The organism is Cobetia sp. Ld8 (assembly GCF_045066615.1).
Lineage (GTDB): Bacteria > Pseudomonadota > Gammaproteobacteria > Pseudomonadales > Halomonadaceae > Cobetia > Cobetia amphilecti.
Genome location: NZ_JBISHF010000009.1, coordinates 168,718 through 226,026, shown reverse-complemented (window position 1 = coordinate 226,026; position 57,309 = coordinate 168,718). Strand labels below are relative to the sequence as shown.

Here is a 57,309-nt window from a genome sequence, read left to right as displayed (position 1 = left end):
TGAAGAATGATTACCGTGATGTCGCCGAGGTCGTGGTCGAGACCCTGCGCAAGTCACGTCATGGCACCATCATGATCTGGTATCCGCTGCTGCCGGCGGGTCGTCAGCATGATCTGCTCGAGCGTCTCAAGAAGCATTCGCCGGCACCGATGTGGCGCAGTGAGCTGACGATCGATTCGCCGGAAGGCGAGCACGGCATGTACGGCTCCGGCATGCTGGTGATCAATCCGCCGTGGCAGTTCGATCGTCAGTTCTCCACCGCCATGCAGGAAGTGGTCGAGGTGCTCAAGGGCGCGTTGCCGGCTCCGCAGTCGGTTGCCGTCGAGCACAAGGGCCTGTGGTGGCTGTCGGAGGAGGTCGCACGCGAACGCAACGAGCCCAAGCCGATGCCGCGTGAGCGCCTGCTGTCACTGCGCAAGCTCAACCAGAAGGTCAAGCGCGACAGCGATGTCGAGGTGACCCAGGCCAAGCCCAAGCGCGAGAAGCTCAAGCGCGGTGAAGGCTGGGCCAAGCCTCGCGTGCGCAATGACAGTGCGACGCCCAAGGCCAAGGGCAAGCGCCATTCCGCGACTGCCAAGCCCAAGACCAGCATCAAGGCGCAGGTCAAGGACGAGGTGCATGGGCATTCCGCGCCGAGCCAGAAGCGCGTCAGCGAGAAGCCTGCCGAGCGCAAGTCGACGGCCGCTGTCGAGCCGACTCGTCCGCGTGGCAAGGGTGAGACGGCTGGCAAGGGGGCAGGCAAGGACTCTGCCAGCTGGAGCGACTGGTCCTCCAGTGTGCCAGGCAAGGGCCGCCGCGAAGGTTCCACGCGGGTCAGCATGCGCAGCACGCCGGCGATCGGTCGTGATGGTCAGGTCAACCCGAACAGCACGACCAAACTGCCCAGAAAGTACGCGGCCAAGCAGCGTCCTGAAGACAACAAGGATGTCGGCAAGCCGCTGGATGCGCGTGAAGCGCGTGCCCTGCGTGAGAAGCAGGAAAGCAATGCCATGAGAGGCAAGGCTGCCAAGGGAAGTTCCAGCAAGGACAGTTCTGGCAAATCAGCCCCAGGCAAGGACAGCTCTGGCAAGTCAACGCCTGGCAAGACCACTTCTGGCAAGACACAGAGCAACAAGCCACGCGGCCCGCGCAAGCCGTGATGGCTGAGGTGAACGCAGAACGCTGAGCGCCATATCATGAGCTCGGATTGCAAACGCCCCCACCGGCCTAGCCTGTGGGGGCGTTTGCATTGTGGGGCGTCTAGATCGCGGGGGCGTTTGTATTTTGGTGACCAGTGGCCTGATCAGTGCGCGATGTCTTCCCGCCATAGCCGCCGATAGAGGCCGGGTTCTGCCATCAGGGCATCGTGGGTCCCCAGCTGGGTGATGCAGCCCTGTTCCAGCACCAGCAGGCGGTCCGCATCACGCACCGTGGCAAGCCGGTGTGCCACCACGATCAAGGTCACTTCGCCACGCAGCTCATGCAGTGCCTGCTGCAACAGGGCTTCGGTATGGCTATCGATGCTGGCGGTGGCCTCATCCAGCAACAGCACGCGTGGTGTCGTGACCAGTGCGCGTCCGAGCGCCAGCAATTGACGCTCGCCCGTGGAGAGACTGAGGCCGCGCTCGCCCAGCATGGTGTCGAGCCCCAGCGGCAGACTATCGACCAGCGGCGTCAGATGCGCTTTGTGCAGAACCCGTGACAGGTGCTGCTGGCTGATTTCACGCCCCAGCAGCAGGTTGTCGCGCAGTGTCGTGGCGCGGATGAAGGGCTCCTGCGGGACGACGGCTATCGCGGTAGCGCGTTGTTGAGCCGACCACTCCATCAGCGGACGACCATCCAGCAGCAGCTGAGGCGCCGGGGCAGGGCGCTGCCCGCTGAGCAGGTCGAGCAGGGTGGACTTGCCGCTGCCCGTCGGGCCGACCACGCCGAGAAACTCACCGCTCTCGATGGCAAGCGTCAGTCCATTGAGGGCCGGACCCTCCGCACCCTGATGGCGGAACGTCAGCTGCTCGAGCTGATAGTGACCACTCGCTATCACGGCGTTGTCCGTGTGCCCACGCGTGGCTTTCCTCGCGGCGCGCGTGTCTGGCTCAGGCGTCTCGCGTGGCCGGTCCAGCACCTCTTCCAGCCGGCCTGTCGCCACCAGCGCCGACTGGAAGACCTGCAGTCGCTGCGTGATCTGGATCAGGGGCTCGCTGATGCGTCCCAACCAGGCGATGAATGCGTAGAGCACCCCCAGTTCCGCACCGCCCCCCAGTTCGCGCAGCCCGAACACGGCGACCAGCGAGAGCGTGATCAGCATCGCCATCAGGTCGATGGCCGAACGCAACAGCAGCCCCGACACACGCACCGTGCGCATGCGCGCCTGATACTGGGAGACGTTGAGGTGGTGATAGCGCTGACTGAAGCGTTCGGTCTGGTCGCTTGCCTGCAGCACACTCATGCCGCCGATCGCCTCGGCGATTCTGGCATTCTGCAAGGCACGCAGGCGGCGCACCTCGCGTGCAGCGCGCCCGGAGAAGCGCTGATACAGCCAGATCATGCCGATGGAGAGCGGGACCAGCGCCGTCGCGATCATCGCCAGGGTGCCATCCATCAGGGCCATCGCCGACAGGATGCCGATCAACAGCACCACATTGCCGATCAGTGTCGCCAGCACCCCGATATACAGCTCCTTGAGCGACTCGGTGTCGTTGGTCACGCGGGCCACCAATTCACCGGCAGCGATATTGTCGAGGGTCGATAGTGGTTGATGCAACAGGTGTGTGAAGACTCGCTCACGGATATCGCGCACGCTGGCGAGGGCCAGGCGGGCAAAGCGCAGCTGCTGGAAATAGCGTCCGGCGGCGGCGCCCAGCTGGGTGATCACATAGATGGCCACCAAGCCTGCCTGGGCCTCGGGGGCGAGGTTGCCGGGAATCAGGTAGTCATCCAGATAGCGCTGGGTCAGCCACGGGCCAAGCACATCCAGTACGGTCGCCGCGATCAGGATCAACAGCGCGCGCAGGACCTCTGCGCGGCGCCTGCCCAGCGGTTGCCAGAGCAATGCCAGCCGCCGTCGGCTGAGCAGGCGAGTGCCGCTGAGGGTGTCGGGTCGTGTCGCGGCATCGTGGCTCATGAGCGCTCCGCCTTGGCATCGTCTTCGCGGTTGACCTGCTGGGCCTGCCATAGGCGCCAGTAGGCGCCGCGGGCGGCCAGCAGACTGGCGTGATCGCCCTGTTCCAGGATGCGCCCATCCTCGAGCACCAGGATCTGCTGGCAGGCCTGCACGGCAGACAGGCGATGGGAATTGATGATCAGCGTGCGCTTGAGGCCGTGGTGATCGGGTTGCTGCAGGCGCGCGAGAGTCTTCAGCAGGGTGCGTTCGGTGACCTGGTCGACCGCCGACAGGGTGTCGTCCAGCAGCAGGATCGGCGCCTCGCTGAGCAGGCTGCGTGCCAGTGCCAGCCGCTGACGCTGGCCGCCAGAGAGCGTGATGCCTCGCTCACCCACCAGCGTTTCCAACCCCTGGGGGAGGCGGCGCAGATCTTCCTCGAAGGCTGCCGCGCGCAGCGCCTCTCGAATTCGCTCGTCGGAGGCCTCGGGGCAGGCGAGGGCGACATTGTCGGCTACCGAGAGCGCAAACAGGAACGGGTCCTGGGGGACCAGTGAGAACTGCTGGCGCCAGGCAGATAGTGTGTACTCACTCGCTTCTCTGCCGCCGAGCGTCAAGACCCCTTGCTCAGGCGTCAGAGGCCAGCTGCGCGACAGCAGACGCAGCAAGGTGGACTTGCCACTGCCGGTCGCGCCGACGATCCCCAGACTCCCCCCTGCCGCCACCTGCAGGGAGAGGGGCCCTAGAGCACGTTGCTGGCTGCCCGGGTAGTGGAATTCATTGATTTCAAGGCGTAGTGAGTGGTCACTGACCTCGTCCAGAGTGCCGCTGTCCTCAAGGGCTTGTGGCGCGGCGTGGAAGGTGGCCAGCCGCCGTGCGGCTGCCGCGCCGCGCTGCAGGATATTCAGGCACCAGCCAAGCGCGAACATCGGCCAGATCAGCTGCGCCAGATAGAGCGTGAAGCTGGTCAGTTGGCCCAGGGTGATGGCGTCATCCAGATAGCGCCAGCTCCCCACACCCAGCGTCAGCAGCGTCGCTGCCGAGAGCGCAATGAACACCACCGGATCAAAGGCCGCCTCCAGCTTCTGGACGCGATAATCGACGGCTTCGGCGGCGGCGGCACGCTGCGAGAATCTTGCGCCTTCATCCTCCAGCAAGGCATGGCTTCTGAGCATGCGAATGCCGGCGAAGGCTTCCTGGGTCTGGTCATTCAGGTCCGAGAAGCGCTCCAGCGATTCGCGAAAACGCTCTCCGATCCGTCGCGAGATACGTGCGAAGGCCCAGGCCATGAAGGGGAAGGGCAACAGGGCGAGCAGCGTCAGTGGCACATCGATGGCGATCAGCATGATGCCGAGCACCAGCACGAAGGTCATGGCGCCATCGACGCTGGACAGCACGCCTTCCGCGGCGGCCATCTCCACGGCATCGATGTCCTGACTGGCGTGCGCCATCAGGTCTCCGGTGCGATGGCGCTGATAGAAGCCGGGGTCCAGGCGCGTCAGCTTGGCATGGAAGGCATCACGCTGCTCCGTCCCCAGCTGATAGGCAGTGCCGAACAGCGTCACGCGCCAGGCATAGCGCAGCGCATAGAGCGCGAGCCCCGCGCCTACCAGCCACAACAGGCGGCTCAGCAAGGCCTCGTGGTCGAGGCTGCCATCACGCAACGCATCGATGGTGGCGCCGATCGCCCACGGCAACAGCAGATTCAGCCCCGCGACCCCGATCAGGAACGCGATGGCCAGCAGATAGCGGGGCCAATGGCGGGTGAAGAAGTCGAGCAGCAGGTGGCGCAACGGGGCCTCGGGGAGAGGCCCGGTAGTCAGCTCGGCGGCGGGGGCCGGCGGGAGAGAGGCACTGGAGTCACGGGACTCGCGATGGGCATCCTGCGGTCTGTTCGATGTCGCGCGTCCCGCCATGTCGGCTCCCGGTCTGCCCCTGCCCGCCTCCGCCACTCGGAGGGGTCGAGAGGCAGTATAACGAGAGGGAGACAGCCAGACGCAAGCACTGTCGGCAAGAGAGCCCGCCTGTGGGCGGGAGTCAGTTCGGCGCGATCACTTGCCGATGCAGAAGCTGCCGAAGATTTCCCCGAGCAGATCATCGGCGGAGAATTCGCCGGTGATCTCGGACAGCGCCATCTGGGCGGCGCGCAGGTCTTCGGCCAGCAGCTCGCCGGCGCCGGCGCCATGCAGCTGGGCGTCGCCGTTGTCGAGAGATTCGCCCGCGCGCTCCAGCGCATCCAGGTGGCGGCGGCGGGCGCTGAAGCGACCCTCTGCCGTGCCGGTGAAGCCCATGATGTCCTTGAGGTGATCACGCAGCGCATCGAGGCCCTGATTGTCGCGCGCCGAGATGCGCACCACGCTGGCCTGGTGGCGTGCCAGCTCGGCATCGCCATCCTGCGTTGCGGTGATGGCGGTCAGCCCCGGCGTCTCGCCGCTGGTGTCGATCTTGTTGCGGACCAGCGTCAGGCGGGACGGGTCCGGCAGGCGCGCGACGAATTCCGGCCAGATCTCCATCGGGTCCGTCGCCGAAGTGGTCGCGGCATCGACCAGCAGCAGGACGCGGTCCGCCTTCTCGATCTCGTCCCAGGCGCGCTGCACGCCGATGCGCTCGACGGCGTCCGGCGTGTCGCGCAGCCCGGCGGTATCGATGATATGCAGCGGCATGCCGTCGAGATGGATGTGCTCACGCAGCACGTCGCGGGTGGTGCCTTCGATATCGGTGACGATGGCGGTGTCCTGCTCGGTCAGCGCATTGAGCAGGCTCGACTTGCCGGCGTTCGGGCGGCCGGCGATCACCACCGTCATGCCCTCGCGCATCAGAGCGCCCTGGTTGGCAGCGGCTCGCACGCCCACCAGCTCGGCCTTGACCTCATCGAGGCGCGCCGCGACATGGCCGTCGGCCAGGAAGTCGATTTCCTCTTCGGGGAAGTCGATGGCGGCCTCGACGTAGATGCGCAGCTCGATCAGGCGCTGCACCAGCGCGCTGACGCGCGTCGAGAACTCGCCCTTGAGCGAGCGCAGCGCATTCTCGGCCGCCGCGCGTGAGCTGGCGTCGATCAGGTCGGCGATGGCCTCGGCCTGGGCGAGGTCCAGCTTGTCGTTGAGGAAGGCGCGCTCGCTGAATTCACCGGGGCGCGCCAGGCGCGCGCCCAGCTGCACGCAGCGCTCCAGCAGCAGGTCCATGATCACCGGGCCGCCGTGCCCTTGCAGCTCCAGCACGTCCTCGCCGGTGAAGGAATTCGGGCCCTGGAAGTAGAGCGCGATGCCTTCGTCGAGGGCGATGGGGTTGCCTTGGGTATCCAGTCCCATGAAGGGACCATAGTGGGCACGGCGGGCCGGCGGGCATTGGCCCAGCATGGCCTGAGCGATGGCCTGACAGGCCGGACCGGAGACACGGATGATGCCGACGCCACCACGGCCGGGCGGAGTGGCCAGGGCCGCGATGGAGTCAGGCTGGTAGGCGGTAGACATGCACAAACCTCGGGCGCGAAGCCGGAATGAAGATGTAAGGAGATGGCCGCTATTGTCGCGGCTGGAGGCCCGTGACAGCAAGCGGGGTGACGGGAAAGGCGCCTTGCGGCGGGCGTGTCGGCGCAGCCCCGGAATCAGGGCCCTGAAACGCCACGACCCCCGCCGAGGCGAGGGTCGTGGGTGAGTCATGTCAGGCGAACCTGAAAGGCATCATGCGCCTTTCTTGGTTGGCTCGGCATTCTCGATCTGACGGGTGATGACGTACTGCTGAGCGATCGACAGCGTGTTGTTGACGATCCAGTACAGCACCAGACCTGCCGGGAACCACAGGAAGAAGAAGGTGAAGACGATCGGCAGCATCTTCATGATCTTCGCCTGGGTGGGGTCCGGAGGCGTCGGGTTCAGCTGCTGCTGGATGAACATCGTCAGGCCCATGACGATCGGCAGGATGAACAGCGGGTCCTTCACTGACAGATCCTGGATCCACAGCATGAACGGCGCGTGGCGCAGTTCAACGGATTCCATCAGCATCCAGTACAGGGCGATGAAGACCGGCATCTGGATCACGATCGGCAGACAGCCCCCCAGCGGATTGATCTTCTCCGTCTGGTAGAACTTCATCATCTCCTGGGAGACCTTCTGGCGGTCGCTGCCGTACTTCTCCTTGATGCGCTGCATCTCGGGGCCCATCTTGCGCATCTTGGCCATCGAGCGGTACGCGGTCGCGGACAGCGGGAACAGCACGACCTTGACCAGAACGGTCAGCAGGATGATGGAGGCACCCCAGTTGCCGACCAGCGCGTGGATGTGCTCTAGCAGCCAGAACAGCGGGTTGGCCAGGAACCACAGCCAGCCGAAGTCGACGACCAGTTCCAGGTAGGGAGCGGTCGCTTCCAGCTGGTCCTGATCCTTCGGGCCGACGAACAGGGTCGCGCCGAGCTCAGCCTGCTGACCCGCGGCGATCTGGGTCGTCGGGCTCGCGAAGGCGGCGACATTGCGGTTCTGCTTGTCGACGTTGGCGTAGTAGAGGTTCTTCTGGTTGTCAGCCGGCACCCAGGCAGACACGAAGTAGTGCTGGATCATGGACACCCAGCCACCCTGGACGTCGACATTCTTGAAGCTGCCGTCCTGGATGTCTTCGAAATCGACCTTCTGGTAGTGGTTCTCTTCAGAAGAGAACGCCGCACCCAGATAGGACTTCATGCCCATGCCGCCACCGGAGGTCGGGTCCGCGCTGTTGTCGCGGGCCAGCTGACCGATGAAGCGAGCATTGACCGGCTGCTGGGACTGGTTGTCCAGCAGGTAGTCGACCTTGATCTGGTAGCTGTCCTGGCTGACGGTGAAGCGCTTGATGACCGCAACACCATTGATGTCGGCCTTCAGGTCCACTTGCAGGCTGTTGTCACCCTCGGCAAGGCTGTAGCTGTTGCTGTCGGCAGAGAAGGCGATACGGCCCTTGTGGCCATCCAGCTGCAGGCCGGACTTGGCCACGTAGCTGCGTGACTGATTGTCGGACAGCAGCACGAAGGGCGACTCGGAAGCGTTGTTCTGCTTGTGCTCGAGCAGCGCTGCATAGACCACGTCACCGCCCTGCGGATCGATACGCAGGTCCAGCACGTCAGTCTTGACTTCAATCAGGTTGTTGCTCGGGGTGCTTGCTGCGCTATCCGGCGTGGAGAGGCCGGTATCGCCATTGGCAGTCGTGCTGCTGCTTGGGGCTTCAAGGCCTTGCGCAGTGGCATTGGCGGCCTGAGAGGCAACCTGGGGAGCCTGTGTTTCCGCAGCCGGCTGGTCGTAGTCCTTGTTCCACTGGACCACCATCAGATAGGCGACAACCGCAAGCGGAATCACGAGGAGTAATCGTTTGACGTCCATGGTGTATACCCGTTGGAGGGTGAATCAATCTGGCGGGGAGTCAGATGAGTCCGGTCACGAACGGTAGGGCGTATAACGAAAAAAACGCCACATGCCGGACGCACCGGGCAGGTGTCGCGTCAGGCAGGTGGCGTTGACTTGGCCGCTTTCTGGCGTCTGGCGTCCTTCTCCAGACGAGCCCACATGCCGTCCAGCTGGCGATGCAGAGTCTCGTTGTCCAGCTCGGTCACGCCTCGCTTGGCCAGTACGACGATGTCGACGGCCGGAAGGCGCTGCTGGCGGAGGCGAATGGATTCGCGCGTCAGACGTTTGAGGCGGTTGCGATCTACGGCACGGCGCACGTTCTTCTTGCTGAACACCAACCCCAGGCGGGCATGTCCCAGGTCATTCGGACACGCCAGGGCCAGAAGCCCCTTGCCGTGTACCTTGAGGGTGGTGTGATCGAAGACGTGCCGGTAATCCCCGGCAGTCAGCAAGCGAAGCTGCCGGGGAAATCCCTGACGGGACATCCGGGCCTCGATCAGGCGCTCAGACGCTTACGGCCTTTCGCACGACGACGCTGGATGACCTCACGGCCACCTTTGGTCGCCATACGAGCACGGAAACCGTGTGTGCGCTTGCGCTTCAGGACGCTCGGCTGAAATGTGCGTTTCATAGCTGCTTCTTCCCACGTGGTTGTTTGGAAAAGGTCAACGAATGTTGCCCTGTATCCACATGAGGACAGGGCAGATTGGTCAGGGGCAGGGATTCTAGTGAATCTGCAAGTGGCTTGCAATGTCGCGTTGGAAGTTGTCCACAGCCCGTTCGCGGCATTTGACGACAGATATCGTCTACGCCGCCCGCCATATGGCGCTTCGTGTCTCACGCGGATCACGCGCAAGACAGGCCTTCGGGCACAAAAAAAGTCGATTTGGCGTCCTTGAGCCAACAGGCACCGCTCACCAGGCAAGCGATCAGCGCTTTTTCAGCGCTCAGTGGGGCTGAGTGATTGGCATCGCCCGCCATGGCGATGCGCGGGAAGGGTGCAAGTCCTGTGTTCGGTCGTGAGCCTCAAGGACTCGCGTTTCTGACGAGCGGTTGTGCACTTCCGTCCCTGACGTGTCAGGCGCGCCGAAAAGTCGCAGTGGATAACCCGGGATTCTGTCGGCGCGATCGCAGCCCCTCGCACCTCGCGTGATTCGAAGATCGCGGGTCTGCTGTCATTACTACAAGGAAGTAGTTCTGAATAACCAATAACTATTAAGGAAGGCAGTTGCTGTGGATAACCTGTTTTTTCCTATCTTGCTCAATTGCATGTCGATAGGACAGCTCTGGCGATAAGTGGTGGGCAACCTGCGTTCAGCCTGTGTATGGCCATGTGCATAACTGTCGTCTTGTCCACAGTCGAAATCTTGTGCGCGGATGCTCCCCAGCCTGTCCCGATGCGGATACTTGAAGAATACCGATGTTGTCCACAGTGCTTTTTGCGGCAGATGTCGTGTGGATAACTCGTGGCTTGGCCTATACAATGGCCGCCCCTTCGACAACTGGATGTGAGGTCGCGTGTCGCTCGCACTTTGGCAACAATGTCTTGACGCCCTGCAAGACGAGCTGAATTCACAGCAGTTCAATACCTGGGTTCGTCCCCTGCAGGCTGAGGAAGGCGACAGCGGAGAGCTGTGCCTGCTCGCCCCCAACCGCTTCGTGCGTGATTGGGTCAATGACAAGTACCTCAAACGAATTCACGAGCTGCTGCGTGAGCTGGCACCGGGCAAGCCGCCCAAGGTCGAGCTGAGCGTCGGTAGCCGCCGGACCGTCTCGAACCCGCGTCCGGAAGGCGCGGCTGCGTCGCCGGTATCTGCTCAGGCGCAAGCGCCGGGCCAGATGCCGAGCCCGCGTGCCCCTTCCGTGCATACGCCACCGCGGGGCAATTTCGCGGAAGAGCGTGAGATTGCCGGCGATGGCGCCCGGGAACAGGCACCGCGTCGCAACACGCGCCAGGTGCAGGTAGAAGGTAGCCTCAAGCATTCCAGTGGCCTGAATCCGAACTTCACCTTCGAAACCTTTGTCGAAGGCAAGTCCAACCAGCTGGCCCGCGCGGCCTCGCGTCAGGTCTCGGAGAATCCCGGCGGCGCCTACAACCCGCTGTTCCTGTATGGCGGCGTGGGTCTGGGCAAGACCCACCTGATGCACGCGGTGGGCAATCATCTGGCCAAGCAGGGCGGCGAGAATGCCAAGGTGGTCTACCTGCATTCCGAGCGCTTCGTGGCGGACATGGTCAAGGCACTGCAGCTCAATGCCATCAATGACTTCAAGCGTTTCTACCGTTCGGTGGATGCGCTGCTGATCGATGACATCCAGTTCTTCGCTGGCAAGGAGCGCTCCCAGGAGGAGTTCTTCCACACCTTCAATGCGTTGCTCGAGGGCGGTCAGCAGATGATCCTGACCTCGGACCGCTATCCGAAGGAGATCAATGGGGTCGAGGAGCGTCTCAAGTCACGCTTCGGCTGGGGGCTGACCGTCGCCATCGAGCCGCCGGAGCTCGAGACGCGCGTCGCGATCCTGATGAAGAAGGCCGATCAGGCCAAGGTCGATCTGCCTCACGATGCCGCCTTCTTCATCGCGCAGAAGATCCGCTCCAACGTGCGCGAGCTGGAAGGTGCCTTGAAGAAGGTCATCGCCGACTCCCACTTCATGGGCCGCGCGATCAATCAGGACTTCATCCGTGAATCCCTGAAGGACCTGCTGGCACTGCAGGACAAGCAGGTGGGTGTGGACAATATCCAGCGCACCGTGGCCGAGTACTACAAGATCAAGATTTCCGATCTTCACTCCAAGCGCCGCTCGCGCTCCGTCGCCCGTCCGCGTCAGGTCGCGATGGCGCTCGCCAAGGAGCTGACCAACCACAGCCTGCCGGAAATCGGCGATGCCTTCGGCGGGCGAGACCACACCACGGTGCTGCATGCCTGTCGCAAGGTGGCCTCGCTGCGTGAAGAGAACGCCGATATCCGCGAGGACTACAAGAATCTGCTGCGTCTGTTGACCAGCTGATCGAATTGCAGCGGCAGGTCGGGTTGGCGACAATCACGCTATCGGCCTGCTGTGCTCCGGGCTTGCCTGTCGCGGCCCCGAATTTCTTTTGCGTGCGCGCTGCCTGTCAGCGAGCATTGCCCCGTTTCCAGAGAGTGGAGTCTCCATGAAATTTGCCATTTCGCGTGAAGCCCTGCTGCGCCCGCTGTCCCTGGTGGCGGGTGTCGTCGAGCGTCGCCAGACACTGCCGGTGCTGTCCAATGTGCTGCTTGAAGTGTCCGATCAGCAGCTGTCGCTGACCGGGACTGACCTTGAGGTCGAGCTGATCGGGCGTGTCGAGCCCAGCCGTGTCGATGAGCCGGGTTCCGCGACGGTGCCGGCGCGCAAGCTGATGGATATCTGCAAGTCACTGCCCGAAGGCAGCGAGATCATTCTCGCGCTGGAAGAAGGGCGTGCCATTCTGCGCAGCGGCCGTTCACGCTTCACCCTGTCGACCTTGCCGGTGGCCGAGTTCCCGAACATCGATGATGGTCAGGGCGATATCACCGTCAGCCTGCCGCGCGGCACCCTCAAGCATCTGATCGACGCGACCTCCTTCGCGATGGCGCAACAGGATGTCCGGTATTACCTCAACGGCATGCTGCTGGAACTGACCAGCAACCTGGTGCGTACCGTGGCGACCGATGGTCACCGCCTGGCCGTCTGCGAGCAGGCCGCTGACATCAGCGTGCCGGAAGCGCAGAAGCTGATCATCCCGCGCAAGGGTATCCTTGAGCTGACGCGCCTGCTCGACGGCAGCAATGAGCTGATGACGTTGACGGTCAGCGGGACGCACGTGCGTGCCCAGACCGGCGACTTCACCTTCACCTCCAAGCTGGTGGACGGCAAGTTCCCGGATTACGAGCGCGTTGTCCCGCGTGGCGGTGATAAGGTCATCGTGGCCGAGCGTGCCGAGCTGCGTCAGGTACTGTCGCGCACCGCGATCCTCTCCAACGAGAAGTACCGTGGCGTGCGCCTCTATCTGGAGGCCGGCAACCTGCGTGTGCTGGCCAACAACCCCGAGCAGGAAGAGGCCGAAGAGAATATTGCCCTTGATTATCAAGGGGCTGGCCTCGAGATCGGCTTCAACGTCGGTTACCTGATCGATGTGCTGGGAGTGCTGGATGCCGATCGCGTACAGCTGACGCTGTCCGATGCCAACAGCTCAGCGCTGCTGGAAGAGCCGGGTGGTGGCGATGCGCGTTACGTAGTGATGCCGATGCGTCTGTAATATCGTAATTGCTATTTAAATCAGTACCTTGAATCGTAATTGTGGCGCGATTGACGCGCGCAATCGCAGAATGAGCCTCGACAACACCCGCCATTTTCACTCCTGAATGGCGGGTGTTGTCGTATTTGAGCCCCGAAGGCGGGCCAGGGCTCTTTCTCTCTATCGAATGAGGCCGTCATGGCGCTTGAACGACTCCAATTCCAGAATCTGCGCAACCTGGCGACAGTCGATATGGCGCCGGGAAAAGGGGTGAATCTGGTCAGTGGTGCCAATGGCAGTGGCAAGTCGAGTCTGCTGGAAGGTATCCATGTGCTGGGGCTGGCGCGCTCTTTTCGCACGCACAAGCTCAAGCATGCCATTGCGCATGACACGGTGGGAATGACGCTGTTTGGCCGCCTGGCAGGCGATCCACCGCGCCCCCTGGGGGTAAGGCGTGATCAGGCCGCAGATGGGCTGGAGATGCGGCTGGATGGCGAGAAGGTCGAGCGAGTCGCCCAGCTGGCTCAGGCCTTGCCATTGCAGCTGATCAATCCGGATGCCTTCCGGTTGCTGGAGGGGTCGCCCTCTGCCCGACGTGAGTTCCTTGATTGGGGTGTGTTTCACGTGAAACACGACTTCTTTGACGTCTGGCGCCGCGTGCGTCGGGCGCTCAAACATCGGAACGCACTGCTCAGGCATGGTAAGATGGACGTTCAGGCACTTAACGTCTGGGATCGAGAGTTTGCTCACTGGAGCGAGCGTCTTGATGCCCTGCGCATGGAATATATGCAGGCGCTGGCGCCTCTGTTTCAAGCCACGCTTGCCGAGCTGATTGATTTACCCGAGCTGACTCTGCGCTATCAGCGCGGTTGGGATGCCAAGCGCCCTCTGGGCGACGTGCTGGCAGCAGGGCGCGACAGTGATAGCCATATGGGCTTTACCCAGACTGGCCCACAACGCGCCGACTTGCGTATTCGCCTGGGACGACGCCCTGCAGTCGAGGTGTTGTCTCGCGGTCAGCAGAAGCTGGTGGTCAGCGCTCTCAAGCTGGCTCAGGGTCGCTTGCTCGAAGAAATGAACGGACGTACCTGTGTCTACCTGATCGACGATCTGCCGGCGGAACTGGATGGCGAGCATCGCCGTCTGTTCTGCCAGCTGTTGGCAGGCCTCGAGTGCCAGGTCTTCGTGACCTGCGTCGAACCCGAAACATTGGATCGGGTATGGTTGCCGAACACTGATGTCAGGATGTTTCACGTGGAACACGGGCGACTGCACACGGAATGATTTCACGACGGAGAAGCCAATGAGCGAACAGGCTTACGACTCATCAAGCATCAAGGTCCTCAAGGGCCTGGATGCCGTACGCAAGCGCCCCGGCATGTATATCGGTGATACCGATGACGGCACGGGGCTGCATCATATGGTGTTCGAGCTGGTGGATAACTCCATCGACGAGGCGCTGGCCGGTCACTGTAGCGAAGTCCGGGTCGTTATTCATGCCGACGAGTCAGTTTCCGTCAGCGACAACGGTCGTGGTGTGCCGACCGAGATCCATGAAGAGGAAGGCGTCAGCGCAGCGGAAGTCATCATGACCGTGCTGCACGCAGGCGGTAAGTTCGATGACAACTCCTACAAGGTCTCCGGCGGTCTGCACGGTGTTGGGGTCTCGGTCGTCAACGCGCTATCCGAAGAGCTCAAGCTGACCATCTGGCGTCAGGGCAATGTCCACGAGCAGATCTATCGCCATGGCGAGCCGCAGTCGCCGCTGGGCATCGTGGGCCAGACCGAGAAGACCGGTACCCTGGTACGCTTCAAGCCTTCCCCGCTGACCTTTGCCAATATCGAATTCCACTACGAGATTCTGGCCAAGCGTCTGCGCGAGCTGTCCTTCCTGAACTCCGGTGTCGCCATCCGTCTGATTGACGAGCGCAGCGGCAAGGAAGAGCTGTTCCACTACGAAGGTGGCCTCAAGGCGTTTGTTGACCATATCAACACCAACAAGGCGCCCTTGAATCCGGTGTTCCATTTCGAGATGGAGCGCGAGGATGGCATTGCCGTCGAAGTGGCGATGCAGTGGAATGAAGGCTTCGCCGAGAATATCTTCTGCTACACCAACAATATTCCTCAGCGCGATGGCGGGACTCACCTGGCCGGTTTCCGTGCGGCACTGACGCGTACGCTCAATAGCTATATTGAGGCGGAAGGTCTGCTCAAGAAATCCAAGGTCGGTACGACCGGGGATGATGCCCGTGAAGGTCTGACCGCGATCATCTCGGTCAAGGTGCCGGACCCGAAGTTCTCCTCGCAGACCAAGGACAAGCTGGTCTCTTCCGAGGTCAAGACAGCCGTCGAGCAGGAAATGGGCCGTCTGTTCTCCGAGTATCTGATCGAGAAGCCCAACGAAGCCAAGGGCATCGTCAACAAGATGCTGGATGCGGCGCGGGCGCGTGAAGCCGCACGCAAGGCGCGTGATATGACGCGTCGCAAGGGCGCCCTGGATATCGCAGGTCTGCCGGGCAAGCTGGCTGACTGTCAGGAGAAGGACCCGAGTCTCTCCGAACTGTACCTGGTCGAGGGTGATTCCGCTGGTGGTTCCGCCAAGCAGGGGCGTGATCGTCGTACCCAGGCGATCCTGCCGCTGAAGGGCAAGATCCTCAACGTCGAGAAGGCGCGCTTCGACAAGATGCTGTCGTCTGCCGAGGTTGGCACGCTGATCACCGCGCTGGGTTGCGGTATCGGTCGTGAAGAGTTCAATCCCGACAAGCTGCGCTATCACTCCGTCATCATCATGACGGATGCCGACGTCGATGGTTCGCACATCCGTACGTTGCTGCTGACCTTCTTCTTCCGTCAGATGCCGGAGCTGATCGAGCGCGGTCATATCTTCATTGCCCAGCCGCCGCTCTACAAGATCAAGCGTGGCAAGCATGAGCAGTATCTGAAGGACGAGCAGGCGCTGCAGGACTATCTGACCGCTACGGCGCTGGACGGCGGCAAGCTGCATGTCAACGCTGATGCCCCGGGTATCGCCGGCGCTCAGCTGGAAGCACTGGTCAACCAGTATCGTGGCGTGATGAAGCGCATCGATCGTCTGGCGCGTGTCTATCCGTCTGCCGTGCTGCGCAAGATCGTGCACGCTCCGCATCTGGATGAGGCAGCACTCGCGGACCAGTCTCAGGTGCAAGGCTGGATCGATGGTCTCCAGAAGGAAATGGATGACCTGATTGCCTATGAGGGTGGCCCGCACTACAGCTTCACTCTCAGCCACGACGGCGAGCGCAATCTCTATCTGCCGGCGGTGACGCTGACGGCACATGGTGTCAGCAGCGATTACTTGTGGGATGTCGACTTCTTCAAGTCCGCCGACTACCGCGAGATGAGTGAGCTGGGCAACATGCTGGAAGGCCTGCTGGAAGTTGGCAGCTACGTCTCGCGCGGTGAGCGCAAGAAGGAAGTTGTCACCTTCTACGAAGCCCTCGACTGGCTGATGAAGGAAGCGGCACGTGGCTTCAGCATCCAGCGCTACAAGGGGCTGGGTGAGATGAACCCGGATCAGCTGTGGGAAACCACCATGGATCCGGAGTCCCGTCGCATGCTGCGTGTGACCGTCGAGGATGCGATCGGTGCCGATCAGATGTTCAACACCCTGATGGGTGATGAAGTCGAACCGCGCCGTGACTTCATCGAGCGCTTCGCGCTGGTGGCCAACCTCGACGTCTGATGGCGTTGAGCTAGCGCTTGGCGGATGTCTTGCCAAGCCGGGCTAGAAAAACGGCCCCTGATCTTCGATCAGGGGCCGTTTTTGCATGTGCGTGTTGCCGCAATCAGGGGCAAGGATAACAGCGAGGAGTAGGGCTCGGTCACGGCCGAGGGTGTCGTCTCAGCCGGTGCGTTGCTCGGCCAGCCAGGCGGTGATTCGCTCTGCCGTGATGGAGGACGTCGCAAGCCCCAGGTGATCAATTGTCTCGAGGACTTCCACCTGCGCCGCGGGGTGGTGGGGTTGCAGACATTGAGCAAGGTGCTCGGCATGAAACGCCTCGTCATGCTCGCCGATCAGCGCCAGCACTGGCAGCTGATGATGGGCGAGCGCCTTGAGGTCACTTTGATAGTCGCGAGGATTGAGGCCCGTCATCAAGCGCCACGAGTAGGCGTCGGTGGTATGTGCATCGCGGTACTCTGGCGGGATATTGAAGCCAAGGACCTCAATATGATCCAGGCGATGGATGCCGAGCCGGTTCAGGAGTGCGCAGGCCAGCATCCGCGCGATGCGTGGCTGTGCCCAGCGGGAATCACGGCGCATGTTGGGCGCGAGATGATGCAGGTACGGTGCCAGCAATATCACGCCGTGCAGCGGAATGTTGGCACGCTGGCGCTGACAGACAGCGGCCGAGAAGCGCAGTGCCAGGCCGCCTCCGGCAGAGTGGCCAGCGACAATGACTCTGGCATCGGCTGGTAGCTCGAGCGACAGGATCAGGTCCTCGAGATCTTCCTCGAGCTGAAGCAGGTGGTCGATGTCGCCACGTCGCTGCGGAGCTGGGCCGTGGCCGCGCAAGTCCGGCGTATGCACATGATGACCAGCCTCAGCCAGGCGCGTTGCCAGCGATGCGAGATAACGGCTGTCAGCACTGGAGCCATGCAGCAGGATGAGGTGTGAGCGGCACTCTGACATGCCTGCTGCGGGATAATGGCGACAGCCCAGGCTGCTGTCATCGCGGCAGCGGTAGGGGGCGAGTTCATTCGGCGCTGACCACGCTTCCTTGTCTGCCAGGAAGGTCGTGAAATCAAAGGCATGGCTGCTGGAATCTGGCATTGACTACACTCGCTCGGATGTCACGTCATGAAAAAAGCCCGCTATCTGAACCGGTCAGATAGCGGGCTTTTTCGTTCAAGTGCTCGGCGCACTCGACAGGCTGATCAAGCCCCGTGCCTCAAGGCTCGATGTCTCAAGGCTTGCTGCCTCAAGACTCAGTGCGCCTGATTGAGGAAGCCTTCATCCAGCTTCAGCTCGTCATTGCGGTTGACGCCGATATCGCGGGACAGGATGTTGCTGGCGATCTGCTTGGCTTCTTCCAGAGAGTGCATCTGTGCGGTGCCGCACTGATAGACGTTGAGCTCCGGGATCTCTTCCTGACGCGCCACGTTGAGCACGTCCTGCATGGCTGCAGACCAGGCAGCGGCAACGCGAGCTTCTTCCGGTTCACCGATCAGGCTCATGTAGAAACCGGTACGGCAACCCATCGGTGAGATGTCGATGATCTCGACGTCATCACCGTTGAGGTGCTCGCGCATGAAGCCGGCGAACAGGTGCTCGAGGGTGTGAATGCCCTTCTCGGAGAGAATCTCTTCATTCGGCACGCAGAAGCGCAGGTCGAAGACGGTGATGTTGTCGCCTTTCGGGGTGCCCATCTTCTTGGCCACGCGCACGGCAGGCGCCTTCATGATGGTGTGATCGACAGTGAAACTATCCAGCAGTGGCATGTGAAGCCTCCAGCATGAGGAAGTGAGACAGGCAGGCAGTTGCCCGCCCGGATTCATGTCTGAAGGGTAGCATATCGCCGCTACTGATTAGAGAGGCAAGCGCGCCGTGCGCAGGGTTCTCGCAGGGCAGGCGCGCCTCACAGATAGCTTTCGGCAGCGGCTTCACAGCTCACGCAGCGGCGCTGGGACTTTCCCGGCTCACCATCCGACATGGGGTGATTGAGCTCACCATCGAGCAGGCGGTTGGTGAAGTCGGCCAGGTTGGCCACTACCAGCACGTCCTTGAGTCCCTCGCCATCTGCCAGCGTCTTCTGGCCCTTGCCGGTCATCACCAGCGCGGCGCGACAGCCGGCCTTCTGGCCCGCGATGAGGTCACGCAGGCTGTCACCCAGCATCCAGGCACCTTCGAAGTCGGGAATCTGCAGGGCATCCTGGATCTGATGGAGCAGACCGGGTTCCGGCTTGCGGCAATCGCAGCCGTCGTCCGGGCCATGCGGGCAGTAGGCAATGTGAGCGATATCGCCACCGGCTTCCTTCACCAGTTGCATCATCTTGGTGTGCATCTGGTCGAGTTCGCGGTGGCCGAAATGGCCACGGGCGATGCCGGACTGATTGGTCGCCACGGCCACGGTATAGCCAGCGCGGGTCAGGCGGGCGATGGCCTGGATGGAAGTGGGGTATTCGATCCACTCCTCGGCGTTCTTGACGAAGGCATCGGAGTCTTCATTGATGACACCATCACGGTCGAGCACGATCAGTTTTTGCATGGTCAACTCTTCACTTCAGGGCAGTCAGGGGCGTCAGCCGGGCTGCTTGTCAGGGGTCGCCGCTTTGCCTGGAAAATTGTGAGCCGAGTCACAAGATGACGCTCGCACGTGGGGATGGGCAAATGGCGCCGAGTGGTCGAAGTGCGTGGTGCGACAGGCTGCCGCGCTTTTCGAACACTGTTTCTATACTGGAATACTAGTGCGACCTAGGTAGGGGATCAAGGCAGAATTTGTGACATCGCTGCCGTGTTGCGTGAAATCCTGTCACGCAACACGGCATTTCGGGACCGCGGATGCAAAAGAACCCCGCCGTGGCGGGGTTCTTTTGCAGAGACTGCGAGTTACCGATGTCAGAGACACCGTGGATCGGCAGTTCTTATTGGGTCAGCAGACTGATGTCGGCCACACCCATGAACAGGCCTTGCAGGCTGGCCAGCATCGCCAGACGATTGGCGCGCACGGCGGCATCGTCGGCGTTGACCATCACCTGATCGAAGAAGGCATCGACCGGTTCGCGCAGGCTGGCCAGTGCATCGAGGGCCTCCTGGTAGCGCGCCGCGGCGAACAGCGGTGCCACTTCCGCGCCACGTGCCGTCAGGGCGTCTGCCAGTGCCTGCTCGGCCGGCTCGCTCAACAGGCTCGCATCCACCTCGGTGCGACCATCGTGCTCGGCCTTGGCGAGAATGTTGGAGACACGCTTGTTGGCTGCAGCCAGGGCAGCGGCTTCCGGACGTTCGCCGAAGGCGTGCACGGCACGCAGACGACGTGCGAAGTCCAGCGGATTGCTGATCTTCAGGGTACGCACGGCCAGGTACAGCTCGGCACCCATGCCTTCATCGCTGGCCCAGGCGCGGAAGCGATCGAGCATGTACTCGAGCACGTCCTCGACCAGTCCTTCGGCCTTGGGCAGATCACGATGCTGCTCGGCGCTGACGGTCAGCAGCTCGCGCAGGTCGAGGTCCAGCTCACCCTTGATCAGGATGTTGAGCACCCCGATGGTGGCGCGACGCAGTGCGAACGGGTCCTTGGCGCCGGTCGGACGCTGACCGATGCCGAAGATGCCGGTCAGGGTGTCGAGACGGTCGGCCAGGGCAATCGCCATGCCGGCCTTGGTCGTGGGGATCGCATCGCCGGCGAAGCGCGGCAGATACTGTTCTTCCAGCGCGAGAGCGACGGTGGCATCTTCGCCATCGTGACGGGCGTAGTAGTGGCCCATGATGCCCTGCAGTTCCGGGAACTCCAGCACCATCTCGGTGACCAGGTCGGTCTTGGCCAGCTGTGCGGCACGTGCGGCGTGGTCGACATCGGCACCGATGCGTTCCGCGATGTGGCGTGCCACGGCTTCGCTGCGACGGGCTTTCTCGGCCATGCTGCCCAGCTTCTGCTGGAAGACGACGCTCTCGAGCTTCTCGCGACGCGATTCCAGCGTGCTGCGCAGGTCGGTCTCGTAGAAGAAGGCGGCATCGCCCAGACGCGGACGAATCACCTTCTCGTTACCGGAGATGACCTGTTGCGGGTCCTTGCTCTCGATATTGGAGACGGTGATGAAGGCCGGCTTGAGCTTGCCGTCGTTGTCCAGCAGGTGGAAGTACTTCTGGTTGGCCTTCATGGAGGAGATCAGGCACTCCGCCGGCACTTCCAGGAAGCGTTCGTCGAAGGTGCCCGTCAGCGCCACCGGCCATTCCACGAGGCCGTTGACCTCGTTGAGCAGGGCTTCCTCGATGACGGCGTTGGCACCATAGACTTCTGCCTCGGCCTGGACCTGTTCGCGGATACGCTCACGGCGCACCTCACGGTTGGCCAGCACACGGGCATCTTCCAGCGCGTCGAGGTAGTCCTCGGCGTGCGCCAGCGTGATGGCCTGCGGTGCATGGAAGCGGTGGCCGAAGGTGGTGCGACTGGAGTCGAGGCCGAGCACGCTGGCCTCGATCACTTCGCTGCCGTAGAGCGCGACCAGCCAATGCACCGGACGCGAGAACTCGATGCGTGAGGCACCCCAGCGCATGTTCTTCGGCACCGGCAGGCGAGCCACGACCTGCTCCAGCATGGCCGGCAGCAGTGCGGAGAGATGCTCGCCCGGCTGGGTGTGACGATAGCCGAGCCAGGTGCCCTTGTCGGTTTCCAGCTCGATCAGATCACTGACTTCGACACCGCAGGAGCGGGCGAAGCCCTGCACCGCACGGGTCGGTTCGCCATCCTTGAAGGCGGCGGCCTTGGCCGGTCCGCGCTTCTCGATCTCGCGGTCCGGCTGGCGCTCGGCCAGGGATTCGATCATCACCGCCAGACGACGCGGTGTGGCGTAGGCACGTACCTGACCGAAGGCGACTTCGGCGTCGCGCAGGCCATCGGCGAGGCCGTTGGCGAGGCTGTCAGCGAGTGCGTCGATGGCGCCCGGCGGCAGTTCTTCGCAGCCCAGTTCGATCAGCAGGGTATTCACGGAGGCCATGCTTACGCGTCTCCCTCGGTAGTGGTGTCATCGGCGGCGAGCAGCTCATCACGCAGCGCCTGCGGGGCCAGCGGGAAGCCGGCGGCCTTGCGCGAATCGTAATAGGCGTGGGCCACATCACGGGCGAGAGTGCGCACGCGCAGGATGTAGCGCTGACGCTCGGTGACGGAGATGGCGTGACGCGCATCCAGCAGGTTGAAGGTATGTGATGCCTTCAGTACCTGCTCATAGGCCGGCAGCGGCAGGTTGGCGGTCAGCAGCTTCTGGCACTCGCTCTCGCAGTGATCGAAGGCCGCGAACAGCTCCGGCACGGCAGCGTGCTCGAAGTTGTAGGCCGACTGCTCCTTCTCGTTCTGCAGGAAGACGTCGCCATAGGTCACGACGGAGCCGTCCGGGGCGGTGGTCCAGATCAGGTCGTAGACGCTGTCCACGTCCTGCAGGTACATCGCGATGCGCTCGAGGCCGTAGGTCAGCTCGCCGGTGACCGGGAAGCATTCGATGCCACCTGCCTGCTGGAAGTAGGTGAACTGGGTCACTTCCATGCCGTTGAGCCACATTTCCCAGCCGAGGCCCCAGGCACCCAGCGTCGGAGATTCCCAGTTATCCTCGACGAAACGGATGTCGTGGACCAGCGGGTCGATGCCCAGACGCTCCAGCGAGCCCAGATAGAGCTCCTGCAGGTTGGCTGGTGACGGCTTCATCACCACCTGGAACTGATAATAGTGCTGCAGGCGATTGGGATTTTCGCCGTAGCGGCCGTCGGTGGGACGGCGGGAAGGCTGCACGTAGGCAGCGTTCCAGGTTTCAGGACCGATGGAGCGCAGGAAGGTCGCCGGGTGGAAAGTCCCCGCGCCAACCTCCATATCCAATGGTTGCAGGATGATGCAACCCTGTTCGGCCCAGTATTGCTGCAGGGCCAGAATCAGGCCCTGGAAGGTTTTCACGTCTGGCTGTGTCATTGGTGAAGCCCGTTGGCCCATGAATTCGAGAACTGCCGAGTATACAATCCCCGCTTATCGGGTTATAGGCCGCAGACGAAACCGAGTGCGTGCCATTTCCAAATTCTGATGTGTCGCGTTACTGAACGCGCGCGTTGCCTACAAGCCTCTAGAGGCTCAGGGAGCTCAAATGATCGTCGTTACCGGAGGCGCCGGCTTCATCGGTGCCAATATCGTCAAGGCACTCAATGACCGCGGCCGCACCGATATCCTGGTGGTGGATGACCTGAGTGACGGCACCAAGTTCGTCAATCTGGCGGACCTGACCATCGCCGATTACCTCGACAAGGACGACTTCCTGATTCGTGTCCAGTCGAGCCTGATGGGCGAGTATGCCGAGTTGCCGAAGATCGAGGCGATCTTCCACGAAGGCGCCTGCTCGGACACCACCGAGTGGGACGGCCAGTTCATGCTCGAGAACAACTTCGAGTACTCCAAGGTGCTGCTCAACTTCTGCGAAGCGAACCGGATTCCCTTCCTCTACGCGAGCTCCGCGGCGACCTACGGCGACAGCCAGGTCTTCAAGGAAACGCCGGAGTTCGAAGGTCCGCTCAACGTCTACGGCTACTCCAAGCTGCTGTTCGATCAGCACGTGCGCCAGCGCTGGGACAGCCTGACCACCCAGGTCGTCGGCTTCCGCTATTTCAATGTCTACGGCCCGCGTGAGCAGCACAAGGGCAAGATGGCCAGCGTTGCCTATCACCATCACACCCAGGTGAAGGCGGGCGAGAACCCCAAGCTGTTCGGCGCCTACGATGGCTACGATGCCGGCATGCAGAGCCGTGACTTCGTCTATGTCGGTGATGTGGTCGACGTGAACCTGTGGTTCCTCGATCACCCGGAAGCCTCCGGCATCTTCAATCTGGGCACCGGTCGCGCCGAGCCGTTCAAGGCGATCGCCGAGACCGTCATCGAGTACTACGAGAAGGGCGAGATCGAGTACATCGACTTCCCGGAAAACCTCAAGGGCCGCTACCAGAGCTTCACGCGTGCCGATATCGGCAAGCTGCGCAAGGCCGGCTGCAACGTCGAATTCAAGACCGTTGCCCAGGGCACGCGCGCCTATCTCGAATGGCTGAATCGCTGAGTCCGAGCACGTGTGGACCGAGCGCGTGGGGACTGAGGGTGAGCGCCTGCCTCGCAAGGGCGATGGGGCAGGGCAAGCGCACTCGCAAGGAGGATTGGCCGTGAAGAGGAGCAAGGCATGAGTGAGCGCATTCTGGTGGTCGGGCCCAGCTGGGTCGGCGACATGGTGATGGCGCAGAGCCTGTTCATGACGCTGAAGCAGCGCTCGCCCGGCTGCCGGATCAGTGTGCTGGCGCCCGCCTGGTCGCAGCCGATCATCGAGCGCATGCCCGAGGTCGAGGAGGCACTGGCGTTGCCGGCGGGGCATGGTGACTTCGCCCTCAAGGCGCGCTGGCAGCTCGGGCGTTCGCTGCGTGGGCGCTTCGACCGCGCCATCGTGTTGCCGCGCTCGTGGAAGGCAGCGCTGGTGCCGTTCTTCGCGCGCATTCCGGTGCGCGTCGGCTTCACCGGTGAGCAGCGCTACGGCCTGCTCACCGAGTGCCGCAAGCTCGACAAGTCGGTGCTCGATCAGACCGTCAAGCGCTTCACGTCGCTGGGCCTGCCCGTTGAGGAGGCCAATCCGCCGGCGGGCATCCCGGAGCCCGCTCTGGTCACTGACAGCGCCAATCAGCTGCGCTTGCGCGGCGAGTTGGGGCTGGTGGCGCCGCCGGCACCCATCATCGGCATGATGCCCGGGGCGGAATATGGCCCGGCCAAGCAGTGGCCGCTGGCGCACTTTCGCGCACTTGCCGAGTCATTGACCCGCCAGGGGGCCGAGGTGCGCATCTTCGGTGGCCCCAAGGATGTCGCGGCGGGGGAGGAGATCGCCCAGGGGCTTGCGGGCGTTCACAACCTGTGTGGCAAGACGCGGCTGGCGGATGCGGTGGACCTGATCGCCGAGTGTCGGGAAGTGGTCAGCAATGACTCCGGCCTGATGCATGTCGCAGCCGCGGTGGGGGCCCGTATCCAGGGCATCTATGGTTCCTCGTCGCCGCATTACACGCCGCCGCTGACGGCCAATCGCGAGATCCACTGGCTGGCGCTGGAGTGCTCACCCTGCTTCAAGCGCGTCTGCCCGCTGGGGCATACCAATTGCCTGAACCATATTGCTCCCGAGCGATTGTTGACGGCGATCTCGCTGGATGAGGATGCGCGGTGAACCTGCCGAGAAACCGTACGACGGATGATCTGATCCACCCGCGCATGCGCGGGGCCATGCAGCGTGCTCAGCGGATCGAGGCGCTGCGTGCCTGGTGCGAGCACCACCTGATACTGCCGCTCAGTCGTTGCTGGTTGATGCGCTGGAAGCGCCAGCGTGCACGCCATCAGTCCCTTGAGCGCCGTGGTCTGCCGCGTCATGCGCTGGAAGACATGATGGGGCAGGAGGCGTTGACGGTCTGGGTCAATCCGCGTGAGTTGGTGCGCGACGTCAATTTCGGGCGTGACAAGCGCAACCGGCCATCCTCCAACGCCTTCATCTGGGATGGCGACTGGGACCTGCGGCGCGGCGCCTTCCGCTTCGGATCACGCTCACGTCTGATGCGGGACCTGATCGAGCATGGCGATGACCTGACGGCGACGGAGCGCTATCAGCACTTGAAGGCCTTGCTGGAAGCGGGCAAGCCGTGGTCGTCACCGCGTGATGGGCTGTTGATGGACAGCGAGGAGCAGATTCTTGGCTATCTGCGCTGTTATCGCGGTTATCTGCAGGACATGGCCAGCAATGGCTTTCGTCAGGGGGTCACCAAGGACGAGATGGGCGTCGCGGTGACGCGTGAGGGTCGCCTGCTCAAGATCAACCGTGGTCTGCATCGTCTGGCCATGGCGCAACAGGTCGGCGTGCCCAGCGTGCCCGTCGTCATCAAGGCGGTACATCGTGAGTTCTGGGACAGGGTGACCGCCGGTGCCGAAGGCGATGAGGCCCTGCGGCGGCTGCAGGCTGCGCTGCGTGAGTGTCGCCCCGAAAGCGAACCAGGCCCGCTGGATCCCCGGACATATCCCGTGCTGGGCGTGGACGAAGGCTGGCCGGATCTGCGCGGCCTGAAGGACGCTGGTTCGCGTGCCTGAGCAGCTGACCTGCTGTTTGGAAAAACGAAAAAAGCCCTGTTTCATTGTGATGTTTCACATGAAACAGGGCTTTTTTTATTCTCTAGCCGGGCGATAGGTACCTGGACGATAGGTGCTTGTGGGCCAGGTACTGGGGCGATAAGTGTCTGAGATGAAAAGCGGTCTAGCGTGCCAACCGCTGATAAAGCCCCAGATAGGCCTCGCCCATGGCGCTGGGAGTGAAGCGTGCCAGATGCGCACGCGCCCCCGCGACCAGCCGCTCCCGACGTGGTGCATCAGCGACGAGTGCCACGATGGCGGCAGCCAGTGCCTGTGCATCGCCGGTGGGCACCAGCACGCCGGTGCTGTCGTCATGCACGATATCGGGGATGCCATCCACATCGCTTGCGATGATCGGGACGCCGTGATCCATCACGTCGAGCAGAATCGAGCCGAGACCCTCGTTGCGCGACGGGAAGGCGAACAGATCGAAGGCTTCCAGATAGTCGCCGACATTGGTGTGAAAGCCTTCCCAGACCAGATTGTCGAGATCGGCACTTTCCGCCTTGAAGGCCGCTTCGTCCTCGCCGGCGCCCAGGCAGACGAACAGCAGCTGCGGGTGGCTGTCGCGCAGGCTGCGGGCCGCCTCGATCAGCACTCGCTGGCCCTTGTGGCGGTCCACCAGGGCGCCGACATGCCCGATGACAACACGCCCCCCTGCGGGCGTATTGCCGAAGCGCTGGCGTAGCTCGGCCACGGCTTGCTTGTCGCTGGGCAGATGGGCGAGGGTGCTGGGGATCAACGCCGTCTCACCCCATTGGCGCTCCCGCAGGTGAGATTCGATCACCGACGAAATCGCCACTCGGCAGGCGGCCGCGCGATAGGTCAGGCGATTGAACGGCTTGTCCTTCACCGGCTGGGGCACCCGGCGTGTCAGCAGGTAGGGCATGCCGGTGAGGCGCTGATGCAGCCATGCCCAGTGCACGGCCTTGGCTTCGTGAGCATGCACGATATCGGCGCGGGGCTGGCCGAGATGGCCCTTGAAGCGTCCGCTGATCTCGATCATGTCCACCGTGGCGGCCAGCTCAAGCGCCGCCAGTTCGCTGATCAAGGGCGAGCCCTGCAGACACACCAGTGACTGGCGGATCGGCGCGCCGGCTTCGCCGTTCTCCCTTGGACTTGCGCGTCGCGCCAGGTCCGCGATCAGGTTGAGCGTCTGGCGCTCACCGCCGCGAAAGCCGCGTGCCAGATTGACATGGCGTACGTGAAGTGGGCGCGTCACACCTCGCGCGGCAGTCGGCTCACAGCTAGAGGTCATGGTCACCATACCTTGTTGAAATCTTCGGCCTCACGCACCTTGGCGTCGCGCTGGAATTCCAGCAGCTTGGCGTATTTCAGGTAGGCATTGATGCTGGCCGACAGCGCCACCGAGAAGCCATCGACGCCATCACGGAAGCCAGCCTGGAAGACGAACTTGCGCATGAAGGCATTGCTGGCATGCAGGAAGGGAGTGAAGGCGTTGGCGCGTTTTCCCTTCTGATACATGATCTTGGCGGCGCGGTTCGAGAAACGGCCACTGGCCTTGACGAACAGTTCACCGAGATTGGCGAAGCTGTAATGCTCGAGATCGGCGTCCAGCTCGCAGGGATGGTTGGCCTGCACCGAGCTGTGCTGACGCGAATCGCGGAAGGCGAGTTTCTCGCGGTCATACAGGCGCAGGCAGTAATCGGGATACCAGCCGGCATGCCTCACCCAGCGCGAGCCGATGAAATTGCGACGGCGTAGCGCGAAGCCGTCGTGGGGCGTGCTGTCGAGTGCCAGTTCCCGGATGGCGCTGACGGCACCGTCGGTCAGGCGCTCATCGGCATCCAGAGACAGCACCCAGCGGTGGCTGGCATGGCTCGGCCCGACATTCTTCTGCGGCCCGTCGCCCAGGTAGGGTTGATCGATCACCACGGCGCCCATGTTGCGCGCCAGCTCGCAGGTGGCATCGGTGGAGCCGGAATCGACCACGATCAGCTCATCGCAGACCTGGGCCAGCGAGCGCAGGCAGTCCTCGATGTTGTGGGCTTCATTGAGGGTGATGACACAGCCGGTGATGGGCACCGCGGTGCGCAGCTTGCCATCGGGTGAAGGGGCGGCCGAGGCCTCGTCGCTCGTGTTCATGACGGTCTCTGTCTGAAGAGCGCCTGCAGCACGACGGGGTGTGGCAGGCGCCGATGGGACTCAGTGGCAGGCTCAGTTCGCGTAGAAGCGGCGCATGGCCTCCATCACTTTCATGACGGGGTTGGCGCCTTCGCCGAGCGCCTGCCGACGATTCATGTCGCCATCGTACACTGCATAGCCGCCGGTGCCTTCCAGTGCATAGATGCAATCGCGCTGAATGATACCGAAGTCCTGATAGCTACCGGAGAGCACCCATTCATTGTCGACCTCTGGTTGATGGTCGAGAGTGCGCAGCAGGTCATGGCCCATGCTGTAGTCGCTGGGGGGATTGCTGATGCCCATCACATGGCGTAGCAGTGTCGGGACGACATCATAATGCGCGGTGACGGGCGGCAGGGGCAGCTGGCTTCCATAGTGGCCGGCAGGAATGCCGGGGCCGCGCAGAATCAGCGGTACCTGGGTCTGGTAGCGAGTGAAGTTGCCATTGTGTCCCCAGAAATTCTTGCCGCTGTCATTGAACTCCTGAGCATGATCACCGGTGACGACCAGCACCGTATTGTCCCACTCGCCGTGTTCTTTCAGGTCCTGAATCACGCGCGCCAATTGCCTGTCCAGATGATACAGCGAGTTCAGATACAGGTTGCGCACAGGCGTCGGGTCGGTGTCGGGACCCAGTGTCAGATAGTCCATGCCGGTGGCGCTGGGCTGGAAGGGAGTACTGGCACCTCTGGGTAGCGAGTATCCATGCGGAGCATCGTAGAACAGCACGCCCAGCCACGGTTTCAGCGCATGAGCGCCCTGCTGCAGCGCTGTCTGGCGGCGCTGGGCCTGCCAGGCGAGCCAGTCGGTCGTCATCACGCGGTCCCGCATGGCGGGACTGTCGCCCAGTGTGCGCAAGCGCAGATCTGGCACTTTCGGGAAGAGGCTGCGGTCCAGGCCGACACCATTGAAGCTTGCCGAGGAGAATAGCCCCAGCGGCCACTGGCGCTGCAGTGCCTGATTGACCAGCACGCTGCCCAGGCCGTCATTCTCCATCGGGGTGACGTAATTGGCGGTCAGGCCGGATAGCAGGCTGAAGAAGCCGGTGCGGGTACTGTTGCCACCGGAGATGTGATCCGGGAAGTGCAGACCATCCGCCAGGGCGGCGTGCAAGTGGGGCATCGCCTCGGCAGTGAAGCTATCGGCGCGCCAGGAGTCGATCACCAGAAACAGGATGTTGGCAGGCTGGCCGTCGACACCTCTGCTGGTGATGACATCGTCATCCTGTTTAAGCGGTACGGCAGGATAGGCCAGCGAACCCGTCCCGAAATTCTGGATATGCACCTTGGCCGCTTCTGCAGTCCGGGCATCCAGCCACCCGTGGTCTTCCATGAAGTCGCGCGCTGTGGCGGGGAACAGCAGCGGGAAGGCGGGCGCTTCGCGTGTCACCTGCAGGTTGTGATGGGCATCTGACACGATGTGCTGGATGTGGCTCGCCAGCAGCATGAGGAACAGCAAGGCATGCAGCTTGCCTGTCGGCAAACGGTGAGCGCGTTTGACCGCCGCAGGCCCACTCAGTCGATAAGCCAGCCCGCAGCAGAGCGCGATCAAGCCGAGCAGGGTGCATGCACCCAGCAACCAGGTCGTGGCATCGAACTCGAAGATTTCACCGTTGCTGTCATTGAGGAACATCGACAGCATGAAGCCATTGAGATGGAAGCGGTACTGGGCATAGACGAGGCTGTCGATGATCAGTGCGCTCAATGCACTGCCGGCCAGAATGCCCGCAGGAAGCCACAGCCAGCGGCGAGCGCTGCGCGCGGGCAATATCATGCCGAGCAGGCCAACTGGCAGCCACAGTAGCTGGGCAAGCAGTCCGTAGTGACCCAGCCAGGTGGTGGCCAGGTAGGCCCAACCGCTCAGGCTGGCGGCACTCACTCCTTGCGGGAGTGGGGTAAAGGGCAGATAGCGGGTCGCGACCAGCCAGATCAACACCAGGATGGCGAGAGAGAAGGTGGCGCTGTCGCGAAGATAGCGGCGGCGGCTGTCACGAGGTCGGGCGTTGGCGAGCGCAGGCGAGTCAGGGGTCTTTGCGGTCATCGGTCATATCCGGCGGATAGGAAAAAGCGCGATAGCCCATCAAGCGTGGGGAGCGGCAAGATAGTTATCATGCATAGTATATTGTTAGCATGATATCTTGTTTTGCGCGCCGGATGACCACTTTGTCAGTAATAGAGTTGAACGGAGCGTCAGCAAAGAGTGGAACGAAGCGGGCGCCTACCCTTGATAGGCGCTGCGGATGCGGGCCAGGCACGCCGCATGATGTGTCGGGGTGAAGCGGGCCAACGAACGGCCCAGGCGGGAGAGATTGCTCTCGCGCCAGCGTGCATCCCAGGGAGCCTCGGCATGCAGCTGGCAGCGATCGAGATCGATCACGTAGATGCGTTCGCTTTCATCGATCAGCAGGTTGCGTGCGTTGAGGTCGACATGCTCGAGCCCGGCGTCATGCACGGCGCGAATGGCGTGACCTGTCGCGTCGAGCAGGCGGAGCAGGGCTTCGGGCAGCTCGGCCCCGGCAGGCAGGTGCAGTGCTTCGAGGGCGATCAGGTCATCGGCGAAGGCGCGTGCGCCGGGAATCAGCACCGTGATCAGGGCGGCCTCGTAGGTCAGACCATGCCGCCACACGCAGGCACCGACGGGCTCTGGCACCGGCAGCCCCTGGCGATACAGACGCTCCGTCAGGCGCAGTTCAGCGAAGGCACGGGTGCGCTCAAGGCCGGTATAGAGGTAGCGCTGACTGGCGAGCTTCGCGATCAGGCCGCCGCGACGATAGGGGCGCAGTGCCCAGCGGCGAGCCGGTGTCGCGGTGATATTGGCGGGTTGCAGTTCGGCGGGCAAACGACAGACATCGAGGAACAGACTCGCCCCGCGCCCCGGCGCTTCGCCGGTCACGGCGTCGTGTTCACGCCAGAACGATGGCATGAACCAGTCCGGCGTCATTTGTGGCGCTGTTTCGCCATCATATAGAATGTGGGCATTCTCATTTCGGAAAACTGCCATCCGCATGAAGCATCCTCTCCCTGCCCAGCCCGCACATATCTGCGTGCTCCGGCTCTCCGCTCTCGGCGATGTCTGCAATCTTGTGCCAACGGTACGCGCCTTGCAGCGTCAGTGGCCTGAGGCCCGCATTACCTGGATCGTCGGCAAGGGGGAGCACAGTCTACTGTCCGGCCTGACCGGGGTCGAGTTCGTGGTCTATGACAAGTCCACCGGTCTTGCGGGCATGCGCGCCATCTGGCGACAGCTCAAGGACACGCACTTCGATGTGCTGCTGCACATGCAGCAGGCACTGCGCGCCAGTGCGCTGTCGCTGGGCCTCAAGGCCAAGGTGCGCATCGGTTATGACCGTGCGCGCGCCAAGGACTGGCAGTACCTCTTTACCTCCCATCAGCTGGCCCCGCGAGAGCGCGCCCACGTGCTGGAGTCGTTCATGGACTTCGCGCGTACGCTGGGTGTCGAGGACTGCCGTCTCGACTGGCGTCTCGATGTACCGCCCGAGGCCTACACCGAAGCCGCACGCGTCACCGGTGAGGCGCCGTATCTGATCATCAGTCCGTGTGCCAATCCGCGACTGCGAAACTTCCGCAACTGGTCGCCGGAAGGCTATGCGGCGGTCGTCGATCATGCCTGGCAGCAATATGGCATCCGCAGCGTGATGACCGGTGGTGGCAGTCCGCAGGAACGTGAAATGGGCGCGCGCATCAAGGCGCTGGTCAGCGAAGGCGCGGTCATCGATGCCATCGGTGGCACCTCGCTCAAGGGCCTGCTGGCGATGATCGATCGCGCCGTGGCGGTGATCGCGCCGGATTCCGGCCCGGTGCACATGGGCAATGCGCTCAACACGCCGGTGATCGGCCTGTACGCCACCACCAATCCCGAGCGCGCGGCACCGTACTGCTGGCAGCATCTGGTGGTCAATCGCTATCCGGACGCCGTGAAGACCTATCTTCACAAGCAGATGGACGAGATCAACTGGGGTCAGCGCGTGCGCCATCAGGACGCCATGAGCCTGATTCGCGCCGAGGATGTCATCGCGTGCCTCGCTGAGCTGCTGGCGGACACCGATGGCGTCATTCGCGGCCAGAGCTGCGAACGTCTGCCGGTCGCGGCTGTCTCCTCTACGGATACCACTTCTTCCCAATCCCCCTCTGCACGCGGAGACGCCTGATGAAGCTTGATCTGACTGCGCTTGAACAGGCTCGCCTGCTGGTCGTGGGTGATGTGATGCTCGACCGCTACTGGCACGGTGGTACCTCACGCATCTCGCCGGAAGCGCCGGTGCCGGTAGTACGAGTCGGCGAGAGCGAAGACCGCCCCGGCGGTGCCGCCAACGTCGCGCTCAACATCGCCTCGCTCGGCGCACACGCCACCCTCGCGGGCGTGGTCGGTGAGGATGACAACGCCGCCATCCTTACCCGCGCGCTGGAAAACGCCAATGTCATCACGCGCTTCCAGGCCAGTGACAGCGTGCCGACCATCACCAAGCTGCGCGTGATGAGCCGCAATCAGCAGCTGCTGCGCCTCGATTTCGAGGAGCCGCTGCACGAGGTGGATACCAGCGCGCTGGTGAGCCAGGTCGAGGCCGAGCTGGGCGCCAGCGGCGTGATGATTCTCTCCGACTACGGCAAGGGCTCGCTGAATCAGGTCGAGGCGCTGATCGCCGCCGCGCGTGCGGCGGGCAAGCGTGTGCTGGTCGACCCCAAGGGCAGTGATTTCTCGCGCTATCGCGGCGCCAGCATCATCACCCCCAACCTGACCGAATTCGAGACCATCGTCGGGCCTTGCCGCAGCGATGAGGAACTGGCCGAGAAGGGCGAGGCACTGCGTGCCGAGCTCGAGCTGGAAGCCCTGCTGGTGACGCGCAGCGAGAAGGGCATGACCCTGATCCGCGAGGGCTATCAGCCGCTGCACCTGCCGACGCATGCGCGTGAGGTCTATGACGTCACCGGCGCCGGCGATACGGTGATCGGCGTGCTGGGGCTGGCGCTGGCGGCCGGTCACGCCTTCCCGGAAGCCGTGATGCTGGCCAACCTGGCCGCGGGTCTGGTGGTCGCCAAGCCGGGGACCGCGACCCTGTCGGTGGCGGAGCTCTATACCGCGCTGCACGGCGACAAGCTGGCGGAATTCGGCGTGATCCAGGAGTCCGCGCTCATCCCGGCAGTGAAGGCCGCCCAGGCACGCGGTGAGCGTGTGGTGATGACCAATGGCTGCTTCGACATCCTGCACGCCGGTCACGTGGCCTACCTGCAGGAAGCGGCACGCCACGGCGATCGCCTGATCGTGGCCGTCAATGACGACGACTCGGTGGCACGCCTCAAGGGGCCGACACGCCCGATCAACCCGGTGCTGCGGCGTATGCAGGTGCTGGCGGGCCTCGGTGCAGTCGCCTGGGTGGTGCCCTTCAATGAAGATACCCCGGCACGCCTGATCGAGGCCGTGTTGCCGGATGTGCTGGTCAAGGGCGGCGACTATCGCCCCGAAGAGATCGCGGGGGGAGAGGCGGTGATCGCCAATGGCGGTGAAGTCCGCGTGCTCGGTTTCGAGGACGGCGTCTCCACCACCGCGATGATCGCCACCATCCTCGATCGTGAGGACTAGGCGTGAGCCTTGCCCGTGGCCTCTACAGCACCGCACTGACCCTGCTGTCGCCCCTCATCTGGCAGCGGGTCTGGCGCGAGCACGATGCCCAGCACTCGCGCCTGGAGCGGCTGGGTATCATCCCCTCCACACCGAGCACCACGCCCGACAGTGAACGCCCCATCTGGCTGCACGCCGCCTCGCTGGGCGAGGTGGTGATGGTGGCGAGTCTCGTCGAGGCGCTGCGTCAGCGTTACCCACGGCGCCCGCTGGTGCTGACGACCATGACAGCCACCGGCGCTGCACAGGCCGCACGTCTGCTGCATACGCCGCAGGGCTCGTCAGGGCTTGCCCCGGCCCGTCACCATTACCTGCCGCTGGATTTCCCGCTGAGCGCGCGGCGCTTCGTGCGTCGGCTGCGTCCGGCGCTGGCGATCATGGTCGAAACCGAGCTGTGGCCCAACCTGATGGCGGCCTGCGCGCGGGATGGCATTGCGCTGTGCGTCATCAATGGCCGCCTGTCGCCGCGCGCCTTCCAGCGCTATCGCAGGATCGGCGCCCTGATGCACGACAGTCTTGCTCACGTCAGTGGTCTGTCGGCCAAGTCGCAGCAGGATCTGGAGCGCTTCATGGCGCTTGGCCTGCCGCCCGCGCGTGGCACGGCCGTCGGCTCGCTCAAGTTCGAACTGGAGATTGCTGAACAGGTCATTGCCGATGGCCAGGTGCTGCGCCAGTCATTCGCGCAGCGGCCGGTATGGATCGCCGCCTCGACGCATGACGGCGAGGATGGCCAGATACTCGCGGCGCATGCCGCGGTGCGTGACCAGCATCCTCAGGCCTTGCTGCTGTTGGTGCCGCGCCATCCGCAACGCTTCGAGGCAGTGGCCGCTCAGGCGGCGCAGTGGTGTCAGGCGCGCGGCGAGAGCAGCCTGCGGCGCAGTGCCATGTCAGAGAGCGGCACCGAGGTGGCTGACGCCGTCTCGGTGCTGGTCGGTGACAGTCTCGGGGAATTGCTGACGCTGTATGCGGCCAGTGATATCGCCTTCATCGGCGGCAGTCTGGTGCCCATCGGCGGGCACAACCTGCTCGAGCCCGCTGCGTTGGGGCTGCCACTGCTGAGTGGCCCATCGCTGGACAACTTCAGTGAGATCGCCGAGGTGATGACCGCGGAAGGCGCGCTCCAGGTCGTTGCGGATGACGCGGCATTGGCCGAGGCGGTGAATGCGCTGTTCTCGGATCAGGCCGCGCAGCAGATGGCAGGCCAGGCGGCCAGTCAGGTCGTGGAGCGCAATCGTGGCGCGCTGAGCGGTACCTTGGCGATGCTCGAGCACCACCTGCCGCTGTGACGTCCCCGCGCACGCAAAGTGTGCATTGACTGTCTGGTCAGACAGAAAACGCCGCACAATCGTGCGGCGTTTTCTGTTTGTCAGTGGTCTGGCGCTGCGAGCGGCCTGGCTCTTTCCTGCGAAGCAATCGACAGGCTCGGCAATCTGCAGCTCAGCAGTCGACAAGCTCGGCCGTCACACCCATTTCTGCCTCCAGCGCCCCCAGACAATCACGTGCGGCGGGGCTGGCATTGCTGATCACCACATCAAAGTCACTCAGCGGGGCGATGAAGGCGGGGCGCACCATCTCGAACTTGCGCGCATCGACGATCAAGAAGCGCTGCATCGCGCTTTCCAGAGCGGCCTGCTTGGCCGCGACCTCATGGAAATGGAAGCAGCTGACGCCTCGCTCGGCATGCACTCCGCCCGCCGAGAGAAAGGCCTTGTTGATGCCGAGGCGGCGGATGGCCTCCGGCATGTCGGTGGCGGTGAATGACTGGGTGGCCGGGTGAAACAGCCCCCCCAGCATCACCAGCCGCACCCCGGGCAGATGGCCGACCGCATTGGCCACGTTCAGGGCGCAGGTCACCAGAGTCAGCGTCTGCTGGCGGTCGATGGCGGCTGCCAGATGGACCAGCGTGGTGCCGCAATCCACGTACAGGGTGTCGCCGTCCTCGATATGACTGGCCAGTTGCTGGCACAGCGCTTGCTTGATCGGGGCGCTGGCGTCGATCTCGCGATCCAGGCGATAGACGCTGCCGGCGGATGAATCGACCAGCAACAGGCGGCCACCCAGAATTTCCAGCAGTCCGTTGCTGTGCGCCACGTCGCGACGAATGGTCATCTCCGAGACGGCGCATAGCTGTGCGGCGTCGCTCAGTTGCAGAGGGCTGCCTTCGCGCAGAATGGCCTGCAGGCGGTCGAGTCGGGCGGCGCTGTGATTGTTCATGCGGCTTTTGTCCTTTGGTGCCGGTTCCGATGAGGGAGCGTTGGCGAAAAACTGGGCTGAAGCGCCACGTCCCACGTCAGAAGCAGATGATAAACCACTGACACACAGGGAGAACCTCAAATATGCCCCTGACATTGCCAGCCTGGCACTGGAAGACAAGTGGGCGTGAGGTAAAACGGACGTATTGACTATTTGGTCAGGCTGTGACTTTTTGAACATGGTGAGAATGCAGGATGACACTGCACGACGTTGAGAACGGGTCGTCGCAGCCCTGCACGCAGCACCCATAACAACCACAAGAACCCTCAGGATCTTCCCAATGAATCCCCTCATGAGTCTCGTCGGGATGGCTTCGCTCATCCTCATTGCCGTGGCGCTGTCGTCGAATCGACGCGCCATTCGCCTGCGTACCGTGGGTGGTGCCTTTGCCATCCAGTTGGCCATCGGCGCCTTCGTGCTCTACACCTCCTTCGGTCAGGGAGTGCTGGCCGGTGTCTCCGGTGCCGTCAGTCAGGTGGTCAACTATGCCGATCAGGGCATCAACTTCCTGTTTGGCAGCCTGGCCAATCCGGGCAGTGGTGTCGGCTTCATCTTCGCGGTCAAGGTGCTGCCGATCATCATCTTCTTCTCGTCGCTGATCGCGGTGCTCTACTACCTCGGCATCATGCAGTGGGTGATTCGCCTGCTGGGTGGCGGCCTGCAGCGTGTGCTGGGCACGTCGCGTACCGAGTCGCTCTCGGCCACGGCCAACATCTTCGTCGGTCAGACCGAGGCACCGCTGGTGGTCAAGCCGTATCTGGCCAGCATGACGCGCTCCGAGCTGTTCGCGGTGATGTGCGGTGGCCTGGCCTCCGTCGCCGGTTCGGTGCTGGGCGGCTATGCGGCGCTGGGCATTCCGATGGAGTACCTGGTGGCGGCATCCTTCATGGCAGCGCCCGGCGGGCTGCTGTTCGCCAAGCTGCTGTTCCCGGAGACGGAGAAGCCGGACGACTCGATCGCCCTCGCCGATGCCGCCCTCAAGGATGATGATGCGCCCTCCAATGTGCTGGACGCTGCGGCCTCCGGTGCGTCTTCCGGCCTCAAGCTGGCGGCCAATGTCGGGGCGATGCTGCTGGCCTTCATCGCGCTGATCGGCCTGATCAACGGCATTCTCGGCGGCGTGGGTGGCTGGTTCGGCATGGACACGCTGAGTCTCGACATGATTCTCGGCTGGTTGTTCGCGCCGCTGGCCTTCCTGCTGGGCGTGCCGTGGAGCGAGGCGACCCTGGCGGGTTCCTTCATCGGCCAGAAGCTGGTGGTGAACGAGTTCGTCGCCTACATCAATCTGGCGCCCTACCTCAGCGGTGACAGCATCGTCGCGGCCACCGGCGCGGTGATGACGCCCTACACCATGGCAGTGCTGTCGTTCGCGCTGTGCGGCTTCGCCAATCTGTCGTCGATCGCCATCCTGCTGGGGGGGCTGGGCAGCCTGGCACCGACACGCCGTCATGAGATCGCAAGCCTGGGGCTCAAGGCGGTACTCGCCGGCACGCTGTCCAATCTGATGTCGGCGGCGATTGCCGGTTTCTTCCTGGCGCTGGCGGCCTGATGCATTCCTCGCTCTCCGCCCGGTCAGTCGACGGGAGCCATCCTGCCGGCATGCGCCGGGCGGCAAGCGAGGAAACATCGGGGCGTCATCTCGGGGAAGCCGAGGGTGACAAGGTGCCTGGCGAGAGTGTGAAAAGGTTCACATTGTCGTCGATGGCGCGTTGATCATCCCCGAAATGTCGCTCTGTCGTTTTTGCGAGGAAGTGCTAACATCGCCGCCTTTCCAGACTGGGCCCCGTGCGAGTTTCACTCCCGCGCCTTCGTCGGACTTCATAGCGACAAGACCCGCTCAGCGGGCAAGACCACAAGAATTCGAACAGTCTCAACATTCAGGACAGGATCGTTACGCGATGACCATGCTCAAGACCCTCGCGGCCAGCACTCTGGCTGCCACCACGCTGCTGACCGCTGCAGCACCGGCGCAGGCTACTGACTTCAATGGCGATATCCACGCCAATGATTACAAGTGGCTGACCTTCAACCTGATGCGCAGTGAAGACAACCGCCTGCCGTTCCGCAACAGCGAAGATACCTACCTGGAGATGGAGTTCGGCGGCCGCTCGGGCATCGTCGATCTCTACGGGTATGTCGACTTCTTCGACCTGCTGGACGACAGCTCCGATGACCTGAACGACGGCGACAACTTCTTCGCCAAGCTGGCGCCGCGCTTCTCGCTGGACGCCATGACCGGTTACGACCTGTCGTTCGGCCCGGTGGATGAGCTCTACATCGCCACCGTCACCAACATCGGTGACAACGGCGCATTCGGCGGTCTGTGGGAGCACTACGTCGGTCTGGGCAGCGATGTGCAGGTGCCGTGGTTCGGCAAGATGGGCTTCAACCTCTACGCGCGTTACGTGCGTGAGAACTACGGCGGTGAAGACGAGAGCAAGTGGGACGGCTACATGGCCTCCACCAACTGGTTCAAGCCGTTCGTCAACTTCGATGATGGCAGCTTCATCGCCTATCAGGGCTACCTGGACTACAAGTTCGATGCCGACGAAGTGGGCAGCCAGGCGGGCCGCAGCGTCAACAGCATGGAGTGGTTCAACGGCATCTACTACCACACCCAGCGCTATGCGATCGGCTATGGCCTGAAGTACTACAACAACATGGCGTTCTTCACCGATGGCTCCACTGCCACTGGCGTTCGCCAGGACACCACTGGCTTCGGCAACTACTTCAGCATCAACTACAAGTTCTGATCACCGTTTCGCTCTCGCTGAGCGACCGGCGCTAAAACAGAAACGGGAAGCCCCTCAGGGCTTCCCGTTTTTCGTCTGGCTGCTGTGGCATCTGACACCTGAAATCCGGCATCCGGCATCTGATGATCAGCGGAACTCCACCTCGGTGACTTCCACGCGCACCAGCTGGCGTGACCACTCGCCCTCCGGCAGCGAGACGCGTACCTCGCGGCTATCGCGTGTCTGGCCGGGGCGCAGGTAGGTCTGGGGCAGGCGATATTCACCGACCCACAGCGGCACCTCACGCGTCGCGAGCAGATGGCCATCATCGGCATACAGGCGCAGTCTGGCCTGCACGCCGATGACACTCTGGCCGGCCGTGTTGTCGAGGCTGAACTGCAGAAGCGCCTCGTCATCCTCTTCGCTCACCGAGGACAGGCGCGCGACCAGACCATCGCGGTGGCCTTCACTCAACAGCCGCGGATTGGCCAGCGCGCTGCTGTTGAGGCGTGACGCGCTGTCAGGCGCTGCGTTGCTGGCACTGGCGGAGGCCGCACCGGCTGATGGTGAGGCCGAGTCGCCAGCCGGAGCGACCGCCGCCGTCACCGGCACGGCCGTCGAGGTCGGCACCAGCGCGCTGCCAGCGCCAGTTTCCACGGACGGTCGTGTGGCCGGGGTGGAAGCGGCCTGCACCTCATCCAGCTGATATTCCCAGCTGTGGTCCGGCTTGAGCAGGATCTTGACGCCACTGTCGAGCGTCACGGTAACTGGCTGGCTGATCGGCAGGCTATCGGCCAGCGCCAGCGGACTTGCGCTGGCTGCCAGCAGCAGGGCGGTCGCCAAGCGCAGTCGTGGGCGCAGATTCATCGTCATGCCAGCTCCTCAGGCAGTGATGCGTTCGACGCCACTTTCGCGTCCCACCAGCAGCACATCGGCACCGCGTGCCGCGAACAGGCCGTTGGTGACGACACCGACGATGGCATTGATGCGCGCTTCCATGGCGATCGGGTCCTCGATCAGGAAGTTGTAGCAGTCGAGGATGCGGTTGCCGTTGTCGGTCAGCACGCCATCGCGGTAGACCGGGTCGGCGCCCAGCTTGACCAGCTCACGCGCCACATAGGAGCGCGCCATCGGAATGACTTCCACCGGCAGCGGGAAGCCGCCGAGAATATCCACCTGCTTGGAGCCATCGGCGATGCACACGAAGCGCTCGGCGCAGGCCGCGACGATCTTCTCGCGGGTCAGCGCGGCGCCGCCGCCCTTGATCATCGCCAGGCGCGGGTCGATCTCGTCGGCACCATCCACGTAGACCGGCACGGTGCCGACATGGTTGAGTTCGAAGACGTCGATGCCATGGCCCTTGAGGCGCTCGGCAGTGGCTTCGGAGCTGGCGACGGCACCGGCGAAGTCGTGGCGCACTTCCGCCAGCGCATCGATGAACAGATTGGCCGTCGAGCCAGTGCCGACGCCGATGATGGTGTCGCGGCTCAGCAGTGGGCGAATCTCGTCAAGGGCGGCGCGGGCCACGGCCTGCTTCAGCTCATCCTGGGTCATGTGATACCTCGGGTCGGTGGGGCGGTGGTGAAAGTGGGCATTGGCGCGGTCTTCCCTACGTGGCCAGCAGTTTACCGCCGACAGGCACTGGAAAACGGCTTGACGTGAAGCGCAACGCCGGAAAACGCCACATTATAACGGCAAACCCGGCGATGGCGCTGGACGCTCTCGCCAGCGGTCTGATAACAATGGGGGTTCGGTCGCGCTCATGCGGCCCGCGCTGTGACACATCAGGACATTCCTATAATGCTCGAACATTACGTCAAGAAAATCCTGTCGGCTCGTGTCTACGAAGCCGCCCATGAAACTCCGCTCTCGCCGGCACCCTTGTTGTCGCGTCGTTTCGGCAATCACATCTTCATCAAGCGTGAAGACCTGCAGCCTGTCTATTCCTTCAAGATTCGCGGCGCCTACAACAAGATGGCCCAGCTGACGGATGAACAGAAGGCGTGTGGCGTGATTGCGGCCTCGGCCGGCAATCATGCGCAGGGCCTGGCGATGGCGGCCAAGCTGATGGGCGTCAAGGCAGTGATCGTGATGCCGCGCATTACGCCGGAAATCAAGGTGCAGGCCGTGCGCGAGCGCGGCGCGCGGGTGATTCTCAAGGGCGATGCCTTCCCCGAGGCACTGGCCCACGCGCGTACCCTGATGGACGAGCACGGCTATACCTTCATCCCGCCCTATGACGACCCGGATGTCATTGCCGGTCAGGGCACCGTCGGCATGGAAATCCTGCGTCAGCACCCCGGCAAGATCGATGCGATCTTCGTGCCGGTCGGGGGCGGTGGTCTGATCGCCGGTGTCGCGGCCTACGTGAAGTACCTGCGCCCCGAGATCCGCGTCATCGGGGTCGAGGCGGAAGATGCCGCCTGCCTCAAGGCGGCCATGGAAGCCGGCGAACGCGTGGTGCTGGACCAGGTCGGCGTGTTCGCCGAGGGCGTGGCGGTCGCGCAGATCGGCGCGGCACCGTTCGAGCTCATCCAGCACACCGTCGATGAGGTCATCACCGTCAATACCGATGAGATGTGTGCGGCGGTCAAGGACATCTTCGAGGATACGCGCGCCGTCTCCGAAACCAGTGGCGCACTGTCACTGGCGGGCCTCAAGAAATACGTCCAGCAGTCAGGCGCGGAAGGGGAGACGCTGGTGTGCATCAACTCTGGCGCCAACACCAACTTCGATCGCCTGCAGCACATTGCCGAGCGTACCGAGCTGGGCGAGCAGCGTGAGGCGATTCTGGCCGTGACGCTGCCGGAGCGCCCGGGGGCCTACAAGCAGTTCTGCAAGGTGATCGGCAAGCGCATGGTCACCGAGTTCAACTATCGCTATGCCAATCCGGAGGAAGCGCATGTCTTCGTCGGCGTGCAGGTCAAGCCGGGTGGTGAAGACCGCGCCGCTGTGGTCGAGAAGCTGCGTGAGGCGGGCTATGCGGTGGAAGACCTGACCGACAACGAACTGGCCAAGCTGCACACGCGTCATCTGGTCGGTGGGCGCACGACCAGCGATCTCGAGGAAGAGGTCTATCGTTTCGAGTTCCCGGAGCGCCCGGGCGCCCTGATGAATTTCCTCACCCACCTACCGGCGGACTGGAACATCTCGCTGTTTCACTACCGTAACCACGGCGCATCGCATGGGCGGGTGTTGATCGGCATGCAGATCCCTAATGGCGACCGCGCGCGGGTCGAGGAATATTTCAATGAGATCGGCTATCGCTTCTGGAAAGAGAGCGACAATCCCGCCTATCGCCTGTTTCTGTCCTGAGCGAGGCAAGCGATGGGGCGATGATGGCTATATAAGTCATTTGCGTTGAAGGCGGCGGGCTGAGGCGCAGCTCATCATGCTTCATTGGTCACATTCGTGGATAGAAAAGCCCCGGCCTTCGCGTGGAAGGCCGGGGCTTTTTCATGCGTATCCGGCGGGCATGCCGCAGGAAATTCCACATTTCATGCCAGGCGCGAAAAAGAACGGTGTTTTCGATGGAAGCCCTTGTCGGCTGGGGCGAGCAGACATCAAAAGCTGCGTGGAAAAGCGTCCATTCAAACGATTGCATGGTGATTGTCATACAGAAGTCAGATGCCTATCATCTGGTCACTGTCAGGAAGACAGTCATCGACAACCGTCACGCGAAAGCCACTGACGATATAAGAAGAAGCCCGCTCTCATGAAACGTAAGCCCGATCTGGTCATGGCCCTGGTATTCATCTTCGGGATTGGTGTAGTGGCAACTGGCTACGCCCAGACCGTAATGGGTTCCTGAATCCTGCGCTGCTGCCCTCACCGGCGGTAGCGGTGCTGCTGGCGTCAGTCTCTCTGGCGCCACGCCCCCATGCCATGACCCTCCTGCCAGGCTTTCCAGCGTTTCTGCTCCCAGCTTTCCAGCTCCCCGACTCCCCCCCCTCAGCTTGACCCCTCGCCTGGCTTCACTGCGTTGCTGCTTCGTCCCCTTTGTGAATAACCCCCTTTCTGTCTGCTGTCACTCTCGACATCTCGCGGTCGTACCATCGATCTCGTCACAAAGCCCAGCGCCTCATTCAGGGCGGGCAGGGCGCACGACTTCGCGATCACTGACGATGGCGTCCAGCGGGACATCCCAGGGCTGTACCGGCAGGGCGGGGACTTTCTGACAGTGGTGGGCGAGGCCGATCAACAGCGGCCGTGGGCCGGGACGGCGGGTAAAGGCGAAGCTGCGATCGTAGAAGCCGCCGCCCATGCCGATGCGAGCCCCGCGCCCATCGAAGCCGACCAGTGGCATCAAGACGACATCCAGCGCCCAGGCAGGCAGGCGCCGCGCCCTGGAAGCCCCATGACGGGTGTCCGGTTCGGCGATGCCGAAGCGGTTGCTGACCAGGGGTGTCTGATCGTCGTAGCGCACGAACCATAGCGAATTGGCCGCGAACGGACGCAGTACCGGCAGATAGATCTTCGCCCCTCGTCGCTGCAGCCAATCGCACAGGCGCGTGGCATCGATCTCGCCATCGTAGGGCAGATACAGGGCGACGTGGCGGGCGCGCAACAGTTCCGGCAGCCGTTTCAGCTGACGCAGGAGCGCATCTTCGGCTTGCAGACGAATGGCAGGGGGTAGCTGACGGCGGCGTTGGCGCAGCAGACGGCGAAGCGCACGGCGGTCGGCCTGAGGGTGATCGAGCTCGCTGGGCAGTGCCCAGAGCGTGGTATCGAGTGCTGCAGAAGGGAGTGGCGAGCGTGGGCTCGCGGGTGCGGCATAGACCGCGGGGGGCTTGCGCATGCCTGACAATCTCCGTCAGACAGGGTTCTCCAAGGTGCCGGTGTTACCGGGGGCCCTTGAACCCAGCGGTTCAAGGTGGGTAGTCCCGCGCAGCGCATCAGGCGTTCCGACGCACGGACATGCACACAGCACTGCGCAGTGGACTCCCTGGGAATAGCTTATAAGCTCGAGGGACATCGGCAACTGTCGTACACCCCAGAGAACTCATTCAGTCTACCAAACCCCGCCTGCCTGCCCAAGGGCTAATCCTGTCGGGAACAATCTGTTGCCTGAATGTATCAGTTGTTTGATTCTGAAGCGTTTTTACGCTCAGCAGCGCGCGCCTTCGCCTGATCGGCATAGTCGGCTGGCAGCTGACTGAGCGCGGCATCCAGTTGACGGTCCAGCGCGGTGAGGCGAGTCTCGAAGTCGCGCTGCAGGGCGCGCTCGCTGTCACGGCTGTTGATCAACTCATGCGAGATATTGAGCGCTGCCATCAGGGCGACCTTGTCGGCGCTGATGGTGTTGCCGCGCTGCTGGATGCCTTGCATGGCGAGATCCAGATAAGCCGCCGCACGGGTCAGGCCATCTTCCTCGCCGGGCTGACAGCTGACGGTATAGCTGCGGCCGAGCAGGCTGATCTCGGTGGTATTGCGTGGGGTGGCGGAATCGCTCATGTAGATCCTCTCGGGCCTTGTCCGGCGTCATCCAGATTGATGCCGACGTCCTGCTGTCAGTGCGTCACCGTCGCAGTCAGGACGGCAAGCCAGAAGGAGGGCCAGTGCGGTAAGATGGGGGCATTCTCGAGCCACTATAGAGAGCCGCTTCTGGAGGGTCAACGCGCCGCGCGGCGCGGCTGCCTTGTGCTGCAGCACATCCTTCAGATGCCATTCTCCCGCTACAGAACCACTTCTCACTGACTCAATGGGGCCGCATCATGGCGATCATCAACGATACCTTCGACTTCTCGCTCGTCGCAGACCACTTCCTGGCTCACGGCAGCCTCAACAATCCCTCCTTCCTCGATGGTCAGCTGGTGGCCGCACTGGCGCTGGATGACATCAGTGCCGAGGATTGGCTGGCGCGCGTCTGCGCCTCGCTGGGGGTCGAGCAACCGGCCACGCGTGAGGCCGGTGAAGTCTTCCTCACCTGGCGCACGCGCAATCAGGAGCGTCTGGCCGCCAGCGAGATGAGCTTCGAGCCGCTGCTGCCGGATGACATGTTCTCGCTGGCCGAACGCGGTCAGAGCCTGCGCGAATGGACGCTGGGCTTCCAGGAAGAGCTGGCCGGTGCCGATGATGATGTCCGCAGTGGCTGGAGCCAGGCGCTCAAGGATGCGCTGAGCGATGTCGAAGCCATCTCGAGCGGCCTCGCCAATGCCGAAGACCTCGATGACGACAATGCCGAGGACGAGGCCGATCTGTTCGCGCTGGCTGACCATGTGCGCATGGCAGCCTTGTTGCTGTATACCGAGCAGCACCCGGGCAACCCGGACGTCGAGAAGCCCAGCGATGACCAGCTGCCGGAAGGCGGTCTCGAGGGCAGCCTCGGCGTCAGCTCACGTACCGATACCCACTGAATCGATGGTCACCCACCGCTTGCGCCGCGTCTGATGCAAGGCTGGTACAAGAGGGCGGGTGACCCCATCTACAGCATCACGCCTGTTTGTCACTCGAACGCGCCATGCCCGGCGGGTTCTCGACGGAGATTGCCATGACTGCCCCAGCCATCCTGCCCGCACCTGCTGCCCTGACGGCAGAGGATTTTCGTGCACGCCGCCAGCGCCTGATCGCGCAGCTGCCGCAGGGGGCTGCCGCATTGGTGGTCTCGTCGGGCCTGGCCCAGCGCAACCGCGACAGTGAATACAGCTTCCGTCAGAACAGCGACTTCCACTATCTGACCGGCTGGCCGGAACCCGAGGCCGCCTTGCTGTTGCTGCCCGGGCGCGCCGAAGGGGAGAGTGTGCTGTTCTGTCAGGAGAAGGACCCACTGGCCGAAGCCTGGACCGGCATCCGCATCGGCGCCGAAGGTGCCGTCAACACGGCAGGCTTCGATCAGGCCTTCACCAATGAGGCCCGTGATGAGGTGATGGCCAGCCTGCTGGATGGCCGCGAGCGCCTCTATGTGCTGTTCGAGGATGATGAAGCCCTGGCGCTGGCTCAAGCGCTGCGCGATGAGCTGGCCGCCGCGGTGCGTCGCGGAGCACGGCCGCCGGCCGCCTTCGAGGATCTCGCGCCGCTGCTGCATGAGCAGCGCCTGATCAAGGATGAGCGTGAACTGGCACTGATGCGCCACGCCGCCGAGATTTCCGCGCGCGCGCATGTGCGTGCGATGCAGATCAGCCGTCCCGGCCTGCACGAGTATCATCTACAGGCCGAGATCGAGCATGAATTCCAGTGGCAGGGGGCGCCGGCTCCGGCCTACACCAGCATCGTCGGGGCGGGTGTGAATGCCTGTGTGCTGCATTACATCGAGAATCGCGCGCCGCTGGAGGATGGTCAGCTGGTGCTGATCGATGCCGGCGCCGAGTACGCCCTCTATGCCGGCGACATCACGCGTACCTTCCCGGTCAATGGCCGCTTCAATGAGCCGCAGCGCCGTCTGTACGAGATCGTGCTCAAGGCCCAGGAACGTGCGGTGGCCGCCGTGGTGCCGGGTGCAACGTTGGTGGGCATTCACCAACAGGTGGTGCATGACCTGACCACGGGGCTGGTCGAGCTGGGCCTGTTGCAGGGTGAGGTCGAGGAATTGATCAGCAGCGATGCCTACCGTCGCTTCTATCTGCACTCCACCTCGCACTGGCTGGGGCTGGATGTGCATGACGTGGGCAGCTATCGCGAAGCGGGTGAGCCGCGTCCGCTGGTGCCGGGCATGGTGCTGACCATCGAGCCGGGCCTCTACATTCCGCAGGATGGCGACATTCCCGTCGAATATCGCGGGATCGGCATTCGCATCGAGGACGACGTCGCGGTGACTGCCGCGGGCCACGAGGTGTTGAGTCATGGCGTGCCCAAGTCCGTCGAGGCCATCGAGGCGCTGATGCGCGCGGAGGCCTGACGCCATGAGTGAGCCTGAAGCCATGAGCGGGCGTGATGCCGAACACTTCGACATCGTGATCATCGGCGGCGGTCTGGTGGGTGCCAGCCTGGCCTGTGCGCTGGCGCCGCTGATGCAACGTGTGGCCGACGAGAAGGGCCGTGAGGCCACAGCGTTGCGTGTCGCCGTGATCGAGGCCAATGAGCTGCCCACGGCGTCAGCAGACGCCCGGCGCTTCCAGCCCAGTTTCGATGCACGTGCCAGCGCCATCGCGGCGGGCTCACGCCAGCGGTTCACCGCCTTCGGGGTCTGGGAGGCAATGTGCGAGCACGCCACGCCGATTCGCACCATCCATGTCAGTGAGCGCGGCCACCTGGGCGCGACCCGCATGCGGGCCTCAGAACTCGAGGTAGCCGCGCTCGGCCACGTGATTCCCAATGCCTGGATGGGTCAGGTGCTGCATCGCCAGCTGGCCGAGCTGCCGCTGGCCTGGTATTGCCCGGCGCGCGTGGCAGAAATCGCTGTCACGGCGGAAGGCCATCGCCTCACGCTGGAGGATGGTCGTCTGATCGAGGCTGAGCTGACCGTGCTGGCGGATGGCGGTCGCTCCGGACTCAAGGAGCGCCTCGGTATCCACAGTGCGGCGCAGGACTATGAGCAGCATGCCTTGATCGCCACAGTGGAGATGAGCCAGCCTCACCAGGGAGTCGCCTACGAGCGCTTCACCAGTGAAGGCCCGATGGCGCTGCTGCCGCTGGCCGGCAAGCGCATGGAGCTGGTCTGGACGCGCTCCCCCGCTGACACGGAAAGCCTGATGACGCTGCCCGACAGCGACTTCCTGCAGGCACTGCAGCGCGCCTTCGGTGAACGCGCCGGACGCTTTCGCCGCGTCGGGCAGCGCCACGCCTATCCGCTGTCGTTGGTGCGTGCCAGCGAAGGCACGCGCCCCGGCCTTGCGGTGCTCGGCAATGCCGCCCACGCACTGCACCCGGTGGCAGGGCAGGGCTTCAATCTGGCGCTGCGCGGCGTGACCGACCTGGTCGCGGCCATCGAGGCGGGCCTGACGCGTGGCGAGTCGCCGGGGGCCACCAGCGTGCTGAGTGACTTCGAGGAGCGGCGCGGCGCGGATCGCGACAATGTGGTGCTGTTCAGCGATGGCCTGATCCGCCTGTTCGGGGTCGAGAGTCGCTGGCTGGGGCATGCACGGGCAGCGGGCCTGATCGGGCTCAATCTGGTCTCGCCGCTCAAGCGCCTGTTGGCCAGGCGCTCGATGGGCATTGAGCGCTGAGATTGGTGGGCACTCACTGACTTGGCTCGCTGACTTGGCTCGTGGGCAGAGCCTCGCAGGCAGGGTGTAACTGACAGGGCGTCACTGACAGCGCCTTGGTGTCGAGCCACGCGACGGGGCTTCGAGATCAGGACGCGAGATTGGTCTTCGAGATCAGGCCACGAGACAGAACTACGAGACTGAACTACGAGACAGGGAGCAGGCATGAAGGACGGTCGATCAGCAGGTAGCGCACATGACGCCGATGTCGCCATCGTCGGTGCCGGTATCGTCGGTGCCACCCTGGCACTGCTGCTGGGGCAGGCGGGACTGCGGGTCATGCTGGTCGAGGGGCGTGAGTCCACGACCCGCTGGCAGCCAGATAGCGCCCCCGAGCCACGGGTGAGTGCATTGACGCCGGTCTCTCAGCAGCTGTTGAGCGGTCTGGGCGTGTGGCCGACGATCGCCGCCAGTCGCCTGATGCCCTATACCGGCATGCAGGTGTGGGACGCGGAGGGCAATGGCGAGATCCAGTTCAGCGCCGAGGACAGCGGTGTGCCGGTGCTGGGGCATATCGTCGAGAACCGGGTCACGCTCGCCGCGCTGGAGCAGGCCATCGATGCCTGCCCGGCGATCACGCGCTGCTTCGGGGCGCGTGTGGCAGGCATGGCACTGCCACGCTCAGGTGCTACATCGGTAGTGAATGCTTACCAACTCGATGCGGCGGAAGCGACCAGCCTGACGTTGACCGATGGCCGGACAGTCACCGCGGCGCTGGTGGTCGCGGCGGATGGTGCGCGCTCACGGCTGCGCGAGCTGGCCGGGATCGCCACGCGGGAACACGACACCGGCCAGGTCGCGCTGGTGGCCACGGTGCGCACCGAACTCGCGCATCAGGCCGTCGCGCGTCAGCGCTTCCTGCCGACCGGGCCGCTGGCCTTCCTGCCGCTGGCCGTCAATGACGCCCTGGCTCAGCCGGCCGAGGGAGCCTCGGCTGCAGAGCGGCATTGCTCCATCGTGTGGTCGACTACGCCAGAAGAGGCCGAGCGGCTGCTGGCACTGTCACCGGCGGCATTCTGTAGTGAGCTGGAAGACGCCTTTGAAGGTCAGCTGGGCGCCATCGAATGGGCGAGCGAGCGCTTCAGTTTCCCGCTGCATCAGCGCCACGCCGAAGACTATGTGCTGCCGGGGCTGGCGCTGGTGGGGGATGCTGCGCATGCCATTCACCCGCTGGCAGGGCAGGGCGTCAATCTGGGCTTGATGGATGTGGCGGTGTTGGCAGACGAGCTGCTGGCAGGACATCGCCGCGGGGTGGCGCTTGGCGACGAGCGCTGGCTGGCGCGCTATCGCCGTCGGCGTCGCAGCGACAATGCCATGATGCTCAAGATGATGGATGGCTTCCGCCTGTTGTTCGGCAGCCGTCAGCCGGGCGTGCGTCTGCTGCGCAACTTCGGGCTTGGTTTCGTCGACGGCCAGGGCGAGTTGAAGCGTATCCTGATGCGTCAGGCGATGGGGCAGCGGGGTGAGTTGCCCGCCAGCTGCAAGCCGTAACAAGAGTGAAGTTGGTGTAATTCCTGCTCCATCGGGTATGTGAGCGCCTACTATCATCGCTTGGGCACAGGTGGTCACAGGATGGCCGACCGCTGTCACACATACCGCTATATGCCTCCATGCAAGTGCGCATGTCATGCCCCCTGCAACGACAAGGCCCCGCCATCTGGCGGGGCCTTGTCGTTGTGGCCTGATGATCTGGCGATTATGGCGTGATGCTTACTCGTCGCTTGTGGGCACGGTGGCCTTGAGTGCCGCACTGCGCCCCAGCACGTTCATGCCCTTGAGCAGATTGAGCGCCTCACCCAGCTGGTAGTCGCTTTCCGCCACCACCGGGCTGTCGGGCGCCTTGCTGCTGGCGGACTCGCTGGCGGCGTTGGCATTGTCGAGGCGCCCGTCGAGATCTGCCTCGCGCACACTGAAGTCACGTCGCGTGTCGCGCTCGAGACGGCCTCGCACGACCTCGACATCCGGGCGGATGCCCTCGGCCTGGATCGAACGGCCGCTGGGCGTGAAGTAGAGCGCGGTGGTCAGCTTGAGCCCATCGCCATTGCCCAGTGGCATCACCGTCTGGACCGAGCCCTTGCCGAAGCTGTCGGTGCCCATGATGATGGCGCGGTGTTGATCCTGCAGTGCGCCGGACACGATTTCCGCGGCCGAGGCCGTGCCGCCATTGATCAGCACCACCAGCGGGGTGTCGCCCGCCGGGGTATCGGGCTTGGCCGAGAAGGACAGCTCGCTGTCGGGCAGGCGGCCTTCGGTGTAGACGATGCGGCCGCTGGACAGGAACAGGTCGCTGATCTCGACGGCGGCCGAGAGAAGCCCGCCGGGGTTGTTGCGCAGATCCAGCACCAGCCCCTTGAGCGGCTCGCCATCGTTGTCTTCCCGCAGTCTGGCCAGCGCCGTGTGGGCCTCGTCACCGGTCGCGCTCTGGAACTGGCTGATGCGCAGATAGCCATAGCCCGGGTCCAGCAGGCGCTGACTGACGCTGCTGCTCTTGATGATGGCGCGTTCCAGCACCACTTCGCGCGGCATGTCGGCGCCCTCGGATAGAATCAGCAGCCGAATGCGAGAGCCTGCCTCACCGCGCATCAACTTGACCGACTCCGACATCGACAGGCCGTCCAGCGGCGTATTGTCGATCTTGAGGATGACGTCTCGCGGCTGCAGGCCCGCGCGCGCCGCCGGGGTGTCGTCGATGGGGGCGATGACGGTCAGCTGGCCATCGTCGCCGGTGCCGACCTCGATACCGATGCCGCCAAACTCGCCATCGGTATTCTCGCGCAGGTCCTGCCAGTCTTCCTGATCCAGATAGGCGGAGTGCGGGTCCAGCCCTTCGAGCATGCCGCGCATGGCATTCTTGAGCAGCGTGCGGTCATCGACCTGATCGACGTAGGTGCGCTTGATGCGCTCGAAGACCTCGGCGAAGGTGCGCAGCTCATCCAGCGGCAGGTCCGTGCCCTGGCGGGCATCCTGAGCGCTGTCGGCCGGTGAGGTGACATCTTCTGCACTGGCCGGCAGTCCGCCACCCAGCAGGGCAAGGCTCAGCGGCACGCTGACCGCCAGCTGACGCAGGCGGCGCGGGGCAGGACGGAACGGCGACATTGCAGACATGCGATTTCCTTCTCGACGGATACTGACTCGACTGGTACCGAAATGCGCTGAGCGCCGGGGCCGGATGTCGAGGCATGGCAGGGGGAACACCGCCCAGCATGCTCGCAGTCACAGGCTACTGCGAGCATATCCCGCGCGAGTGCCTGGCGACTAGCCCGCTGGCTAGCGGTGGCATTCAGCGCTGGCTGACAATCAGGTGATGCGTGAGGTGCCGCTGCCAGACACTTCAGCGGCGCGCGAGCCAGCGACTCGGGTCTGTCGGCTGACCGCTGCGGCGCACTTCGAAATAGAGCGCCGGGCCATCACGCCCGCCGCTGCTGCCGACACTACCCAGCTGCTGGCCGCGTGACAGGCTGTCGCCCGGGCCTACGCTGAAGCTTGCCAGGTGGGCGTAGAGCGTCAGCACGTTGTCACCGTGATCGAGTATCAGCAGGTTGCCATAGCCGCGCATCCAGTCCGCGAAGACCACGCGACCGGCGTGCGGCGCCGTGACGGCGGTGCCCTGTGTCGCGCGAATCAACACGCCATCACGGTTGACGCCCTCGCCACGCCCATAGGCGGAGATCACCTTGCCCGGCGCCGGCCAGTCCATCTTGCCCATCGCACGCGTGATGCGGGTCTTGGGTGGCGGCGCACTCTTGATCGACTTGAGGCGCTTCTCGAGGGTCTGGATCAGCTGGTTGGCATGCGCGCGGTCCTGGTCCAGTTCGGCGATCTTCGCCTCATGGCTGGCATAGCGCGCATCCAGCTTGCGCAGCAGGGCGGCGCGTTCATTCTGTTGCGCGATCAGCTGACTGGCCTGCCGCTTGAGGCCTGCCTGCACGTCATCCAGGCGTGTCTGGCGAGCCAGCAGTTGTGCGCGGGTGTCGGCCAGTGACTGGTTCAGCTCGGCCAGGCGCTCCAGCGCCGCACGCCGTGATTCGCTCAGGTGGTTCAGATAGACCTGCAGGCGCTCAAGACGTGCGGGATCATCCTGATTGAGCAGCAATTTCAGTTCAGGCTGACGACCAAGGCGATAGAGGGCGGCCATCTCTTCAGCCACCGCCGCCTTCTGGGCCGTCTGCTGCTGACTGAGGGCTTCACGCTTGCGCGTCAGTGCCACCAGCTGCTGCTTGATGTCATCGCGCTCATCCTCGAGCTTGCCGGTCTGCTGGCGCGTGGCATTGAGCTGGCGCTCGATCTTCTCCAGCCCGTTGCGGGTGTCGCTGCGCCGCGCTGCCGTGGCCTTGAGCTCGCCCTGCATCGCCTGGATCTCGCGCTTGAGGCGCTTGAGGTCTTCCTGGGAGGCCTGCTTCTTCTGGGTCAGGGTGGCGGTGTCGTCAGCGGCCTGCGCGGTGGTCGCCACCACGGGGCCGAGTGCCAGCGGGGCGAGACTCAGCAGCCAGGCAGACAGCACAACGCCGGAGACTCGGCTCCGGCGCTTGAAGATTCGGGGGCGGTCGCCCTGCCCGAGCGGCTTGCTCGGGCAGGGCGAGAGGCACGACGCACCGAAGGGTGCGCCATGCAGCCTGCTATCAGGCCTCGGCATAATCGACCAGCACCTTGCCATCCATCTCTTCCGGCACCGACTGGCCCATCATGGTCAGCAGGGTCGGGGCGAGATCGCACAGACGCCCGTCGGCGGCCAGCTTGGCATCGCGCTGCGTCACGTAGATCAGCGGCACCTCGAAGGTGGTGTGCGCGGTCTGCGGATTGCCGGTTTCCGGATGCACCATCTGCTCGGCGTTACCGTGGTCGGCCGTGATCAGACATTCGCCACCGACCTTCTCCAGCGCCTCGACCACGCGTGCCACGCACTTGTCGAGGAACTCGACGGCCTGGACGGCGGCGTCGAACTTGCCGGTGTGGCCGACCATGTCGCCGTTGGCGTAGTTGCAGACGATGAGGTCGTAGCCGCCGGACTCGATGGCTTCCACCAGCTTGTCGGTGACTTCGCCGGCGCTCATTTCCGGCTTCTCGTCGTAGGTCTTCACGTCCTGCGGGGAGGGCACGAGGATGCGCGTCTCGCCGGGATATTCCTCTTCGCGGCCACCGGAGAAGAAGAAGGTGACGTGCGCGTACTTCTCGGTCTCGGCGATGCGCAGCTGGGTCAGGCCACGGTCGGACACGACCTCGCCCAGGGTGTTGTGCAGTTCGGACGGCGGGAAGGCTGCCGGCGCCGGGATGTCGGCGGCGTACTGGGTCATCATCACCAGGCCGTCGTGGGCCAGCTTGGGCGGCGTACGCTCGAAGCCTGCGAAGTCCGGCTCGACGAAGGCGCGGGTCAGCTCGCGGGCACGGTCGGCGCGGAAGTTCATGAAGATGGCCGCATCGCCTTCCTGCATGGCGACGGAATCGCCGATGCGGGTGGCGGTGACGAATTCATCGGTCTCGTCGCGCTCGTAGGCGGCAGCCAGACCGGCGACCCCAGTGGCGGCTTCATGCTCGGCTTCGCCGTTGGCGATCAGGCGGTAGGCCTGCTCGACTCGGTCCCAGCGGTTGTCGCGGTCCAGTGCGAAGTAGCGACCGACCAGCGTGGCGACACGGCCGTCTTCCAGGCCCAGGCCCGCGAGATGCTCATCGGCACGCGCGATGGAGGCCTCGGCGCTCTTGGGCGCGGTGTCACGGCCATCGGTGATGGCGTGGATATAGATGCGCTTGGCGCCCCGCTCGGCGGCCAGGTCAGCCATGGCCAGGGTGTGGTCTTCGTGGGAGTGGACGCCACCCGGAGACAGCAGGCCGATCAGGTGCACGGCACGCCCGGCCTTGACGGCGGCATCGATGGGCGCGGTCAGGATGTCATTGTCCTTGAGGGCATTCTCACGCACCGCCTTGGTGATGCGCGTGAAGTCCTGATAGACGATGCGACCGGCACCGAGGTTCATGTGGCCGACTTCGGAGTTGCCCATCTGGCCGTCCGGCAGGCCGACGAAGCCACCATCGGTGTGAATCAGTTCGCTGGGATATTCACGACGCAGGCGGTCCATTACCGGCGTGTCGGCGGCGAGGATGGCGTTGTCCTTCTCCTCTTCGCTGTGACCGTAGCCGTCCAGGATGATTAGGGCGACGGGACGCGGACCTTGTGCTTGAGCTGCCATGACTTCCTCGCTGTGATGACGAATGATCTGGGGTGAGCAGGGGCCGGGATGACAGGATGATGCTCGACGGGTGACGCATCATGCAGCTGTCATGTCCTGCGGCCATGCTGTGGCGCATCCGTGGGGCAGAACCCTCGGCGGAAACGATATGTAGTGATAAAACTACCTGCTCGTTCTGCCCTCTATTAGAGGGGTGGTAAGGTGCCGAGTGCAAGTGCCGCAAGTGTATCGCCGGGATTGGGTTGCACTATCGGTGGATCGCCCCGGCCCGGCTGAGCAGACAGCAGCCGGCGCATCGCCCGGCTACGCCTTTTTGATGCCATGCAGCGGCATTCATGCTTGGGCCTGTCATGTATAATGCTGGCTCCGTTACCTCAGGTAGCGGTCTATTTCCTTTGCCGCGTACGCGTCGGCATGCACGTCACAGCGGAGTTAGCCCGTCTCATGATCGAACAGCTGCTTCAGTTCGCGCAGAATCATCCCTTGCTGGTCGGCGCCTTCGTCGCCCTGCTGGTCGCCCTCATTGTCATGGAAACCATGCGTGGCAACCACGGCGTCAGCGTCAGCGAGGCCACGCGACTGGTCAATCGCGAAGAGGGTGTCTTCATCGACATCCGCGACAGCAAGGAATTCAAGGCCGGTCATATCGCCGGTGCCGTCAACGTTCCCAGTAGCCAGCTGACTAGCGAGACCACTCCGCTGGCCAAGTACAAGGAACGCCCGGTGATCATCGTCTGCAAGCACGGCCAGACGGCGGGACCGCTGGTGGCGCGCCTCGAGAAGGATGGCTTCAAGCAGGCCGTCAAGCTCAAGGGCGGCATGGGCCAGTGGGAAGCCGACAGCCTGCCGGTCGTGACTCGCTGAGTCGCAGGCTCGCACGTCGCGTGTCTGCCAGCTGTCATTGCCCCGCTGGCTGGGCAAGTTTGCGGGTCTGCTGGAGGCAGGCTCGCAACCAAGAATAAATCTCCGAACCCTCAAGGATATGTCTCATGGCTGAAGAACAGAACGCACAGGCTGCAGCAGGCGCAGAACAGGCTCAGGATCAGCTCCAGTTTGCCCTGCAGCGCATCTACGTGAAGGACGTGTCCTTCGAAGCCCCGAATTCTCCGGCGGTCTTCTCCCAGCCGTTCCAGCCGAAGGTCGCGCTGGAGCTGGATACCGAGCACCAGCAGGTCGGTGAGGAGCTGTTCGAAGTCTCCATCAAGGTCACCGCTCAGGTCACCAATGGCGAAGACAAGACCACTGCCTTCCTGGCGGAAGTCGAGCAGGCTGGCCTGTTCCGTATCGCTGGTCTGTCTGCCGAGCAGCTGGACCACACCCTGGGCGCCTTCTGCCCGAACGTGCTGTTCCCGTATGCGCGTGAAGCCATCGACAACCTGGTCAACCGTGGCAGCTTCCCTCCGCTGATGCTGGCTCCGGTCAACTTCGAGGCCATGTACGCGCAGCGCAAGCAGCGTGAAGCCCAGGGCGCCGCCGAGGCGACCGCTCACTGATCAGTGAGCCGGCCTTGATTGGCCACATGACAGGTACGACCAGCGACGGGCCCCAGTGGCCCGTCGCTGCGTTTTTGGGCGACAATGGCCGCCGCCTTGCCTGCGATGCTGCATCGACTCATCGCGGCTCACTTTCACTGCTTCTTAGTCCGCGAGACCCCGTCCATGGCCATCCGTCTGCACTGCCCCGATCTTGATCTCAATGTCAGCGCCGGGGCGTCCTTCGCGCTCCCCGAGGGGCCTGCACGCCACCTCGGGCTGGTGCTGCGTGCCAAGGTCGGCAGTGAGGCGCAGCTGTTCGATGGCCGTGGGCAGGAGGTGCGCGTGTTGCTGGAAGAGGTGACCCGCAAGGGCGTCAGCGTGCAGGTGATCGAGGCGGTGCCCAATGACCGCGAGGCGCCGCTGGCGGTGCATCTGGGGCAGGCGATCTCCAAGGGCGATCGCATGGATTACGCCATCCAGAAGGCCTGTGAAATGGGCGTGGCTGCCATCACGCCACTCTATACCGCGCGGGGCGACGTCAAGCTCAAGGGCGAGCGCGCCGACAAGAAGCTGGCGCACTGGCAGGGCGTGGCGGCCAGCGCCTGCGAACAGTGCGGAAGAAGTGTCGTGCCGGTCGTGCATGCCCCGGTGGCGATGACGCAGTGGCTGGCCGAGCGTGATGAGCCGCTGCGCCTGATTCTGCAGCCGGGCGGCGCCGAGGCGCTGAACGTGGCCGAGGCCGAGGGCGGCGTGACCCGCGCCAGCCTGCTGATCGGCCCGGAAGGCGGCTTCACGCAGGAAGAGGTGGCAGAAGCCGCCGCCGCCGGTTGTGAAGTGCTCGGCCTGGGGCCGCGTATCCTGCGCACCGAGACGGCGCCGGTGGTGGCGCTGACCTTGCTGCAGCAGCGATTTGGTGACCTGCCGCGCTGATCTCCCATCATCTGGCAGCCGGGCGGAATTGTTGATCTGCCGGCAACACAGCGTGAGCCGGCAAGGGCGTTTCGCCAGTGGTGAGCAGCACGGCGCTGCTGCATACTTGTCCCATCGCTCCCGCGCCATGGTGTCATGTCGCGACGGGAGTCTCCGTTATCCCCGCTGCCGGCCGCGTGCCGGGCTGGCAGTGTCGTCACAAGGTTGCCTCAATGACTGCTCGCAAGCTCAAGATCGGCGTGGTGATGGACCCGATGTCCAGCGTCGCCTACAAGAAGGACACCACTCTGGCCATGTTGTGGGCCGCCAGCCAGCGTGGCTGGTCGCTGCACTATCTCGAGCAGGAAGACCTCTATCTCGAGAATGGTCGCGCCATGGGCCGGATGCGTGATCTGGAGGTCTACCACGACCCGGACAACTTCTATCAGCTGGGCGAGATCGTCGCGACTCCGCTGGCCGAGCTTGACGTGATCCTGATGCGCAAGGATCCGCCCGTCGACGAACACTTCCTGAATGCCGTTCACCTGCTGGGCTTTGCCGAGCGGGAAGGCGTGCTGGTGGTCAATCCGACGGCCGCGCTGCAGACCTGCAACGAGAAGCTCTTCGCTCAGCAGTTCCCGCAGTGCATCCCGCCGACCACCGTGTCTGCCAACGACAAGGTGCTGCGCGCCTTCCACGCCGAGCATGGCAACGTGATCTTCAAGCCGCTGGATGGCATGGGGGGCAGTGGCATCTTCCACGTCGCCGAAGATGGCCGCAATCTCGGCTCGGTGATCGAGCAGCTGACGCTGCGGGGCACCCGTCAGATCATGGCCCAGCGTTATGTGCCGGAAATCAGTGCCGGCGATACGCGCATTCTGCTGGTGGATGGCGAGCCGGTGCCGTTCGGCCTGGCGCGCATCCCGAGCGCCGGCGAGACGCGCGGCAACCTGGCGGCTGGCGGACGTGGCGAATCGCGTGAGCTGACCGACCGCGATTACTGGCTGATCGAGCAGGTCAAGCCGGTGGTGAAATCATTGGGTCTGATGTTCGTCGGCCTGGACGTGATCGGCGACTACATCACCGAGATCAACGTCACCAGCCCGACCTGCGTACGCGAGATCGATACCCAGCGCGGCACTGATATCGCCGGTCTGTTGATGGATGCCATCGAAGCGCGTCTGGCGGCGCAGCCGTCTGCCTGAGCAACGTCGTGATGAGGTCGGCACCAGTGGCTGACCCGCGATGGATTCGCAGTAAACGGCAGGGAAGCCGAAGCTGCCAATGAGGTTCCGTG

The 57,309-nt window shown here is 63.7% G+C and carries 46 protein-coding genes and 1 other RNA gene (1 of these 47 only partly in view); 23 read left to right on the top strand and 24 right to left on the bottom strand.

Annotation, left to right across the window (positions count from 1 at the left end; all coding sequences use genetic code 11):
* On the top strand, window positions 1-1,139 hold the 3' portion of the coding sequence (locus ACJJV2_RS17190) for a 23S rRNA (adenine(2030)-N(6))-methyltransferase RlmJ (protein WP_405282345.1). It extends 571 nt beyond the left edge of the window; only the last 1,139 of its 1,710 coding nucleotides appear in the window; the start codon falls outside the window, past its left edge; the stop codon is at window positions 1,137-1,139.
* A 143-nt stretch (window positions 1,140-1,282) separates the two neighbouring features.
* Here the strand turns inward: ACJJV2_RS17190 and ACJJV2_RS17185 are convergent, their stop codons facing one another.
* The 6 genes from ACJJV2_RS17185 to rpmH all read right to left on the bottom strand — a co-directional run bounded on the left by ACJJV2_RS17185 (window position 1,283) and on the right by rpmH (window position 9,076).
* Window positions 1,283-3,100 (bottom strand): ABC transporter ATP-binding protein, encoded by a 1,818-nt coding sequence (locus ACJJV2_RS17185; RefSeq protein ID WP_405282344.1) that lies wholly within the window; start codon window positions 3,098-3,100, stop codon window positions 1,283-1,285.
* Complete coding sequence (locus tag ACJJV2_RS17180) at window positions 3,097-4,992, bottom strand: ABC transporter ATP-binding protein (RefSeq protein WP_405282343.1); 1,896 nt, start codon at window positions 4,990-4,992, stop codon at window positions 3,097-3,099. Before ACJJV2_RS17180 ends, ACJJV2_RS17185 begins: the two co-directional genes overlap by 4 nt.
* Window positions 4,993-5,127: 135 nt before the next feature.
* Complete coding sequence (gene mnmE, locus ACJJV2_RS17175; protein WP_043331660.1) at window positions 5,128-6,546, bottom strand: tRNA uridine-5-carboxymethylaminomethyl(34) synthesis GTPase MnmE; 1,419 nt, start codon at window positions 6,544-6,546, stop codon at window positions 5,128-5,130.
* 210 nt (window positions 6,547-6,756) lie between these two features.
* Window positions 6,757-8,421 carry a membrane protein insertase YidC gene (yidC, locus tag ACJJV2_RS17170; RefSeq protein WP_405282342.1) on the bottom strand — a complete coding sequence of 555 codons (1,665 nt, stop codon included), beginning with the start codon at window positions 8,419-8,421 and terminating at the stop codon, window positions 6,757-6,759.
* Window positions 8,422-8,540: 119 nt separating this feature from the next.
* The gene (gene rnpA, locus ACJJV2_RS17165; protein ID WP_052384306.1) at window positions 8,541-8,930 is read right to left on the bottom strand and encodes a ribonuclease P protein component; all 390 of its coding nucleotides are present in this window, start codon (window positions 8,928-8,930) and stop codon (window positions 8,541-8,543) included.
* An 11-nt stretch (window positions 8,931-8,941) separates the two neighbouring features.
* A complete protein-coding gene (gene rpmH / locus ACJJV2_RS17160; RefSeq protein ID WP_043331656.1) occupies window positions 8,942-9,076 on the bottom strand; it encodes a 50S ribosomal protein L34 in 135 nt (44 codons plus the stop codon).
* 887 nt (window positions 9,077-9,963) lie between these two features.
* Here rpmH and dnaA point away from each other — a divergent pair.
* The 4 genes from dnaA to gyrB all read left to right on the top strand — a co-directional run bounded on the left by dnaA (window position 9,964) and on the right by gyrB (window position 16,400).
* Complete coding sequence (dnaA, locus tag ACJJV2_RS17155) at window positions 9,964-11,451, top strand: chromosomal replication initiator protein DnaA (protein WP_405282341.1); 1,488 nt, start codon at window positions 9,964-9,966, stop codon at window positions 11,449-11,451.
* Window positions 11,452-11,596: 145 nt separating this feature from the next.
* Window positions 11,597-12,700 (top strand): DNA polymerase III subunit beta, encoded by a 1,104-nt coding sequence (gene dnaN, locus ACJJV2_RS17150; RefSeq protein WP_043331653.1) that lies wholly within the window; start codon window positions 11,597-11,599, stop codon window positions 12,698-12,700.
* 177 nt (window positions 12,701-12,877) lie between these two features.
* Window positions 12,878-13,963 (top strand): DNA replication/repair protein RecF, encoded by a 1,086-nt coding sequence (recF, locus tag ACJJV2_RS17145; RefSeq protein ID WP_405282340.1) that lies wholly within the window; start codon window positions 12,878-12,880, stop codon window positions 13,961-13,963.
* Between the two features lie 19 nt (window positions 13,964-13,982).
* A complete protein-coding gene (gene gyrB, locus ACJJV2_RS17140; RefSeq protein ID WP_043331649.1) occupies window positions 13,983-16,400 on the top strand; it encodes a DNA topoisomerase (ATP-hydrolyzing) subunit B in 2,418 nt (805 codons plus the stop codon).
* A 159-nt stretch (window positions 16,401-16,559) separates the two neighbouring features.
* On the opposite strand, the gene ACJJV2_RS17135 is transcribed toward gyrB, so the two are convergent.
* From ACJJV2_RS17135 to glyQ, 5 genes are all read right to left on the bottom strand, one after another.
* A complete protein-coding gene (locus tag ACJJV2_RS17135; RefSeq protein WP_405282339.1) occupies window positions 16,560-17,489 on the bottom strand; it encodes an alpha/beta hydrolase in 930 nt (309 codons plus the stop codon).
* Window positions 17,490-17,644: 155 nt separating this feature from the next.
* On the bottom strand, window positions 17,645-18,157 hold the full coding sequence (luxS, locus tag ACJJV2_RS17130) for an S-ribosylhomocysteine lyase (RefSeq protein WP_043331647.1): 513 nt from the start codon (window positions 18,155-18,157) through the stop codon (window positions 17,645-17,647).
* A gap of 137 nt (window positions 18,158-18,294) precedes the next feature.
* Complete coding sequence (gene gmhB, locus ACJJV2_RS17125; RefSeq protein WP_153634999.1) at window positions 18,295-18,924, bottom strand: D-glycero-beta-D-manno-heptose 1,7-bisphosphate 7-phosphatase; 630 nt, start codon at window positions 18,922-18,924, stop codon at window positions 18,295-18,297.
* Window positions 18,925-19,300: 376 nt separating this feature from the next.
* Window positions 19,301-21,370 carry a glycine--tRNA ligase subunit beta gene (gene glyS / locus ACJJV2_RS17120; RefSeq protein ID WP_405282338.1) on the bottom strand — a complete coding sequence of 690 codons (2,070 nt, stop codon included), beginning with the start codon at window positions 21,368-21,370 and terminating at the stop codon, window positions 19,301-19,303.
* 2 nt (window positions 21,371-21,372) lie between these two features.
* On the bottom strand, window positions 21,373-22,329 hold the full coding sequence (gene glyQ / locus ACJJV2_RS17115) for a glycine--tRNA ligase subunit alpha (protein WP_107335756.1): 957 nt from the start codon (window positions 22,327-22,329) through the stop codon (window positions 21,373-21,375).
* 169 nt (window positions 22,330-22,498) lie between these two features.
* Between glyQ and rfaD the strand changes: the two genes are divergently transcribed.
* From rfaD to ACJJV2_RS17100, 3 genes are all read left to right on the top strand, one after another.
* Window positions 22,499-23,455: an ADP-glyceromanno-heptose 6-epimerase gene (gene rfaD, locus ACJJV2_RS17110; RefSeq protein WP_131431083.1), complete on the top strand. Its 957-nt coding sequence runs from the start codon at window positions 22,499-22,501 to the stop codon at window positions 23,453-23,455.
* Between the two features lie 117 nt (window positions 23,456-23,572).
* Window positions 23,573-24,592 carry a lipopolysaccharide heptosyltransferase II gene (waaF, locus tag ACJJV2_RS17105; protein ID WP_043331640.1) on the top strand — a complete coding sequence of 340 codons (1,020 nt, stop codon included), beginning with the start codon at window positions 23,573-23,575 and terminating at the stop codon, window positions 24,590-24,592.
* A complete protein-coding gene (locus ACJJV2_RS17100; protein WP_405282337.1) occupies window positions 24,589-25,500 on the top strand; it encodes a hypothetical protein in 912 nt (303 codons plus the stop codon). Before waaF ends, ACJJV2_RS17100 begins: the two co-directional genes overlap by 4 nt.
* 163 nt (window positions 25,501-25,663) lie before the next feature.
* Here ACJJV2_RS17100 and ACJJV2_RS17095 read toward each other — a convergent pair whose 3' ends face one another.
* The 4 genes from ACJJV2_RS17095 to ACJJV2_RS17080 all read right to left on the bottom strand — a co-directional run bounded on the left by ACJJV2_RS17095 (window position 25,664) and on the right by ACJJV2_RS17080 (window position 30,684).
* Window positions 25,664-26,797: a glycosyltransferase family 4 protein gene (locus tag ACJJV2_RS17095; RefSeq protein ID WP_405282336.1), complete on the bottom strand. Its 1,134-nt coding sequence runs from the start codon at window positions 26,795-26,797 to the stop codon at window positions 25,664-25,666.
* Window positions 26,798-26,799: 2 nt separating this feature from the next.
* Window positions 26,800-27,645 (bottom strand): glycosyltransferase family 2 protein, encoded by an 846-nt coding sequence (locus ACJJV2_RS17090; protein ID WP_405282335.1) that lies wholly within the window; start codon window positions 27,643-27,645, stop codon window positions 26,800-26,802.
* Window positions 27,646-27,717: 72 nt separating this feature from the next.
* Window positions 27,718-29,724: a DUF3413 domain-containing protein gene (locus ACJJV2_RS17085; RefSeq protein ID WP_405282334.1), complete on the bottom strand. Its 2,007-nt coding sequence runs from the start codon at window positions 29,722-29,724 to the stop codon at window positions 27,718-27,720.
* A 177-nt stretch (window positions 29,725-29,901) separates the two neighbouring features.
* Window positions 29,902-30,684 carry a 3-deoxy-D-manno-octulosonic acid kinase gene (locus ACJJV2_RS17080; protein WP_405282453.1) on the bottom strand — a complete coding sequence of 261 codons (783 nt, stop codon included), beginning with the start codon at window positions 30,682-30,684 and terminating at the stop codon, window positions 29,902-29,904.
* 4 nt (window positions 30,685-30,688) lie between these two features.
* Between ACJJV2_RS17080 and ACJJV2_RS17075 the strand changes: the two genes are divergently transcribed.
* From ACJJV2_RS17075 to waaA, 3 genes are read left to right on the top strand one after another with little or no spacing between them, the layout of a single operon-like run.
* A complete protein-coding gene (locus tag ACJJV2_RS17075; protein WP_405282333.1) occupies window positions 30,689-31,852 on the top strand; it encodes a glycosyltransferase family 9 protein in 1,164 nt (387 codons plus the stop codon).
* Window positions 31,852-33,282, top strand: coding sequence for a bifunctional D-glycero-beta-D-manno-heptose-7-phosphate kinase/D-glycero-beta-D-manno-heptose 1-phosphate adenylyltransferase HldE (gene hldE, locus ACJJV2_RS17070; RefSeq protein WP_405282332.1), 1,431 nt, complete (start codon window positions 31,852-31,854; stop codon window positions 33,280-33,282). The genes ACJJV2_RS17075 and hldE overlap by 1 nt, the downstream gene beginning before the upstream one ends.
* Window positions 33,283-33,284: 2 nt before the next feature.
* The gene (waaA, locus tag ACJJV2_RS17065) at window positions 33,285-34,607 is read left to right on the top strand and encodes a lipid IV(A) 3-deoxy-D-manno-octulosonic acid transferase (protein WP_405282331.1); all 1,323 of its coding nucleotides are present in this window, start codon (window positions 33,285-33,287) and stop codon (window positions 34,605-34,607) included.
* 151 nt (window positions 34,608-34,758) lie between these two features.
* On the opposite strand, the gene ACJJV2_RS17060 is transcribed toward waaA, so the two are convergent.
* Window positions 34,759-35,535: a DeoR/GlpR family DNA-binding transcription regulator gene (locus ACJJV2_RS17060; protein WP_054556386.1), complete on the bottom strand. Its 777-nt coding sequence runs from the start codon at window positions 35,533-35,535 to the stop codon at window positions 34,759-34,761.
* A gap of 319 nt (window positions 35,536-35,854) precedes the next feature.
* Here ACJJV2_RS17060 and ACJJV2_RS17055 point away from each other — a divergent pair, with 319 nt between their 5' ends.
* Both ACJJV2_RS17055 and ACJJV2_RS17050 read left to right on the top strand, forming a co-directional pair.
* Window positions 35,855-37,123 (top strand): NupC/NupG family nucleoside CNT transporter, encoded by a 1,269-nt coding sequence (locus ACJJV2_RS17055; RefSeq protein ID WP_043331634.1) that lies wholly within the window; start codon window positions 35,855-35,857, stop codon window positions 37,121-37,123.
* A gap of 349 nt (window positions 37,124-37,472) precedes the next feature.
* On the top strand, window positions 37,473-38,327 hold the full coding sequence (locus ACJJV2_RS17050; RefSeq protein ID WP_082388693.1) for an outer membrane protein OmpK: 855 nt from the start codon (window positions 37,473-37,475) through the stop codon (window positions 38,325-38,327).
* Window positions 38,328-38,453: 126 nt separating this feature from the next.
* On the opposite strand, the gene ACJJV2_RS17045 is transcribed toward ACJJV2_RS17050, so the two are convergent.
* Both ACJJV2_RS17045 and rpiA read right to left on the bottom strand, forming a co-directional pair.
* The gene (locus ACJJV2_RS17045; protein ID WP_405282330.1) at window positions 38,454-39,179 is read right to left on the bottom strand and encodes a DUF3157 family protein; all 726 of its coding nucleotides are present in this window, start codon (window positions 39,177-39,179) and stop codon (window positions 38,454-38,456) included.
* Between the two features lie 9 nt (window positions 39,180-39,188).
* Entirely contained in the window at window positions 39,189-39,860 is a 672-nt protein-coding gene (gene rpiA, locus ACJJV2_RS17040) for a ribose-5-phosphate isomerase RpiA (protein WP_054556388.1), read from the bottom strand.
* Between the two features lie 237 nt (window positions 39,861-40,097).
* On the opposite strand from rpiA, the gene ilvA reads away from it, so the two are divergent.
* Complete coding sequence (gene ilvA, locus ACJJV2_RS17035) at window positions 40,098-41,621, top strand: threonine ammonia-lyase, biosynthetic (protein WP_263643043.1); 1,524 nt, start codon at window positions 40,098-40,100, stop codon at window positions 41,619-41,621.
* 215 nt (window positions 41,622-41,836) lie between these two features.
* Window positions 41,837-42,025 carry a hypothetical protein gene (locus tag ACJJV2_RS17030; RefSeq protein WP_348471277.1) on the top strand — a complete coding sequence of 63 codons (189 nt, stop codon included), beginning with the start codon at window positions 41,837-41,839 and terminating at the stop codon, window positions 42,023-42,025.
* Between the two features lie 362 nt (window positions 42,026-42,387).
* On the opposite strand, the gene ACJJV2_RS17025 is transcribed toward ACJJV2_RS17030, so the two are convergent.
* The 3 genes from ACJJV2_RS17025 to ACJJV2_RS17015 form a co-directional block, all read right to left on the bottom strand.
* Window positions 42,388-43,104, bottom strand: coding sequence for a 5-formyltetrahydrofolate cyclo-ligase (locus ACJJV2_RS17025; RefSeq protein WP_405282329.1), 717 nt, complete (start codon window positions 43,102-43,104; stop codon window positions 42,388-42,390).
* Between the two features lie 22 nt (window positions 43,105-43,126).
* Window positions 43,127-43,309: non-coding RNA, 6S RNA (ssrS, locus tag ACJJV2_RS17020), on the bottom strand.
* 73 nt (window positions 43,310-43,382) lie between these two features.
* Window positions 43,383-43,760, bottom strand: coding sequence for a cell division protein ZapA (locus ACJJV2_RS17015; protein ID WP_064503224.1), 378 nt, complete (start codon window positions 43,758-43,760; stop codon window positions 43,383-43,385).
* Window positions 43,761-44,020: 260 nt separating this feature from the next.
* Here ACJJV2_RS17015 and ACJJV2_RS17010 point away from each other — a divergent pair, with 260 nt between their 5' ends.
* From ACJJV2_RS17010 to ACJJV2_RS16995, 4 genes are all read left to right on the top strand, one after another.
* Window positions 44,021-44,662, top strand: a complete 642-nt coding sequence (locus ACJJV2_RS17010) for a UPF0149 family protein (RefSeq protein WP_064503223.1) — start codon at window positions 44,021-44,023, stop codon at window positions 44,660-44,662.
* Window positions 44,663-44,796: 134 nt separating this feature from the next.
* Window positions 44,797-46,140, top strand: coding sequence for a Xaa-Pro aminopeptidase (gene pepP, locus ACJJV2_RS17005; RefSeq protein WP_405282328.1), 1,344 nt, complete (start codon window positions 44,797-44,799; stop codon window positions 46,138-46,140).
* Between the two features lie 4 nt (window positions 46,141-46,144).
* Window positions 46,145-47,407 carry a 2-octaprenyl-6-methoxyphenyl hydroxylase gene (gene ubiH, locus ACJJV2_RS17000; RefSeq protein ID WP_405282327.1) on the top strand — a complete coding sequence of 421 codons (1,263 nt, stop codon included), beginning with the start codon at window positions 46,145-46,147 and terminating at the stop codon, window positions 47,405-47,407.
* Between the two features lie 204 nt (window positions 47,408-47,611).
* On the top strand, window positions 47,612-48,937 hold the full coding sequence (locus ACJJV2_RS16995) for a UbiH/UbiF/VisC/COQ6 family ubiquinone biosynthesis hydroxylase (RefSeq protein ID WP_405282326.1): 1,326 nt from the start codon (window positions 47,612-47,614) through the stop codon (window positions 48,935-48,937).
* 219 nt (window positions 48,938-49,156) lie between these two features.
* On the opposite strand, the gene ACJJV2_RS16990 is transcribed toward ACJJV2_RS16995, so the two are convergent.
* The 3 genes from ACJJV2_RS16990 to gpmI all read right to left on the bottom strand — a co-directional run bounded on the left by ACJJV2_RS16990 (window position 49,157) and on the right by gpmI (window position 53,628).
* Complete coding sequence (locus ACJJV2_RS16990) at window positions 49,157-50,542, bottom strand: S41 family peptidase (protein WP_153636739.1); 1,386 nt, start codon at window positions 50,540-50,542, stop codon at window positions 49,157-49,159.
* 235 nt (window positions 50,543-50,777) lie between these two features.
* Window positions 50,778-51,947: a peptidoglycan DD-metalloendopeptidase family protein gene (locus ACJJV2_RS16985; protein WP_348471289.1), complete on the bottom strand. Its 1,170-nt coding sequence runs from the start codon at window positions 51,945-51,947 to the stop codon at window positions 50,778-50,780.
* 118 nt (window positions 51,948-52,065) lie between these two features.
* A complete protein-coding gene (gpmI, locus tag ACJJV2_RS16980) occupies window positions 52,066-53,628 on the bottom strand; it encodes a 2,3-bisphosphoglycerate-independent phosphoglycerate mutase (RefSeq protein WP_043331623.1) in 1,563 nt (520 codons plus the stop codon).
* Between the two features lie 444 nt (window positions 53,629-54,072).
* Here gpmI and ACJJV2_RS16975 point away from each other — a divergent pair, with 444 nt between their 5' ends.
* The 4 genes from ACJJV2_RS16975 (at window position 54,073) to gshB (ending at window position 57,217) form a co-directional block, all read left to right on the top strand.
* On the top strand, window positions 54,073-54,492 hold the full coding sequence (locus ACJJV2_RS16975) for a rhodanese-like domain-containing protein (protein WP_043331622.1): 420 nt from the start codon (window positions 54,073-54,075) through the stop codon (window positions 54,490-54,492).
* Window positions 54,493-54,617: 125 nt separating this feature from the next.
* On the top strand, window positions 54,618-55,121 hold the full coding sequence (gene secB / locus ACJJV2_RS16970) for a protein-export chaperone SecB (protein WP_043331620.1): 504 nt from the start codon (window positions 54,618-54,620) through the stop codon (window positions 55,119-55,121).
* 165 nt (window positions 55,122-55,286) lie between these two features.
* Entirely contained in the window at window positions 55,287-56,033 is a 747-nt protein-coding gene (locus tag ACJJV2_RS16965; protein WP_084589228.1) for a 16S rRNA (uracil(1498)-N(3))-methyltransferase, read from the top strand.
* Between the two features lie 212 nt (window positions 56,034-56,245).
* On the top strand, window positions 56,246-57,217 hold the full coding sequence (gene gshB, locus ACJJV2_RS16960; RefSeq protein ID WP_405282325.1) for a glutathione synthase: 972 nt from the start codon (window positions 56,246-56,248) through the stop codon (window positions 57,215-57,217).
* The last annotated feature ends 92 nt before the right edge of the window (window positions 57,218-57,309 follow it).

Excerpts from the sequence above, each read along its gene's own strand:
- ACJJV2_RS17185 (WP_405282344.1), bottom strand. The coding sequence starts at position 3,100 with ATGAGCCACGATGCCGCGACACGACCCGACACCCTCAGCGGCACTCGC.
- ACJJV2_RS17180 (WP_405282343.1), bottom strand. The coding sequence starts at position 4,992 with ATGGCGGGACGCGCGACATCGAACAGACCGCAGGATGCCCATCGCGAG.
- mnmE (WP_043331660.1), bottom strand. The coding sequence starts at position 6,546 with ATGTCTACCGCCTACCAGCCTGACTCCATCGCGGCCCTGGCCACTCCG.
- yidC (WP_405282342.1), bottom strand. The coding sequence starts at position 8,421 with ATGGACGTCAAACGATTACTCCTCGTGATTCCGCTTGCGGTTGTCGCC.
- rnpA (WP_052384306.1), bottom strand. The coding sequence starts at position 8,930 with ATGTCCCGTCAGGGATTTCCCCGGCAGCTTCGCTTGCTGACTGCCGGG.
- rpmH (WP_043331656.1), bottom strand. The coding sequence starts at position 9,076 with ATGAAACGCACATTTCAGCCGAGCGTCCTGAAGCGCAAGCGCACACAC.
- dnaN (WP_043331653.1), top strand. The coding sequence starts at position 11,597 with ATGAAATTTGCCATTTCGCGTGAAGCCCTGCTGCGCCCGCTGTCCCTG.
- recF (WP_405282340.1), top strand. The coding sequence starts at position 12,878 with ATGGCGCTTGAACGACTCCAATTCCAGAATCTGCGCAACCTGGCGACA.
- gyrB (WP_043331649.1), top strand. The coding sequence starts at position 13,983 with ATGAGCGAACAGGCTTACGACTCATCAAGCATCAAGGTCCTCAAGGGC.
- ACJJV2_RS17135 (WP_405282339.1), bottom strand. The coding sequence starts at position 17,489 with ATGCCAGATTCCAGCAGCCATGCCTTTGATTTCACGACCTTCCTGGCA.
- luxS (WP_043331647.1), bottom strand. The coding sequence starts at position 18,157 with ATGCCACTGCTGGATAGTTTCACTGTCGATCACACCATCATGAAGGCG.
- gmhB (WP_153634999.1), bottom strand. The coding sequence starts at position 18,924 with ATGCAAAAACTGATCGTGCTCGACCGTGATGGTGTCATCAATGAAGAC.
- glyS (WP_405282338.1), bottom strand. The coding sequence starts at position 21,370 with ATGGCCTCCGTGAATACCCTGCTGATCGAACTGGGCTGCGAAGAACTG.
- glyQ (WP_107335756.1), bottom strand. The coding sequence starts at position 22,329 with ATGACACAGCCAGACGTGAAAACCTTCCAGGGCCTGATTCTGGCCCTG.
- rfaD (WP_131431083.1), top strand. The coding sequence starts at position 22,499 with ATGATCGTCGTTACCGGAGGCGCCGGCTTCATCGGTGCCAATATCGTC.
- waaF (WP_043331640.1), top strand. The coding sequence starts at position 23,573 with ATGAGTGAGCGCATTCTGGTGGTCGGGCCCAGCTGGGTCGGCGACATG.
- ACJJV2_RS17095 (WP_405282336.1), bottom strand. The coding sequence starts at position 26,797 with ATGACCTCTAGCTGTGAGCCGACTGCCGCGCGAGGTGTGACGCGCCCA.
- ACJJV2_RS17090 (WP_405282335.1), bottom strand. The coding sequence starts at position 27,645 with ATGAACACGAGCGACGAGGCCTCGGCCGCCCCTTCACCCGATGGCAAG.
- ACJJV2_RS17085 (WP_405282334.1), bottom strand. The coding sequence starts at position 29,724 with ATGACCGCAAAGACCCCTGACTCGCCTGCGCTCGCCAACGCCCGACCT.
- ACJJV2_RS17080 (WP_405282453.1), bottom strand. The coding sequence starts at position 30,684 with ATGGCAGTTTTCCGAAATGAGAATGCCCACATTCTATATGATGGCGAA.
- ACJJV2_RS17075 (WP_405282333.1), top strand. The coding sequence starts at position 30,689 with ATGAAGCATCCTCTCCCTGCCCAGCCCGCACATATCTGCGTGCTCCGG.
- hldE (WP_405282332.1), top strand. The coding sequence starts at position 31,852 with ATGAAGCTTGATCTGACTGCGCTTGAACAGGCTCGCCTGCTGGTCGTG.
- ACJJV2_RS17060 (WP_054556386.1), bottom strand. The coding sequence starts at position 35,535 with ATGAACAATCACAGCGCCGCCCGACTCGACCGCCTGCAGGCCATTCTG.
- ACJJV2_RS17055 (WP_043331634.1), top strand. The coding sequence starts at position 35,855 with ATGAATCCCCTCATGAGTCTCGTCGGGATGGCTTCGCTCATCCTCATT.
- ACJJV2_RS17050 (WP_082388693.1), top strand. The coding sequence starts at position 37,473 with ATGACCATGCTCAAGACCCTCGCGGCCAGCACTCTGGCTGCCACCACG.
- ACJJV2_RS17045 (WP_405282330.1), bottom strand. The coding sequence starts at position 39,179 with ATGACGATGAATCTGCGCCCACGACTGCGCTTGGCGACCGCCCTGCTG.
- rpiA (WP_054556388.1), bottom strand. The coding sequence starts at position 39,860 with ATGACCCAGGATGAGCTGAAGCAGGCCGTGGCCCGCGCCGCCCTTGAC.
- ACJJV2_RS17030 (WP_348471277.1), top strand. The coding sequence starts at position 41,837 with ATGGAAGCCCTTGTCGGCTGGGGCGAGCAGACATCAAAAGCTGCGTGG.
- ACJJV2_RS17025 (WP_405282329.1), bottom strand. The coding sequence starts at position 43,104 with ATGCGCAAGCCCCCCGCGGTCTATGCCGCACCCGCGAGCCCACGCTCG.
- ACJJV2_RS17015 (WP_064503224.1), bottom strand. The coding sequence starts at position 43,760 with ATGAGCGATTCCGCCACCCCACGCAATACCACCGAGATCAGCCTGCTC.
- ACJJV2_RS17010 (WP_064503223.1), top strand. The coding sequence starts at position 44,021 with ATGGCGATCATCAACGATACCTTCGACTTCTCGCTCGTCGCAGACCAC.
- pepP (WP_405282328.1), top strand. The coding sequence starts at position 44,797 with ATGACTGCCCCAGCCATCCTGCCCGCACCTGCTGCCCTGACGGCAGAG.
- ubiH (WP_405282327.1), top strand. The coding sequence starts at position 46,145 with ATGAGTGAGCCTGAAGCCATGAGCGGGCGTGATGCCGAACACTTCGAC.
- ACJJV2_RS16995 (WP_405282326.1), top strand. The coding sequence starts at position 47,612 with ATGAAGGACGGTCGATCAGCAGGTAGCGCACATGACGCCGATGTCGCC.
- ACJJV2_RS16990 (WP_153636739.1), bottom strand. The coding sequence starts at position 50,542 with ATGTCGCCGTTCCGTCCTGCCCCGCGCCGCCTGCGTCAGCTGGCGGTC.
- gpmI (WP_043331623.1), bottom strand. The coding sequence starts at position 53,628 with ATGGCAGCTCAAGCACAAGGTCCGCGTCCCGTCGCCCTAATCATCCTG.
- ACJJV2_RS16975 (WP_043331622.1), top strand. The coding sequence starts at position 54,073 with ATGATCGAACAGCTGCTTCAGTTCGCGCAGAATCATCCCTTGCTGGTC.
- secB (WP_043331620.1), top strand. The coding sequence starts at position 54,618 with ATGGCTGAAGAACAGAACGCACAGGCTGCAGCAGGCGCAGAACAGGCT.
- ACJJV2_RS16965 (WP_084589228.1), top strand. The coding sequence starts at position 55,287 with ATGGCCATCCGTCTGCACTGCCCCGATCTTGATCTCAATGTCAGCGCC.
- gshB (WP_405282325.1), top strand. The coding sequence starts at position 56,246 with ATGACTGCTCGCAAGCTCAAGATCGGCGTGGTGATGGACCCGATGTCC.